Below are 57,671 nucleotides of genomic sequence, written 5' to 3' on the forward strand. Positions count from 1 at the left end.
TACCCGTTTTAATGCCTTTACGTGCTGCATAGATTGCAGAGGTATTCCCTGCAGGGCCACCACCAATCACCAGTACATCAAAGGCATCTTTGGCATTTAACTTTTCAGCATCTTTTGCCGTAGAGTTAGTATCCAATTTGGCAATGATTTCTTCCAACGTCATACGACCTTGACCGATATGTTCGCCATCTTGGAACACCATGGGTACAGCCATGATTTTGCGTTCTTCAACTTCGTCTTGGAAGAATGCACCATCAATCATGGTTGCTGTCGTACCCGGATTGTTGATAGCGATCAGGTTCAATGCTTGAACCACGTCAGGACAGTTATGGCAGCTTAATGATACGAACACATCAAAGTTAGATTGAATGCCTAAGCCTTTAATCGAAGCCAATACTTCATCAGACACTTTTGGTGCATAACCAGACGTTTGTAACAATGCCAAAATCAGTGATGTGAATTCGTGGCCCATAGGCAGACCTGCGAAGAATACACGTGGTGCTTCACCCGCTTTTGCAATCCCGAAGCTTGGCGCACGGCTATTTGTACCGTCAAAGCGCGCTGTCACTAAGTTTGAAAGTGCAGCAACTTCAGTCACCAATTCTTTAATTTTGTCTGATTTATCCGTACCGTTCAAAGTTGCCACGATTTCAATCGGACCTTCAAGGCGTTCAAGAAGTGTTTTGAGTTGAGCTGAAGTATTTTGGTCTAACATTGCTAACGTCTCCAAAGGAGTAAATTTATTCGATGAGAGAATGATAGGACAAACCATCACATAGGTGAAACGGTTTGTTTTTATAAAAACAATCGGTTTTACTAATCAATAATTAAAATATCTTTCTAAATCAGAAGAATACATAATCTTTCATTCAAATAATATAGTTTTCATTAAAAATAGTTAAGCGAACCATGCCACATAAGTACTTATAAACATTAAATCCATAGTTTTTATTTCACATTTATAAGGCCGATTAAGCTCGGTATTTCAGCCAATATTCATTCACTGAAATAGATAGAAAATGAAACTGGGCTTTAATCCCATCGCTGTATAGGAAGCCCAAATCACGGTTTAATTTTCAATGCTAAGAAAGAAAAGAAGGATCTAGATTTTCTGAAGTCAATGCAAACAGAATGAATTTAAGCGAATCAAACTCAAAACGAAAAAGGCTTTTACTGCAAATAAATATCAGTAAAAGCCATTTAGAATGAAATGAGAAAATTTTAGGATGTAAATCGTTGGCTAAATTATGGATGCCCCATGCCTTGCTCTATGCGCACAATACGCGATTTGAATTGTTGAGCAAGCAGATATAACAACAAACTTAAAACCAAAGTTAAAGCAATCACAGCAATCAAAATCCAGCGAACAATCACCTCGATCACATTGGCCTGTTGAACTTGTTTTTCAACACTTTGCGCCATCGGTGTCATGGTTTTATCAAACAATTGATTTTGCATCGTCCATAGCTGTTCTGGTTTGAAACCATACTCACGAAATTCCACAGGATGATTTCGTTCAGTATTCATCAAACTTTGCACATACGGAATCGCTGTTGCACGATCTACAGGCTTATGCAGTAAAGCAGCTTGTGCATAGAGATACGCTTTTACGGGTTCAGCAACATCTAAATCTTGTAATTCATTTGCCAAACGGCTGTCTTGGACATTTTGCTCATAGTGAACCAGCTTTTGGTAGGCTGCTTGATCATCATCTTTTAAATTGTATTGCAGATAAGTCAAACCAGACCAGAGCGCCATAAACGATAAAATCCAACCTACAAATTTCAGCACAAAGGATTGAAAGCGAATCCTAAAAAATTGAAATTTCTTCAGGAAGCCCACCAAAAAGAATGCGCCTATGAAAGACACGACTAATTTAAGAAATAACCAGCCGATGAAGGACAGAAAATTTACAAAATAATCAGTCTGTTGACCCAAGTGGTTCGACAACTCAGCTGCACTCACAGGAATATTCAACTGCTGCACCGTTGGACTCAACCCAAAAAAGCTATACACCAAATCTTGCTGAATGAATAAGGCTACAGCAGAAACAATCAGCACAGAAATGCTCACAAAGGACATGAGCATCAAATTGCGTTGCCGCTGTTTAATGGTTTTTAACCCAGATTCGATTTGTTGCGGTTTTAGCGCATATTCATCAATTGGAGGCAAATATGTTCTCCTTTAGAAATAAACGCCTCCCTCATACATTATGAAGAAGGATTGCTACTAGACTCGATCACCAAATGATTCAAATTATTTTGTAGAGCACGAATACGTGTCGTTGCTTCTTCACGTTTTTGCACACCTTCTTTCTGAATTTGGATGACATCATTAACAGTTTTAATGAGGGTATTTTGAACATGTTCAAGGGTTTCAATATCAATCACTGAACGTTGGTTGGCTTTCGCGGTATCCACAGAGTTTTGATGTAATAGATCTGCATTTCGCTTTAGTAACTCATTGGTCGCATCATCAATGCTATTGGCCAATTGCACACTGTTCTTTTGTTCCTGCAATGAAATAGCCAAACTAATTTGATTTTTCCACGCGGGTAATGTGATGTTTTTAATCGCATAAAATTTATCAACCAACATCAAATTGTTGGATTGAATAATGCGAATCATTGGCAAGGTTTGCATCGCAGACTGTTGTAAAATCTGTAAATCGCTAACGCGTTTCTCTAGATTATTAGCCAAATGATTGAGGTCATAAACTTTCTGCGTGGTTGCCTGATCTTGCTCTTGCGCTGTTAAAGTTGCAATTTCCTGTTGAATGTCCTGCTCTTTGAGTTTACCCGCTGCAATATATACACCGAGCTGCTTATATTCATCCTGCACACCTTCGAACATTTTATCCAAGGTATTTACACGCGCTTTCAGGCCATTTTGTGAAGTCTCAATTTCTTTCACTAGGCTGTCAATTTGCTCTTTGGTACTATTAAAGTGCTGATCAAAACTTTGTTTCGCGCCTTTAAATTTACTCAATAAACTGCCAAAGAAACCTGAGCTTTTAGACTTGTTTAGAATACTATTGGTATTCAACTGCTGTGCAACTTGAACAACTTGATTCAGCTTTTGTCCAGTGGCATCTAGGTCTTTATTTTGCACCAAATTTAATAATTCATCGGTATAGGTCGAGGTTTTGGTCGCAATGTTTTTACCATACTCAGCGACGCTATTATGACTTAGATCGGCCAATTCCTTACGTGCAGCAATCACTTCATTAAAGTCGGAAGCTTGTAAGCCAATTTCTTGCAAATTAAGCTGCTGAAACTTTTGTTCAGTCAATTCTGTCGTTGCTTCAATGGGTAAATTTTTGGCATCAAAATCGGTCATAACACACCTTATATTTCTAAGACTTAGAGGAGTTCTCTAATGATTTTTTTAAAGTTTTAATCAAATTTTCTCGACTATTATCCAGCTTTTCCAATGAACTTGTCGAGTTGCTTTGACGACTTTGTTTCACATGATATTGCCAAGCAGGTATCAGCACCTGCTGAGCTTCTTTAAAACGGTCCAATAAACTAAAAGACAACTGCTGTGACAGCTGCATTTGTGTAATTGCAATATCATTACTGGCTTGTAGCGTTTGTAATGTATTGACCTTCTTCGATAATCGCTCTGCAAAGTTATCCAGTGGATGCTGATTCCGTACAAATTGCGGATATTCAACTAAAAACTCTTCCGCCGCTACAATATAGCGTGCCATCTGCTCGCGTAAACCTTGCAGCTGATTAAAACGCGCTTGGGATTTTTGAATTTCTAATTGTAATTTTTGGCTTAAATGATTTGCTCTATCCAATAGTCGATCAAGATTTTTATAATATTCAACCTGCCCTGAACCATATTCCAAATCAATACCCAGCCATTTTTGCAGCGCATTAAATTTACGCGCTTTTAGATATTTTTTGGATGCAGCTAAAGATTGAATTAACTGTTCAATGGTTTGACTCAACTGCTGCGTCAATTTAGGATCGACACCATCTAAAAGAACCGACTGCGCCTGAATCAATTGATCTGCATAATGATTCAAACGATATTGATCGGTGAGTAAAGGCACAAGATCATTACGCTTAATTGAAAGCACGTCTGCACGATCAACCGTAATATCTTTTAAAGGTACCAATACATCAATTTGCGACATAGCTGATTAAACTCAATAAAATCATTTTTATACTACAAGTTTTGCCATAAAAGTCTTGTAGTATTTTGCAAAAAATAAGCAATTTCATTCTGCTACGAATAAGTATCAAAAAGAATGCCCACTCACTTTGATCAATCAAAGCATAATCCATCAAAATGGGTTGCAGACAGTATGCTGATGCAACATGAGTAGAAACTTAAGATACAGCGTATATATGGTTGATTTTAACTAAACCACTGACTATGAAAAAAATATGATAAAAAATAGCGTACATTCACTTCAGAATATTTTATGATCACCTCCAATAATGACAATTTTTGAGGGACGAATGGAACGTTTTTTCCATAATACAATGTATGCAGCGCGCTGGATTTTAGCACCTGTCTATTTTGGCTTATCTTTTGCGCTACTTTTATTGGCGATTAAATTTTTTCAAGAAGTCATTCATGTCCTTCCACATATTTTAGAATATTCAGAAGCAGACCTCATCTTAGTGATTCTGTCGCTCGTTGATATGACGATGGTCGGTGGATTAATCGTGATGGTGATGTTTTCAGGCTATGAAAATTTCGTTTCCCAGTTAAAAATTAATGAATCCTCCAATCGCCTAAATTGGTTGGGAACTATGGATGCAAATTCATTAAAACTTAAAGTTGCTGCGTCCATTGTCGCGATTTCTTCAATTCATTTACTACGTATATTCATGGATGCCAAGAACATTCCGAATGATAAAATCATGTGGTATATCATTATGCATCTGACTTTCGTGTTATCTGCATTTATGATGGGCTATTTAGATAAACTCAGTAAACATTAAAATACTGCATTAAGCCATCTTTCAAGATGGCTTTTGATTTATGAACCTCTTCTCTATTTTCCTTTGATTAATTCAGATCGCTCAACTGCTTTAAACCGTTTAAGTCCAGTATATAAATCTGACTATAATTCCACGCTATAATCTGCGCTTGCACAAGTTGCTGTACGTGCTTATTAAGCGTTTGCCTTGATACGTTAAACAGTTCTGCAAACTCTTGCTGGCTTAATTTTAATGGTATCTGCGCTTGCGAACCATATTGTTCATATAATCGAATTAAATGTCTGGCAATCCTTTGACTTAAACTCGCTGTACGCACATAACGGTTTTGTTCAAACATCACATACATTCTACGACTTAATAATTGTATGACCTGCCATAACGCCTGTCGTTCACACTGTAACTCTTCTAAGTAGACTTGCCCTGATATGATTGCCACTTCCACAGGTGATGCAGCAAAATAATCATAATTCAGCGGTTGATTTTGCAGTAGTGCCACAAGGTTAAAGACCGATTGCGTGGAGATGAAATCATTGACGATTAATTCACCATTAGTTTGTAACCAGCCGACTTGTAGCGTTCCGACTAACAAGACGTACAGATCCGGTATCACTTGCTGTTGCTTCAAAATATGTTGATGTGCATGGTAGCGACTAAATTGTGCATGGTGCATTAATCGTTGTAGTGCCTGCTCACTGAGCCCTTGAAAGGCATCCTCTTTCTGTAAGATCTGTAGCAGTTTTTGTTTGCTTGTATTTTTAATCTCGACCACGTTATTCAACAAAAAAAAGCCTAATATCATTAGGATATTAGGCTTGCTGATATAAAAGCTAAAACAATATTTTCAACTTTATTTATGCGCTTTTATGCTGACTTAAAATAAACATGTCGGCATTATGAAGCTTTTTCATAAATACGACCTTCCTCTGAACGCAAGTTAGAAATATCTTGATTGATCACATTTTTCAGCACCGTACTAGGTTGACCATTTACATCGACGGGAATATCTCCTTCGATGGTGACACGTGTTGCTACACGTAGCTCATCACCATAGTCATTGATTGCACGGTGCTGTGTCGCACGGTTATCCCAAATTGCAACATCCCCAACTGCCCAGCGCCAGCGAACTACATTTTCCCACTGGGTGATTTTCTCTTGAAATAATTCAAATAGACGACGTGACTGTGTTGGGCTATAGCCTGAGAAGCGTTTAAAGAAGTGCCCTAAAACCAATGTTTTTTCACCTGTTTCAGGGTGTACGCGTACCAAAGGATGCTCTGTTTCTATTTCAACTGCAGTACGAAATAAAGTTCGACCTTCTTCGTTATACTGCCCTTTGGGTTTCACATAGTCATAATTATTGCTATGCACAGCACGCAATTGCTCTGCCAATTTTTGTAGTTCAGGACTCAAATCTTGATAGGCTGCTGTGGTATTTGCCCAAACAGTATCTCCTCCCTTAGACGGTGCAACAACATTTCTTAAAATGGTCGCTTTGGGATAGTTCGGCAAAAAGGTAATGTCAGTATGCCATGAGTCAGCACAACCACCGCGAGAGTCAATCGATAAGGTATGTGCTGTACCATCTTTAAGTGGCACACTTGGATGATTCAGAGGATTACCTAAAAGGCGGGCAAATGCTTCTTGCTCTAAATCTGTAATATCTTGCTGTCCGCGTACAAACACCACTTTGTATTTTAATAATGCATGATTAAATTCGTGGATAATGTCTGGCGCTAAGTTTCCTGACAAGTGTATGCCTGAAACTTCTGCACCAATGCGACCTGTCACAGGTTTCACTTCAATATGTTGATATTCATAATCAGGGTTATAGCTGCTCGTTTGTTGTTGTGTCATGGGTATCTACCTTATATTTCAAATATTAAATGCAACGTATTCAGTTGTTGAAATACAGTGTGCCCATACAAGAGCTTTGACTCTGTCAAATCATTGACAGTTTTTCATACTATAAATGCTAATGTTTTTCGCTTTTTTTCTTAGTGAGAAATCATCTATAGATTGCCAAAAAAATAAAGCCATCTTTTAAAGATGGCTTTATAACTCAATCATAAATAGCCGATGCGACTTACAGAACTAGAGGTAATCCCCTTCACGCTCTGGTTGATAGAGAACTTTAATGATTTTGACCTTCATGACATGACCATCTGGTTGTGGCCACTCTATTTCTTGACCTTCGGACAATCCCAATATTGCTGCACCAACAGGTGCCAATACATTGACTTGTCCCTTATCACCACGAAAGTCGTGCGGATAAACCAAAGTAATTTCCGTAGCTTCTGTCGAAGGAGCAATCGTTATTAAAACCTTTGCATTCATGCTGACCACATTAGTAGGTACGTCTTGTGGTGCGACTACTTCAGCACGAGCAAGCTCATCCTCTAGGTGTTCCATTGTTGGCGTTAATTTTGATTGATGCTCCAACATGGTTTCTAAGCGATGGAGATCTTGTTCTGAAACAATAATACTCGGTTTATTCATCTATCCAATTCCTTTTTGCTTATGCATCAAAACGCTAATGATGGGAAGATCTTGTTGTTATCACTCATTCTTTTATATCAGAAATATAAAAAATTAGATAACGCCTTACTTTTATTCAGCAATAAAAAAAGCCCCCTTGAGGGGGCTTTTCTCAAGTTAGATTATTTTGCGTAAACAGGGAATTTAGCGCAAACAACCTCTACTTTCGCTTTAACAGCTTCAATCACTGCTTCGTCGCCTTTAGAATCTAGGATATCAGCGATCCAACCAGCAAGGTCACGCACTTCAGCTTCGCCGAAACCACGAGTCGTTACTGCAGGAGTACCGATACGGATACCAGAAGTCACAAATGGTGAACGTGGATCGTTTGGTACAGAGTTTTTGTTCACAGTAATGTGCGCAGCACCCAACCATGCATCAGCTTCTTTACCAGTGATATCGCCTTGTTTGATTAAAGACAATAGGAACAAGTGGTTTTCAGTACCACCAGACACTACGTCATAACCACGAGCAATCAGAACTTCAGCCATTGCTTTAGCGTTCTTAACCACTTGTTGTTGGTAAGTTTTGTATTCAGGAGCCATTGCTTCTTTAAAGCAAATTGCTTTAGCAGCTACAGCGTGAACCAAAGGACCACCTTGGTTGCCTGGGAATACAGCTGATTGTAATTTTTTCTCAATTTCTTCGTTTGCTTTCGCAAGGATTAAACCTGAACGTGGACCACGAAGTGTTTTATGCGTAGTCGTTGTTGTTACGTCAGCAATTTGAACTGGGCTTGGGTAAACACCAGCTGCAACTAGACCAGCAACGTGTGCCATATCTACAAATAGGTAAGCGCCAACTTTGTCCGCGATGTCACGGAAACGCTGCCAATCTACAACTTGGCTATAAGCAGAGAAACCAGCAACGATCATGCGTGGTTTGTGTTCTACAGCTAAACGTTCAACTTCTTCATAGTCGATTTCGCCAGTTTCTGGGTTCAAACCGTATTGAATTGCGTTGTAAGTTTTACCAGAGAAGCTCACTTTTGCACCGTGAGTCAAGTGACCACCGTGTGCCAAGCTCATGCCTAGTACTGTATCGCCCGGGTTAAGAAGCGCTAAGTAAACAGCAGAGTTTGCTTGTGAACCCGCATGTGGTTGAACGTTAGCGTAGTCTGCACCAAACAATTCTTTAGCACGGTCAATCGCCAATTGTTCAATAACGTCTACATATTCGCAGCCGCCGTAATAGCGTTTGCCTGGGTAGCCTTCCGCATATTTATTTGTAAGTTTTGATCCTTGCGCTTCCATTACTGCAGGTGAGCAGTAGTTTTCAGAAGCAATGAGTTCGATGTGCGCTTCTTGGCGGGCATCTTCTTGAGAAATTGCTTTCGCGATTTCTGGATCAAATTCAGCAATAGATGTGTTGGCAAACATTAGCGAGGTCCTATGAAATTAGGGCTTTTAAGCCGTGCTAAGATTGGCGCGTATTATAACAGAAAGTTTGTGTTTTCCACAGTTTGATATTTATTTTATTACAAGCAATTATTATTCATATTTACTGCTAATCTTTAGTGAGTAAATCAATAAATACAGGAATGGAGTTAATGGAAATAGACAATAAATTTATAGATTTACCACATCATTCAATTTCTGCTCCAGCAGACATACAATATTTTGATATCCAAGAAAACTGGGATTTTTATTTAGATGAAATCGATGGAATGCCAGCCAGTTACTTTCTGAATTTAGCTTTAGCACAAAAAGCTCCAATCCAGCCGTTTTCTAATTTAATTTGGATTGAACTCCAAATGAATCATTCTAGAGCAGATGGGCTATCCTCCAACGAGGAATATGATCAACTGATAAATTTAGAAGATACCCTAATTCCAGCCATAAATAAAAACAAGTTGATCGTTTTTGTTGGCCGTATAACTCATGATACAAAAAGGCGGTTTTTCTTCTACGCTGCACCACATGTTAACGTAGATCAAGCTATTCAGTCTGCCATGCAGGCGTTCCCTGATTATCACTACAGTTTTGGTAAAAAAAATGATAGCGATTGGAGCACATATTTTACAAACCTATACCCCAATGAAGTGAATTTACAAAAGATGTCTAATACTAAAGTCCTTGAAAACCTGCAAAGACATGGTGATAGTCTTGAAATTGCACGTCAAATAGATCATTGGATTTATTTTAAGTCGCTGAATGAACGTAGTAATTTTATTAATAAAGTTAAAGACCTTGGTTTTACTGTAGTTCAGCAAATGACCATAGAAGAAAAAGATAGTCATCCATATAAACTTGTAATTTCGAGAAAAGGTCATGTGGATCAATTGTCTATCGATGAATCTACATTGGAACTATTTGAGTTAGCAAAACAAGAAAATGCACAATATAATGGGTGGGAAACGCAAGTTATTAGAAATTGATATCGCGAAAAATAAAGCCTAATTAGATAAATTAGGCTTTATTGAGATGTTTAATTAGCTGGCATAAGAGTCTGCACATCTTTAACAAAATTCGTCAAATTATCTGTATAAATACTGATATGTGTAGCTGTAGGTTGTTCACGATAATCAATTTGTGTGCCCTCCTTTATATTACTAATCATAAACTTGGTTGCATCAGCGGGCACAGTTTGGTCTAACGCTCCTTGATAAATAATGATTGGGGTTTTCACTGTAGTCGTGAGGGGTTCTGACCCTGTCGTCATAAAAATTTTAATTTGTTCTAGATTTAAAAAATCTGATTGAGTCCGTCCATAGTTAGCTAAACTATTATTATTTGCTGCCGCATAAGTCATCATATCGGTTGCTATTAAATTCGTTAATGTTCCTGAACATACTGTTTCAGCTTTTGGTGCTAACGCAGCCAAATGTCCTGTGAAGACTTTGGAATAATCCACACTATTTTTATGCCCTTGCGTACCTGCAACAATTTGGGCTGTAAAACTATCTAATGATGAATAAATTGCGGCTTGAACATTGGCTGGTTTTCCTTCCGCGACTTTCTCACCTGCTGCTAAAATCAAAGCCAAATTATTCGCAGGTGCAATGGCGATGGTCCCCTTATAATTCATATTGGCACGTGCAGCATACTGAGCTGCGCCCAACACTGCTTGCCCACCTTGTGAATGTCCTATTGAAACCCAGTCTTTTGAAACTGATTTACCTTGACTGGTCAGGTATTTATTTGCTGCAACGATAGCATCGGTAATTGAGAAAGCTTCACTTTTGAGGTTTAAATATGGATGGTTTTCTTTGCCACCCGGTTCACCTAAGCCCTCATAGTCAGGTGCAACCACAACATAGCCTTGTGCCAAGAGCATTTGTAACAAGTATTCAGTACCTTGCAGCCCTTGTTGGCTCGGTGCACAAATATCAGCTACACCTGTCGTTCCATGTGCCCATACAACGGTTTTCCATCCTCCTGCAGGTGGTGCAGTTTTTGGTGTAAAGACCAATGTTGTTGCTTGTACGATCTTGCCGTCCACACCCAACATTTTGTAGGTCAATAATTGACTGTCTGCACTGACGGCAGGCATGTCATCTTTGCTATACGCAGTTGTAGTTACAACGGGATTTCTAATTTGGTTAATGTCTGGGTTAGTTTGGTAGCCTGCTTCATTTTTATCGTTGTCACTTCCACATGCTGCAACAAAGAGACTACCTGTCAGTAAAACGGTAATTTTAAGTGCATTCATCCCTTATTCCTTCTATTGTTGTTTTCAAGTCCGACTTCAAATTAATTGCATGGAATTTCAAACTGTTCAAGCTTAATTATGACCATTGGTCATTAGCTAAAAAATCCATTAATTTCATTCCCATAAGATTCTGATTTAATTAATTTTTTAAATTATAAAATTACATTTTCTAACAAAATAAATAAGTTATGTGGGAAGCAATTATTCTCTTCATTTTAAGCTTCTTATTGGGCTATTTTTTCGCAGTTTAAAAGAGCACATCTCCTTTAGCAAAGTTATCTACAAACTATGCCTTCTGCACATCCCCATCAACAAAACTATTACTCAAAAACCTCCATCATTCAGACAGTGAACGAATTCGCGAACTGAAGCAATCAAGTGCAAATCAAAGTGTATTTTTAAGGTTGTTATAGCAAAGCTTTATGGAACATAAGATTGTGATTAAACAATGTCGATGTATCGTCTTAAAGTAAGACCGTATGCCCTGTTCAATTTTTGAATATCGTGATGAGCACACAGCCCGCAAATTCGTAGATCAAGAAGATGAGCTTCCTTCAGTTATATAAGGGTTTAATTTCAATAGAAGCTTTAAAAGATGATTATTTAAACATTGTACAAGCAAGCGCATCATTTAATTCAAAATAGTGTATGCATTGGTTTGTCAGCCTGTGCCTGATCATGTACATTTATTTTATACATTCAACATTGCGGAACTGGACATGCAAGCCATTATTCTCGACACAGAAACCCATACATTAAATGGCCAGCCCATCGAGATTGCCTATGCTCCCATTCAGGTGTCGAATGCTAAAATAACCTTAGATAAATCAAAAATATTTGACCAATTGTATAGCTGTGATGAAGCTATTTCTTTTGCAGCAATGGCAGTCCATCATATTTTAGAATCAGATTTGGAAGGTCAACCACACTACAGCACTTTTAAACTCCCGAGCGAAACGACTTATATTATTGGTCACAATATTGATTATGATATTCGCGCCCTAGAGAAATGTGGTGTTGATAGCACGCCTATCAAAGCGATTTGTACGCTTGCCCTTGCTCGTTTAGTTTGGCCAGATGCAGAAGCACATAATATTTCTGCTCTTATTTATATGATTACCAAAGGTAGTGAAAAAGCCCGTGAAATGATCCGTAAAGCACATCGTGCGGATATGGACATTATTTTGACTGCCAATATCTTGATGCATATCGTGCACCATTTAAAAATTAATAGCATTGAAGAATTGTATGAGGCATCTGAAGATGCCCGCATTCCACGTACAATAAATTTTGGCAAACACCGTGGTACTGCCATTGCAGAACTTCCTGCTGATTATGTGCAATGGCTGATGCGCCAAGAAGATTTAGATCCATACTTGCGCAAAGCTTTAGAGAATTCGGCAATTACAACTTTATAAATCTTTGATTATTTAATATTTTCTTCATATTACTGTCATTTTCACTCAATAGGCTTGCCTTAATTCTTTCTTTAGCTTTGGAATTAAGGCATGTTCAATTACCAAAAAACGGAGCTTGGTTTTCAAGTCTTAAAAGATCGTCAGCTTGCTTTAAATGCACGGCAACGCCGACTTCTGTTATTGATTGGGAGTGATGATTTTAATCAGATGCAAATTCAGCATCAGCAACGTATTGCCGAACCAACGCTTTTAAAGCAATTGGTGGATATGCAACTCATTCAATACATTGGTGAATACACTGAACATCTGCAAAGGGAAATTACAAATGAACTAAGCTCGCCTCCAGTTGAACTAGTTATTCCAACTATAAAAGATATCCCTGCACCTGAAATAACAGATCTAAGCCAGCCTAAACACTTTGCAACATTGCAAAATTGCTTACAAACACAATCAATTGAAGTGCAAGCAAATCACATTATTGAAGCCGATAAACATACTGAATCATCTTTGAAGATTACCTTTATTCATCAAGATTTTGAAGAATTACAAAATTTTATGTGTAGTTATTTACAACGCTATTGCGGTTTAATGGCAAAAAAACTCATTGAGAAAATTCAGCTAAGTGATGACATTTCTCAGCTCAAAGCATGTCAGATGCAGTGGATTACCTTGCTCAATGAATCCAATATTCAACCTGCACGATTACAGCAAGCCTTACAACAAATTAATTACAGTCTAAACAATCTTCAAGTTCCTGCTTAACTTAGACGGTTTTCCTCACTTCTCATTCAAAAAACAACTTAATGGAGTGAGTTTATAGACCAAGAAAATTAATTATTTTCAAAATAATTCAAATAGTTAGGATGTTTAAAACCGTATCAATAAAATTAAAATTTAGTTTTATACGACCTTAACCTAATATTTTCTAATGGCAAAATATCGCAAAAATTAAGTTAATTTATAGACTTGAGCATTCACATGTCACAAGAATTTAGTCTAGCTTTTGATCCTTTTGATCATCCTACTCAGCTGAGTAAAGTGGGTAATTGGGTGTTTACCTTTCTGAGTAGCCCTGAGGAAATGCCAGATATTCAATTGGCCATTACCAATGTGATGCCGCGACATATCAGTGATGAACTACAGCCTCGCCGAGTGATTATTCGTAATACTGAAGACGAGAATATTTGGCAGATTGAAGTGGTCGAATGCTTTAACAGCCAGACCAATCAAGAAGTGCTTTTTCCTGCAGCTGCCCCACAATCGCAGCAGGTTTTAAAATTCATTATCGCTGAGTTTGCACGTTATGATGTAAATCTAACGCTAAATTCACTTTAAATTTTTGCTATTTTTGAACCAAACACCATAAAGAGTTGATAAGACTCAAAAGCTTATCAATTCTTCTATTCTTATACATTAATGGATAAATACTCCATACATAATTTTTTACGCATACTCATATACTATATCCATGTAAAACCTTTTACCTCTTGGATAATAAAAAATGAATTTAGCAAATTATTCTAATGAACAAGCATTAATTCTATTTAATTTATATAACAGTTTAGAATTGTGTTTAGAAGCGATTGGGCGCATCCATCTTGGTCCTAAACTCATGTTAACTGATGACCCCGTTTCAGCTGATCGTATGGTGGTATCACGTTATCAATCTGGAATTTTAACCAAAGAAATTCACGTTCAAAAACAAGATGTCGAACTTGCCACAAGCAATCCTATGACGCGCTATCAATTGTTATCTTATATTTTGAATCAATTTAAAGATGAGCATGCAGCTTAAGCTCTATGCTTTAAGCTAAACAAAATAAAAAAACTCACCAAAAGTGAGTTTTTTTATTTAAATGAGTTTGATTATGCTTCTAGCAGCTTGTAGATGCTGTCGGATTTTTGACTTTCAAATAATAATTCAATACTAGGTAGAATAATTTCACCCTCTACCACAATATGTTCAATGCGATGAAATAGTGCTCTTGAATCTTCTTCAGCAGGATTGCGAACAAGAGCTTGTGCATTGTAGACCTGACTAAATTGGTCCTTCACTTTAATATCAATCATTTGAGACATAACAATTTCTCTACTTGTTTTAATAATTGCAGTTTTTATAGCACATCTTGGGCAAACTGCTTACTTTGTAAATGTTAGATTTCTTGGCAATGTAAACTTTTTTTACATATGTAAATATATATCAATAAGATAGTTAAAACAGTTTTTAATTGTTTGACAAAAAAACAATATTTTAATGATTTGAAACATAAAAAAGCCCACATTTCTGCGGGCTCTGTGTTGGAAGGCTAGTGCTGATTTCTTGTCTGCAATACTCTAAATTTTCATTTAAAATATTACGAAACTCAACGAGCTGTCATTGATCCGTCCAACTTAGTAGTAGCGTCTTTTGTTATGACCTACTGTGATTTCAATATAGCATTGTTTTTATGCTTGCCAAGTCATACTGACACTTCAACACATTTGATCAAATAAAATACAATTGAATTTTTTTTGAAATAGTAGATCATAGCTACGTGCAACCAAGTTCAATACACTAAGCCCATGATTAGATAAAAATTCATTAAACTCACGTATTTTCTAGAGCATAAAACCAATCATTTATTTTTTCTTCATCTGTTCCACTCGCAGAACTTTTTTAATGATCGATATTTAATTACACCAGCTTTTTATGATGCATTTTAAAACTGAGTGATTTAGGAAAAATAAGCCATAAAAAAAGCTCTTGTAATTAACAGTGGCTGGGGTTATCCAGCATCTAAGACAAAAAACGGAATTTCACCTAAAAGCTTTAGAATTTGCTATTTCAACAGCCTATCGTTCTGGCGAGGTCTTTGGGGCTACATGGCAAGAAATCGATTTTAAGAATAAAGTTTGGATCATTCCTAAAGAAAGGATGAAAGCAGAAAAAGAACACCGCGTTCCCCTATCCGAACAAACCATTAGTTTGCTTGAATCAATTCAAGAATATACTCAACCTCAAGACTTCATTTTCCCTGCTCCCAGCAGTGGTGAAATGCTTTCAGATATGTCCTTAACCACCTTGATCAAACGCATGCATGAACAGAAGTTTAAAGAAAATAGCTTAGGCTATATTGATCCTACACAAAATCGAATGATTACAACGCACAGTTTCCGTTCTACATTCCGTGACTGGTCAGCAGATAAAAACGAATTATCCTCGTGAAGTTTGTGAACATGTACTTGCGCATAAATTACTAAATGAAGTTGAGGCAGCCTATTTAAGTGGGGCTTATCTCGAAAAACGTAAATCATTAATGACCGATTGGGCTAGCTTTTGTAAAAAATATAATTGATATAATCTCTGCCTTTAAAGACAGAAGCATTGTTAATTTTCTTAAATTAAAATCACTTAAAATGATTTACAGATGCGTATCTGAGTAAGTTTGATCGTGGCCTTGTTTACCTTTAAGCTGTACATACCATTACGCAACAAGATCAAACCAAATTAAAATCTTTCCCTAGATTGATTAAGGTTCGTTTAAAAAACGATTACTTCGTTGTACGATAACTTTTAGGTGCAAGCTTCTTTATTTAAGAATTATATTGTGAAATATTCCTTTAGATATATAGGTTTGCGCAACAAAGCCTATCTTAAGTAAACTCTTCCTCCCAAAGCTGCAATCAATTGTGCCGTATTATTTAACTGAAACTGCTTTAATTGCAAAGTTGCTTGTTCAGCCTGTAATCTTAGATTTTGTGCTGAGATCACCTCTAAATAGCTCACTAAACCTGCGTTATAGCGTCGCATTGCCACTTTTTCATTTTCAGTTGCCAACTCAAATAATCTAGTTTGTTCACTTTGTTGCTGTTTAAAACTTGATGCTTCTAACAAAGCATCTTCGACATCTTTCCAACCCGTTAATATGGATTGTTTATAAGCTGCTAATTTTTCTGCATAATGAGCTTGTGCCTGTGCAATTTCTGCTTCTCTTTTACCACCATCAAAAATAATGGCTGCGGCTTGTAAACCTGTAGACCATAAGTATTGTGGTGATTGGAACAAATGCCCAAAAATTTGACTATTTAAGCTTCCATTTAAACCAATCGTGACATTAGGTAGCCATGCTGTTTGTGCTAAACCCAATTCAGCATGCGTTACAGCCAGTTCACGTTCTGCACGAATCACATCAGGACGTTGTACTAATAATCGACTCGGAAGCTGTGTAGGCAGGTGTGGCACTGTTAATGCCTGTTTTTGTTTAGCCAATTGAAACTGAGCAACACTTTTACCTTGCAAAACTGCTAGAATATTTTCTTGTAAATTGCGATCTCGAGTTGTTTCTATCAGTTGGATTTGTACTTGCTTTAATTGAGTTTCTGCTTGTATGACATCTGCACGAGCAATCATGCCAGCATTGTATTGATTCTTTAAAATTTGAACCGAACGCACATAACTTTTTTGCGTTTGTTCTAGCACATTAGACTGTGCATCCAGTACACGAATATTCCAATAAGCATCTGTGGCTAAAAGTTGCTGATTTAATTTAACGGCATCTAAATCAGCTTGATTGGCTTCTAGATTGGCTTGTTGCCCTTCGATGGCTTTCGCCACTCGCCCCCAGACATCTGGTACCCAACTGGCTTGCACACCCAACTCAAATTGGCTACTTGCTGAGGTATTTTTGGCACCATTACGTTTTGCAGCACCATTTGCAGTGATATTAGGTAGACGATTGGCACGCTGTATCTCAAGCAATGCTTGTGCTTGCTGATAACGTGCTTCCGCTTGTTTTAAGGTTAAATTTTCTTGATTCAATTGCTGCATCAAGTGGCTTAAAACAGGATCTTGGTAAATATCCCACCATTGCCCAGCAGGAATTTGAATGGTTGAGGTTGGTGTCCAGTTTAAATCTGAATATTTGTATTGATCATCTGCTTGTACAATCGGAATTTTATATTCAGGTGGCTGCCGTACTGCATGCGAACTGCACGCAGTTAAAATGAGTATGCAACTTAGGCTCATCACATTTTTATACATTAAACTCTGCATCATATTTCCTATTTACCTAAATCAATTGCATGCACATTTTTCAATTTTTCTAAAAAAAACAGCGCATTTTTCTAAAACCAAATACAGCACAGGCGTGGTATATAAGGTGAGTAATTGTCCAAGCGCCAATCCACCGACGATCACAACACCCAAAGGTTGACGTAATTCAGCACCTTCGCCCCAACTCAGTGCCAAAGGGACAGCGCCTAATAGTGCTGCGGTATTGGTCATTAAGATTGGCCTAAATCGAAGTTCCGCAGCGGACACGACTGCTTGATAGGCTGATTTTCCTGCCCGCCTTTCCATCAAAGTAAAATCAATAAGCAGAATGGCATTTTTCACAACCACGCCAATGAGCAAGAACATTCCCAATAAGGCAATCAAGCTAAAGTGAAAGCCACATGTCCAAAGTGTCAGTAAAGCCCCTAAGGCGACTGCGGGTATGGTGGATAGAATGGTAAATGGATGTACCACGCTTTCATAAGTCACGCCCAATACGATATAAATCAGTAAAATCACCACTAAAACCAGTACAGGCGTACTTAAACCACTTTGCATACTTTGCGCTTCAGCTTCTTTATCGCTGGTCATAAAGATTTCGTTCGGCAACATCACTTCAGGTAAAATTGAGCGAATCGCAGCATCGGCTTGTTCATTGGTATATTCTGGTTTGACCACATAGCCAATACCCATCGCAGCGTATTGGTTACGGCGATAAACCCGATCATTGGTGATGCCATAAGACCATGTGGCAAAATTACTCAGTGGAACTGACTCACCCTGCTGGTTCGGTACACGAATATCCGCCAAAGCCTCAGGTTGCTCGGTAAAGCGCTTATCGACTTCCATCACCACATGAAACTGTTGCGTTTGATCATAAATGGTTGAAATTTGACGCTGTGAAAAAGAGTTATTTAGCACACTGGCAATGCTGTCTATATTTACCCCTAAACGTTGCGCCGCCTCACGGTCAATATCCAAAGTCACATGCTGCGCGCCTTCATCCCCCATCGACTCAACTTCTGCAAGTTGAGGGAGTTTTTGCATTGCCAACGCTACTTTGGGTACCCACTCACGTAATAACGCCACGTTGTCAGATTGCAGAAGCAACATGTAGTCTTGCCCACTGCCACCAAACGGGTCATCAAGCTCAAGCTCCTGCTTGACTCTTGCTGAAAAAATTGCCCCTGCCTGCCATGGCGCATTTTGTTTCAAACGCTCTACGACTTCATGAGCACTTTGACCATCACGTTCGGATTTAGGTTTTAAACTTACCATCAAAAATGAGTTGGTTGTCCCACCAGAGCCACCTGAAGTTCCCACAACATTTTGCACAGCAGGATCTTTGAGTAGACTTTCACTAAAAGCTGCAATTTTGGGCTGCATAATCTGAAATGAGAACCCATCATCCCCACGAATAAACGCATCAGCTTGCCCTGTATCTTGCTCAGGCAATACACGTTTAGGCAAAGTCTGATAAACATAAGCAGAACCAGCAATTGCCCCAATCCATAACAAAATTGCCAGGTAGCTATGTTTAAGCATCCATTTTAAAGATGTTAAATAACCCTGATTCAACTTTTGCATCCACCGATGACTATATTGGTACAATGCTTGATGTTGATAACTGACTAATGGCTTTAGACAACGTGCAGATAAACTTGGCGTTAATATTAGGGAAATCACCACAGATAAAATAACAATAAACACCAATGTTAATGAGAATTCTCTAAATAGACGTTCAATCACCCCGCCCATAAACAAGATAGAAATAAAGATCACCACCAACGCCAAATTCATGGCAATTAATGTTGTCCCCACTTCCTGAATGCCTTTTAATGCCGCCTGAACAGGTTGCTCACCTTGCTCAATATGACGTTCAATATTTTCAAGCACCACAATGGCATCATCAACTACCAGTCCGATGGCAACAATTACCGCCATAATGGACAAGTTATTGAGTGAGAATCCTGCCAAATACACCAAACTGCTTGCACCAATCAATACAACAATTAAGGCAACCGCAGGCACTACGGCACTTTGTACTCGCCCCAGCATCAACGCGACAACAACCACCACCAAGAGGATTGAAAGCAATAAGGTATCTCGCGCTTCATCCAAACCGGCCCGAATAATTTTCGAACCATCCATCACGGTTGTAAGCTGAGCATCCTCTGGAATCATGAGTTGTAATTCAGGCAGTCTTTCTTTGATTTTCTCAATGGTTGCAACGGTATTGGCATTCGGTTGCCGGCTGATTTTAATAATGACCGCAGGTTGACCATTATGAAAACCGCTGACATAGCGGTTTTCTACTGAATTTTGAACTTCTGCAACATCTTTTAACCGTACAATCGTTTGAGCATTTTTATAAACTGGAAGATTGGCAAAATCTTCAGCTGTTTTTAAATTACTCGAAAGCGCCACTTGCCAGCGTAATTGATCAGTTTCAACCACACCCAGTGCTTGTGTGCGGTTGCTTTTCACAATCGCTTCACGAACTTGCTCTAAAGAAACACCCTGTGAAATCAGTGCATTCGGATTTAAAGTAATCCGCACCGCAGGCATAGAAGCACCATCAATCGAGACTTCACCAACGCCACTGACCTGTGCCAAATTGGGTTGTAGCAAATCACTGGCAATTTCATACAATTTACCTGCAGATAAATGCTGTGAACTCAATGCCAAGTAAAAAATAGGACTTTGGCTCGGATTGACTTTAAAATATTCAGGTGGGCTTGGCATACCTGAAGGCAACTGCGACATGGCAGCGTTGATGGCCGCCTGTACTTCTCTTGCAGCTTCATTAATGTCCGTTGCCAAGTCAAAATTCAAAACCACTTGCGCTGAACTTTGACTGCTTGATGAGTTAATGGCTTTCACCCCAGACACACCCATCATGGCACGTTCCAGTGGTGTTGCCACAGTAGCAGACATACTTTCAGGACTTGCACCTGGTAAACTTGCCCGTACCACAATGGTAGGTATATCTGCTTGGGGTAAGGCTGCAACGGGTAAGCGTAAATATGCTAAAATCCCTAATAAAACAATAGCAATGGCAATTAAGACACTTGCCACTGGTCGATGAATAAAGGCTGAGAGTAATTTCAAGACTCTCTCCCCGTATCACCTAGAGCGGCTGTATTTGTACCAAGTCGGTTTGAATCTGCTTGACTAAAAGATTGTTGTAATCGATCAAAAAGTAAGTAAACCACAGGCGTAGTAAAGAGTGTCAGAATTTGACTTAACAACAATCCACCTACCATGACAATCCCAAGCGGTTGTCTAAGCTCTGCCCCTGCACCCGATGCCAACATCAATGGAATTGCTCCCACCAATGCCGCTAAAGTGGTCATTAAAATAGGGCGGAAACGCATTAAAGCTGCTTGATAAATGGCTTGTTGCGGCGATAGACCTTCATTACGCTGAGCAGCCAACGCAAAGTCCACCATCATGATGCCGTTTTTCTTCACCAAACCAATCAGCAAGATAATGCCAATCAAAGCAATCATGTCTAATGGTCGGTTCACCATAAACAACGCAAGTAAAGCCCCGATTGCCGCAGAAGGTAATGTGGAAAGAATGGTAATCGGATGAATAAAGCTTTCGTATAAAATGCCTAATACGATATACATGGTGACAATCGCCGCAATCACTAACCAGAATGTATGCTGTTTCGAATTTTCATACGCTGCCGCAGCACCCTGTAGTTTCACTTTTACATCCATCGGCAAATTGAGTTGCCGTTCAACCCGATGGATCACCTTAATTGCATCACCCAATGCCACACCCTCTGCCAAATTAAATGACACGCCGCTGGCTGGGAATTGTGATTGTTGCTGCAAGAGGATCGGTACACGCTTTTGCACAATGGTTGCCACTGAACTCAGTAGAATCGGTTCGCCATTGCTGTTATGAATATACGTTTGGGCCAGAGCATCAAAACCTTGTGTTGAATCTGGCGCAAGTTCTAACACGATGCGGTATTGATTCGACTGCGTGTATAAAGTGGCAATTTGCCGCTGTGCAAACAAGTTTTGCAAAGCCAAACTGATATCTTCAATACTTAAATCTAAACGTGCCGCTGCATCACGATTGACATCAATAAATGCCTGCAAGCCTAATCCGCCACCATCACTGGTGACATCAGCAAATTCAGCTTGTTCGCGTAAAGCATCTACCAAAACGGGTGTCCATTGCTCTAAATCTGCACTGCGCGTTGCAGTAAGACTCAGTTGATATTGCGTTCGGCTAATTTTGTCTTCAATACTCAACTCTTGCACAGGCTGCATCCAGCCTTGAATGCCTTTGACCTGATCAAATTTTCCTCGTAAACGAGTCATGACTTGTGATGCACCATCACGTTCAGCATAAGGTTTCAGATTAATGAGAATCCGGCCATTGCTGAGCTTTGGATTATTGGCATCAATACCAATAAATGAGGACAAACTTTCTACCGCAGGGTCTTTTAAAATTTGCTGCGCCAAAGCTTGCTGACGTTCACTCATGGCTTGAAACGAAATATCATCAGGCGCTTCTGTTACTACTTGAATCACACCACTGTCTTGTATAGGAAAAAAGCCTTTGGGAATCATCCAATACATGACACCTGCCAAAATAACCGTACTCAGCATCACCGCTAAAGTGAATGTTTGATGCTTAAATACCCATTCTAAGCCTTTGCCATATTGCTGAATGACCCAATCCAAGCTCCATCGGCTACGTGATGGCGCATGCTGCGTATTTTTCAGCAAATACGCACACATCATTGGGGTTAGGGTGAGTGAAACGACCAGGGATAATGCAATTGCAGCCGCTAAAGTCACCGCAAATTCATGGAACAAACGCCCCACGACATCGCCCATAAACAGCAAAGGAATGAGCACGGCAATTAACGATACGGTAAGTGAAATCAGGGTAAAACCAATTTCTCGTGAACCTTTTAAGGCCGCTTGCAATAAGCTTTCGCCTGACTCTCGATGTCGAGCAATGTTTTCCAACATCACAATGGCATCATCAACCACAAAACCTGTAGCAATGGTCAGCGCCATCAGCGTTAAGTTATTCACTGAAAAGCCTAAAAAGTGCATCAAAACAAATGTACCGATAATCGACAGCGGTATAGCAATACTTGGAATAATCGTGGCAGAAAGATTTCTTAAAAATAAGAACGTCACCATCACCACGAGACACACTGCAAAAACCAATTCTTTTTGCACATCATGAATCGAACTGCGAATACTCTCAGTTCGATCGGTCAAAATACGAATTTTGACATTGTCAGGGAGATTCTGCTGCAGCTCAGGTAAAACTTGTTTAATTTGATCGGCAACCTGAATGACATTGGCATTGGGTTGACGTTGTACATTGACCAAAATGGCTGATTGATTGTCTGCCCAAGCTGCCATATAACGATCTTCACTGCCCTCAATGACAGTTGCAACATCTTTGAGGCGAATGGGTGCGCCATTATTCCAACGGAGAATTAAAGTTTCATAATCAGCAATTGAGCGAATCTGATCATTGGCATCCAACATTGTGGTACGAAATGGCCCATCAAAACTGCCTTTCGGTTGATTCGCATTGGCAGAATTAATCGCAGAGCGAACATCTTCCGCACTCATTTTATAACTTGCCAGTGCAGCCGGATTCATTTGCACACGGATTGCTGGTCGTTGTCCACCTGCAAGGCTCACCATACCAACACCAGTCAGTTGCGATAGTTTTTGCGCAACTCGAGTATCCACCATGTCATACACAGTGGTTAAAGGTAATGTTTCTGAGCTAATTGCGAGGGTGATGACGGGTACATCAGCAGGATTTACTTTACGGTAAATCGGCGGTGTAGGTAAATCATTGGGTAATTTACTGCTTGCAGTGCTTAATGAAGACTGAACTTCTTGCTCTACCACACCCAATTCAGCACTGAGATCAAACTGCAAGGTAATCACTGATGCCCCCACCGAACTGTTGGATGACATTTGCTTTAAGCCAGCAATTTTCCCCATTTCACGTTCAAGTGGTGCGGTAATCGTTCGCTGTACCGTATCTGGATTTGCGCCAGGCTGAAAGGTATACACCTGAATAATCGGATAATCGACTTGCGGTAAAGCAGAAACTGGAAGCATTCGCCAAGCCAGCAGACCGCTAAACAGTAATGCGAGCATCAGCAGCGTGGTTGCGACTGGACGTATAATAAAGAACCGTGAAATATTCATGATTTATCCAGTAGCTGATTCCATTACAGGGGGATGCGGTTGATCATCAGCAATAATTTGAACTTCTTTGCCATCCGAAAGACGGTCAATTCCCTCAAGTACCACTTTTTCAGTGCCGTTTAAGCCTGCTAAAACTTCAATCTGACCATTGCTGCTTAACCCTAATTTTAGGCTTCTGATCTCAGCTTTATGATCTTTATTGATGATGTAAACATAGGTGCCTTTTGCACCATGCTGAACAGCATCAATAGGAATACTGACAGCGTTTTGAATGGTCTGTGCACTTAAGCGTACATTGACAAATTGATTTGGAAATAAGCTGTCATCACGATTATCAAACACTGCTTTTAATTTTAATGTGCCTGTACTGACATCTATTTGATTATCCAAAGCCTGCACATGCCCCACTGCGAGCTGTTGCTGTTCAGCTTTGTCCCATGCACTGACTTTGACCTGTTGACCTGATTTTAAGGCTTCACGGAGTCCTGTGAGATGATTTTCTGCCACTGCAAACTGTACATAAACAGGATGAACTTGCGTGATGGTCACCAAAGCTGTGCTTTCATTGGCTTGGATCAAATTGCCTGCATCTTTTTGCTTAAAGCCGACGCGCCCATCTATTGGCGAATAGATTTTGGTATAGGACAATTGCAGTTTTGCAGCGTCGACTTGTGCACGATTGGATTGTATTTGCCCTTTCAGCTGATTCACCAAAGCCTGCTGCTGTTCAACTTGCTGTTTAGCAATAGAGTCTTGTTTAAACAGCAATTGATAACGTGCTAGCTCAGTTTCTGCATTGTTTAACTGCGCAAGATTTTGCTGTCTTGCACCCTCCGCTTGCGCCAAAGCCACTGCAAATGGAGCAGGATCAATCTGAGCCAATAACTGCCCTTTTTTTACCCATTGCCCTTCTTTGAAATAAACCTGTTGCAGCACGCCAGAAACCTGACTTTGCACATTCACGGTATGCACTGGAACAACCGTACCAATGGCTTTAATTTCAACATCTAAATTACTGCGCTGTACAGGCACAACGCGTACAGGAACAGGCTTACTCCACTGGCTATACTCTTCATTCGGTTTATTTGAAGCCTTTTTCCAATATATTCCACCAACGATCAACACAACCAATAATAAAAAACCAACAATATATTTCAATTTTCGACCCAATGAATTGCGTTTTTTCGCTACATCTATATTTTGATTACTCATAAAACTTACTCATTTACAGTCGAAAAAATTGCAATCCAATCACAATAAAAAAAGCCATTTTCAATAAATTTAAATTCACTCTAGCTTGATAAGATTGGATAAACACGATTATTCCAGTAATCAGTGTGATGATGCCAAACCATGCGGTAATCCCAATCGAAACACCCCACGCTAAAATACTGTGAAATAATGAAAGTGCTAAAAATGCCCATCCAAAGACCTTAAGTATTTGGATTTTTTTTAAAGATAACGGCGCTTTCAAAACCAGTTTTGCATTGCGTTCCATGGAAAGATTTAAAGCGAATAATCCGAGATAACTCAAAAATATTGCGGTTAAAATATTGATCGCCACTATGCTCATGACAACTCCTCTGACCGCGGAAGTTCAATCACATCATCTGCCGGAGAAACACGTGGTTTTTTGGTTTTTTTAACAACAGGTTTTAAAATAGAATCCCGCTTGTGCCATACTTTGTAAGATGCCCATGTGAGCATTAAACCGATACAAATAAATCCAATATCAATACTGGCTAATGCAAAGTCTTGGTGAAAAAGTGATATGCCTAAATGACGATCTGTGGTTATAAAATTCAATAAAGGAAGTAATAAATAAGCCAAAGCAGCAAAAGCCAATATCTCAATCCAAGCACGGACAATCGGTCGACTTAAGGCATAAATAAAACTCGCCAATAAAGTGATATATAAACAATGCACTTCCCAATTGGCACGGTTAGCGAAATCGGCAGAAATCAGTCGATTTGCCCAGAAATAAACCGCTATTGCCAATGGTAAACCTGCAATCATGGCAATATTTAAACGTTCAACTGAGGCATGCCCAAAACTCATCCGACCAGCTTTTAATTGTTTTGGCCGGCGTTTAACTGTCCACAGCACTAAGCCCGTTGCAATCATTGCCGTACCTAAAAGCCCTGTCAAAACATATAAAATACGTGCAAATGGTGAAGCAAATAAACCTTCATGTAATCCCAGAACTGTTGTACCAAAGACCATTGGGGCTTTGTCTTCATTGGACTTTTCCTGAAACATCTTTTGACCTGTATATAAGTCAAAACTTAAAGATGTGCGTTTTCGTGCAATCGTATCGCTGCCAGTTTGGTAAAATTCAATTTTTGCAGGAGTTTTACCTTGATCAGGATAAAAATTTACCTGACTGATTTTTTGTGATCCGCCCCATTCACTTTGAACTTTTGCAAGTAAAGGCTGAATAGGAACAAATTTCTGTTGGATTTCCCCCATGGCTGGCGGAACAGCAGAATCATCCTTATTAAAACGAGAGTTTGTTGGATAAAGTTCAGCATAATAGCGTTCTGTATTTTCCTCTCCCGAACCATAAACCATTGGAACACCCAAAGGCATATAAGCATTGGCAAAGAAAATTAAACCGCTATACGTGATCATGATATAAAAAGGCAAAGCAATCACACTGATCACATTGTGTGCATCCAACCAAGAGCGCTGGCCTTTGGCGGGTCTAAACGTAAAGAAATCTTTAAATATTTTTTTATGGGTAATGATGCCCGAAATGATGGCAACAAACATGAACATGGTACAAATGCCCACGATCCGAATGCCCCAATCATAAGGAATATAGTGCAAAGCATAATGCATACGATAAAGCGTAAAACCGTCACCCGTTTCACGAGGCTGAATTTGTTCAGCAACAGGTTGCCCTGATGAAACATCAAGTACTTCTTTATGATATTTACCCCGTTCCCCTCCTTCTTTGGGTGGCAAAGTCCAATTGACAGCGAAGTCATCTGCACCGCGCTGATTGGTTAGCAGATTAACGCCCCAGCGTTCGGCTTTTTGAGCGTCAGGATTATTTTTTAAATAATGATAAGCTTTATCCAATTGCTCATTTTCAGGGACAATCACATTGGACTGCAATGCTTTTTCAGGCTGCATCCAACGAGTCAGTTCTATTTGTACATAACCGGCTGTACCAGTTAAAAATACAAAAAATAAAACCCAACCCACAACCAGACCTGTCCATGTATGCAACCAAGCCATACTTTGGCGAAAACCTTCTTTCATGTACTTCCCCAAATTTTTAAGGCACCGACGATACATCCCAAGCTAAAAAGTAAACCCAAGGACAGCCACACCGTATTTAAGATTGTTTTCATACTGAACATTGCCAATATAAAAACTAGCCAAACTATGAAGCTCAGCAAAAATCCTGTATACGTGGCGATTGCAAGTTGATTGGGAAATAGCAAACCAACAGTAGCAACGGTTAAATTTGCAATAAGAAAGCCAGCGAAGACTGCAAGAAAAATTCTGACGAACACGACCAAACGATATTGGTTTTGATCATCCAGCTTTAAAAATAGAAATTTCATTAACTTATTTACTGTAAAAAAAATACAGCACTACCCAAAGATGAGAACGACTTATAGTTAAAGACGGATAAGTCCTAAAAACAGCTCATGATGAGAGATGTTCACTTGTAATTTTTTGTTGCTTTCAATAATGATTCTCATTATTATTAAATTAATTATTATTTTTTGCAAAATCTAGATTTTTGTTGATTTGTATCATAAGGCTATCTAATGAATCTAAATGTACAAAAGCAGTTATGGTTTAGCCATATGTATCAAACACATCAAACAACTTTACTATCCTGGTTTAAGCACAAACTTCAGCATCATCATCAATCTGAAGACTTAAGTCAGGAAGTCTTTTATCGCGCCCTGAAAAGCCATTATCAACATGAAAATATTAAGGAACCCAAAGCTTGGCTATTTGGCATTGCCAAACATGTCATAATCGACCATTGGCGCCATCAACAAGTTGAACGCTTATATTTAGAGGCATTGGCCCAATTACCTGCTGAGTTTTATCCTTCTGTTGAACATGAAATCTGTATTCGTGAGACATTATTCCAAGTCCATAAAGTCTTGGAAGAATTACCTGCACGTGCAGCACAAGTTTTTTTATTGTCTCAACTCGATGGCTTAACCTATAAAGGCATTTGTGCGCAGCTTAATATTTCTGAAGCCACCGTAAAACGGGACATGAAACTCGCTTTTCTTGCCTGTATCAGTCTTCAACAACAATAATTTATCATTCACATATGAAAACTCCAGAAAAACTGTCCAAACACGTTTTAGATGAAGCAACTGATTGGCTAGTGATTTTGCACTCTGGAGAAGTTAGTGATGAACAGTATCAGCAATTTGAAGAATGGAAAAATCAAAAATCTGAAAATACACTAGCCATTGAGCAAGTCCAAAAAGTCATCTCAGGACTCAATGAACTGCCTACAAATTTAAGCCATGAATCTTTTACCCGATCAAAGAATAAACTTCATCAGACATTAAAAAATAATACTTTATTGAGCCTAATTGGCCTTTTCATACTCACATTTTTTTTATATCAATTGCCTTGGTCAAAATGGCAAACTGACTATCACACAGATATTGGTGAAATTAAGAATATTGCTTTGGAAGACGGTTCTCAACTTATACTTGCCAGCAATAGCTATATCAATGTCGAATACACAAAGCAATCCCGGAAAATTAAACTTATTTCCGGTGAAATTTATATAAAAACTGCTAAAGACCCTTATAAACGCCCTTTCTTTGTGAGTACTTCAAATGGTGACTTGGAAGCATTAGGTACCCAATTTACTGTACGGTAAGAAAAGAAAAAAACTAAATTAAATGTTTATGAACATGCTGTAGCCATTCATTCAGCTGGACCTGCAAGAGAAAAAATAATCAAACAAGGATTTCGTGCTGTTTTTAATACTCAACATATATCTAACGCGATTCCTTTAAAAAATGACCAGCCATACTGGACGCAACATTTGCTAGTAGTTGAAAACTGGCCTCTCAAAAAAGTTTTACACGAATTATACCGTTACCAGCAAGGCACGTATTTTATAGATCCCAGTATTGAAAATATTCAAATTTCAGGCGTGTTTTCTTTGGTACACATTGATCAAAGTCTTGAGACCATCGCTCATGCAAACAGTCTTAATTTAGAGTTTTATAGTCCATATATACTTCATATTAAAAAATAGTAATTCGAGTCTTTAATTGCTCTTCAGCGAATGGTGATGCCCCCTCTGTAATCAATAATATTCTGTAGATATCCGATCGGTCCAAAATAACTTGCAATAAAAATATGAGCTTTTTTTTTTATTTATTCGACTTATAGGTAAACATACTTTCAGATGCAAATTTTATGTCAAAATTTCAGGTCAAAACCACATTAGCTATTGCCATTCGAGCAGTTTTATTAGGAGCTCCAGCACTTACAGTTGGAGTACTATCAACCAGTGGCTATGCAGCTGCCGCACAAAATATCACCGTAAAAAAAAGCACACTCGATCAAGCGTTAAAACAGCTTGCTATTCAAACAGGAATAACGATTAGCTATGATGCTCAAGCATTTTCAAAAATAAATAGTAATGGGTTACAGGGTCAATTTTCTCCTGAACAAGCTTTAAGAATTTTATTACAACCAGCTAACTTAGAAGCAATTAAACTTGAAAATGGTGGCTTTAGCATTAAGCCTCTTCACAAAGCAGCCAGTGAAACTCAGTACCCCCAACTCAGCACAACTCAAGCAAGTACAACATCTCAAGATACGAATCCTTCCACCCATGAAGTTACGCAATTACCCGCAATTATAGTCACTGTAAATAAAAAAAGCCCATTAACGACTGAAGGAACCAATTCATATACAGCTAAGGCAACAGCAGCCTCTACAGGTTTAGCCCTGTCATTAAAAGAAACACCTCAATTAGTCAGTGTGATCACACGACAGCAAATGGAAGATCAAAATCTTACTCAGCTTATGGATGTCGCCAATCAAGCCGCAGGGTTGACCATTAAGCAAGGCGGCAATATCGGCTCAGACAATTCTCCAATTTATGCGCGCGGTCAAACTGTAGACAGCTATTTACTAGATGGCATAAAACTACTCAACTCATATTCAAGTATTTTCCAAAGCCAAGACACAGCTCTTTTTGATCGAGTTGAAATTGTTCGTGGAGCAAATGGATTAATGACTGGCGCTGGTACAGCCAGTGCCAGTATCAATATGGTACGAAAGAAGCCATTAAAAGATTTTAAAGCTTCTGTCAGTGCAAGTGCTGGCTCATGGGATACTTACCGCACCGATCTTGATATATCCACCCCACTCAATAAAGAAGGCACAATCCGTGGACGTACAGTGTTTGCATATCAAACAGGCGATTCATATATAGACCGTTATAGCGAGGAACGCAAAGTCGCTTATGGGGTTGTTGAAGCCGATTTAAATGATAATACCAAAGCCAGCCTTGGTGTTAGTTATCAACAAATTGATATAGAAGGCATTGCCCGCAGCGGTTTACCAACTTATTACACAGATGGAACACCTATCGATTGGTCACAGTCTGATTCAGCCGCGGCAAATTGGTCAACATCTGACCGCTCAACAACAGGCTATTTTGCTGATATTGAACATCAACTTAATGATCGTTGGAAAATAAAGGGGCTTGCATCCCGCACCATTACCTCTTCTGATGAAATTGTCGGCTATGTGTTTTCCGGTTCAGGAATAAATAAAGAAACTGGCGCTGGCAGCGTGCTTTATGGAACACGCTGGGACTATAAACCCACCCAAGATTTATTTAATTTAACACTGAATGGCTCATTTGATTTGTTTAATCAAACGCATGACGTTGTTGTTGGAACAACTTATGCTAAAAGCAAAAATAAGCGCCCAAGCTCAACGGGTTGGAATACTAGTACCATAGATAATATTTTTACTTGGGATGGCTATACGCCAGCTAAACCAGATTTAAAAACCAATGGCTGGTATAGTACAGATGAAAAAAGCCTCTCCGCATTTAGTGCCGCCCGCTTAAAACTGAGTGACCCGCTTGCTATGATTATCGGTGCCCGATTTGATGATTGGGAACGAATTTCAAAAACCAATCCGGAAACCGGCGGCACTGCGACAAACAAAAAACAAACCGAAAAAGAAATCATTCCTTATATTGGATTAACATACGATTTCACTCCACATTGGACAGCCTACACCAGCTATACAACTATTTTCTCTCCACAAGATAAATATGATATTAGCGGGAATTTTATCGATCCATTGGTTGGCAATAGTACTGAAATTGGCGTTAAAGGTGAATTTTTTGATAATCAGTTAAATATCGGTGCAGCCATCTACCAAACCAAAGAAGACAATAAAGCTATTTTAATTACTGGCGCGCCACAAATTACTCTGCCTAATGGACAAAAAGTATCCCCATATCGCGCGGAATCAGGTACAAAAAGTCGCGGTATTGAGTTAGAAGCTACAGGGAAAATTACTGATTTATGGCAACTTTCAGCAAGCTTTACACGTAATCTTTCCCAAGACAGCAAAGGTGACAGCCTAAATAGTGATGTGCCTAATAATACAGCTAAATTATTTACGACATATACATTATCTCAGTTAGATGAAGCACTCACCATAGGTGCAGGAATCCGTTGGCAAAGTGATATTTACACATATGTCAAGCGTACTAATTCATTTAAATCAGAACAAGGGAGCTATGGCATAGTTGATTTAATGGCGCGCTATAAAATCAATGAAAATCTCACAGCGAATTTAAATATTAATAATCTATTGAATGAAAAATATCATTTATCGACTTTAAATAGTTACTATGGTGCACCAACTAACTTTCAGGTAGGTGTAAAGTATAATTGGTAATATTTAAAATTTGGTAATATTAAAGGCTTATTTATTGCACAATATTTGTCAATGAATAAGCCTACCCAATGCTGCACGTGCATAATTTTACGATATTAGGCCGACCTCATACCCAAGTTATCACTTAACTTTGAGTCGCTTAGGAGAGTTCTACTTTTAAAATCTTTGTGCAACAAAGCCGTTTGTAATTAAAAACTATAGATAAAAAAAGCCCCTGTATCACTACAGGGGCTTTTTCGAATTTGGCGGAAGCGGTGAGATTCGAACTCACGGAGGACTCGCGCCCTCGTCGGTTTTCAAGACCGGTGCATTAAACCGCTCTGCCACGCTTCCATGTGCGCCATAATACGGAGGTTTTAACTTTCTGACAAGTAAAAATTACAACTAAACCTTTCAAATGAATATTGTTTCACCAAATTCATTATAGTTTTGCTGCAAGTTCCGCTCCTTCACGAATCGCACGCTTGGCATCAAGCTCTGCTGCCAGTTTTGCACCACCAATAATATGATAATTTGCTAAAGTTTTTTCGCCCTGTTCAGGCATCAATTGTTTAACCGACTCTTGTCCTGCACAGACCACAACAGTATCAACTCGAAGCAATTGGTCATGTCCGGCGTGTTCAATCCACAGCCCTTCATCTGTAACGGCTTTATATTGCACGCCACGTAGCATACGCACCGCATTTTTCTTCAATTGTGCGCGATGCACCCATCCCGATGTTTTACCCAAACCTGCACCTAATGGTGAAGTTTTTCGTTGTAGCAAAAATATTTCACGTACAGGCGCTTCAATTTCCGCAGTTTGCATGCCGCCTTCAGACACATAATTCGGATTTGGATCTACACCCCACTCACGCTGCCAATCTGCCAAAGGTTGAGGCTGTGGCTGATGCGGCGGTTTAAGTAAAAATTCTGAAACATCAAAACCAATACCACCTGCACCAATAACTGCAACTTTATGCCCAACTTCTGCACCTTTTAACACTTCGGCATACGACAGTACATTTGGAGCATCACTACCCGAAATTTTTAAACTACGTGGCACGACGCCTGTTGCAATAATGACTTCTTCAAAACCTTCACGTTCCAATTGTTCACGATTCACGCGTGTATTCAAACGCAGTTCCACGCCTGTTGTTTCAATCTGCACTTTATAGTAGCGAATAGTTTCATGAAATTCTTCTTTACCCGGAACGACTTTGGCCAAATTAAACTGACCGCCAACTTCGTTGCTCGCTTCAAATAAAGTTACATCATGTCCACGGCTCGCCGCTACAGTTGCTGCCGACATGCCTGCCACACCACCACCGACCACGGCTATGCGTTTCGGTTTCTTGGTTTTTAAATACACCAATTCGGTTTCGTAAGCAGCACGTGGGTTGACCAAACAACTCACACGTTGATTTTTAAAAGTATGATCCAAACACGCTTGGTTACAAGCGATACAGGTATTAATTTCATCAACACGATTGGTTGCTGTTTTATTTACCCAAAATGGGTCCGCCAACAATGGACGCGCCATTTGAACCATATCCGCCTTGCCAGAAGCTAAAATTTCCTCTGCTGTTTCAGGCATATTAATACGATTGGATGCAATAACAGGAATACTCAAATGCTTTTTAACTTCAGCGGTATAGTCCACAAAAGCAGCTCGTGGCACTGAAGTCACAATGGTCGGAATACGTGCTTCATGCCAGCCAATACCCGTATTAAGCAAAGTGACGCCAGCTTGTTCTAAGGCTTTAGCAACAGTAATAACTTCTGCCATGGTGTTGCCGTCATGGACTAAATCCAGCAATGACAAACGGAAGCAAATAATAAATTTTTCACCCACTTCTGCGCGAATCGCTTTGACGATTTCAACCGCAAGGCGCATACGGTTTTCAATATCACCACCCCAGCGGTCCGTACGCTGATTCACATGACGGCTTAAAAATTGGTTCAACAAATAACCTTCTGAACCCATGATTTCTACACCATCATAGCCAGCCTTATGTGCAAGGCTAGCAGACTTAGCAAAGTCATGAATCGTTGCCAAAATTTGCTTTTCACTAAGTTGGCGCGGTTTAAATGGTGAAATTGGTGATTTGATTGGACTTGAAGACACGACGAATGGTTGATAGCCATAGCGCCCTGCATGCAAAATTTGCATTAAAATTTTAGCGCCATGCTTATGCACAGCATGGGTCACAAGTCTGTGCGGTGCAACATCTCCCAAGGTATTCATTGTTCCACCCGCAGGGAGCAACCAACCTTGGCGATTTGGTGATATACCACCTGTAATAATCAGGCCCACACCACCCTTTGCGCGCTCGCCAAAATAAGCAGCTAACTTTGGATAATTATAAAAACGATCTTCCAAACCACTATGCATGGAACCCATGACCACACGATTTTTTATAGTCGTAAAACCTAAATGCAGCGGTTTTAAAATATTTGCATAGCTAGTCGTTGTCATACTGAATCCTTAATTTTGGCTTTGCAACTTGTTGCATAATACTTTAACGCTATTTTTATCTTTTACGATGGCAATTCAAAAATATTTGTCTGCTTTTTCGGTCAATACACCTGTTCTTTTATCTTTCATTTTGTGACATAAATATTTCAATTGTCTTATTTTTTGAATTTCTAATTGTAAATAAAAAAGCCAGTACATGTTCTGCGCTGGCTTAATGTTAAATTCATTATTTGAAAATATAGATGGGCTATTATTTCCAATATTTAAGCTTACTGGTCTGCCCAATGCCGATATTAAAACTATTGGTTGGGTCGAGCTTTTGATAATGATTTTTTAAGGCTGGTTTTGCGACATAGAGATGCCCAACATTGTGCTCCGCAGGATATTCTGCACCACGCACATCTAGTAAATGCCACATCTGATGTTCCATCGCTAAAGGATCTACGCCTTTTTTGACAATATAGTCCTGATGGAACACATGACACAAAAAATGCCCGTAATACAATTTATGAATGATCAAATCATCCATTTCCTTGGGTAAAGTTTCGACCCATTCACGGTCGTTACGGCGTAGTGCAATATCCAGCGCGACAATATCTTCGACTTCTGAACGGTGGGTATCACGGTAACGAATGGCTGCACCAGCCACAGCAAAACGGTGTAAAAAAGCTTTGCGACCTTCTTCATCTGTGCAATGAAAATAACTGCCTGTTGCCTTGTCTTGAAAATAGCTTTTTAGATAGTTTTCGGCTAAATCCGCATCCTGATTTTCAATACGGATCACCAAATGATGTTCATACAAATCACGGAATTCATTCATGCGTTTGGGCAAATGGTTCGGCATAAATTTAGTGACGAGTTGCAAAACTTTGTCAGATAAACCGCGTAATCCAAGTTTTTCTAAATAACCATCCACTTTATCTTTCATGGCAAATGCAGCGGGTACTTTGGCTGTACCAAATTTCTCGATAAACACAAACGTATCTTTGCCATATTCTGCACCAATGTCATAGGCAACACGGTGGATGTATTCTCCTGCGATAGGCAAGCGCGGCAAATCTTTCAGTAAAAAACGACGAATTTCGGTCAGGTCATCTTGTGAATTAGTACCGACATAAAATACTTGGCTTGGAATTTTTTCAAAGGTGTCTAAACGCACTGCAAATACACAGACTTTCCCTGCTGAGCCAGAGGCTTCAAATAAGCGTGATGGATCGGCATTAAAACGTGCTGGCGTATTTTCATCGACCTGCTTTACGTCATGTGCATAACGCTGATCGGATGCGCAGCAACTAGAATTATTTACAATGTCATTAAGCTGATAGTGCTTATTTTCAAGTTTGGTCAGAATCTCTTCAGGCGTTTCACCCAAATGCACGCCTAGATGATTGACCAGCTCCAATTCACCTGCTTCATTGACCTGTGCATACAGTGCAAGTTCAGTATAGGCTGGGCCACGGCGCACCAATGCACCCCCTGAGTTATTGCATACGCCGCCAAGCACCGATGCACCAATGCAAGACGAGCCAATCACCGAATGTGGTTCACGGTTAAACTGTGCCAGCTCTTTTTCGAGTCGGTCTAAGGTTGCACCCGGCAAACAAATCACTTGCTGACCTTCGTTAATCACTTGAATACCTGCCAAACGGCGAGTGCTCATTAAAATCACTGGACGGTCGTAGTCTTCACCAAAGGGGGTTGAACCGCCTGTCAGTCCTGTATTGGCTGCCTGCATAATCACAATACAATCGGCATCAACCGCGGTTTTCAGTACTTGCCATTGTTCAAGCAATGTTCCCGGTACAGCAACCGCCAGCACTTGGCCTGAACCATAGCGGCGACCTTGGCGATAGAGACGTGTATCGTTATCGTCGGTCAATACATGTTGTTTGCCGACTATGTTGATAAGTTTTTGAATGGTTTGTTGTGCATCTGATTGTGTGAACATATTTCTAATCCTGTTCTAAAAGTATTTTTGAGTTATTCATCACTCTTCTCATACGTTTTAGAAATATCGTCATAATTCATATTTGCTACGCGAAAACGTCATCGGTTGCTGTTTGAGGCAGACTGAAATAGGCATCATCATGTTTCTGCGAAAAATTATTTCGTTTTGTTATTTGACGAGTTCAACGGATGACAAATGCCTTTGGTTACTTTGGGCAAAACCAAAGTAACAGCTGAGCTCCTCACATTTGCTTTTTCACGATAAGACTCCGTCTCAAATCATCTTACTTAAGTTTACGATCGATATGATTAACATAGACTTAGAAGAAGAAATCTAAAAATACGAAGCTATTCTTTATCATTTATACATTCTTAAAATCTCCCCTAACCCCTCTTTAAAAAGAGGGGGACTTCTGCTGTATAAATAGTCAGAAGCCATGACTTTATAAGGAAGAAATAATTAAAAGATAAACTTACCCCGCCAATTCTTTATCTAATCTCACCAAACAATCAGAGCTAATATCCGCGATGGTTTTCGCACCTGTCAAAGTCATGGCAACACGCATTTCTTTATCGATGAGTTCGAGTAAGTTACTTACACCCTCACCGCCAGCAGCACCGAGCGCATAAACAAATGCACGACCAAGCATACAAGTATCTGCACCGAGTGCTAGCATGCGCACGACATCCAAACCATTACGAATGCCCGAGTCAGCGAGAATTTTGATATCGCCTTTCACTGCATCAGCAATTGGCGGTAAAGCACGTGCTGAAGATAAAACGCCATCTAACTGACGACCACCGTGGTTCGACACTACAATGCCATCTGCGCCAAAACGTACCGCATCTTTGGCATCTTCAGGATCTAAAATGCCTTTAATCACCATTGGGCCATCCCAAAATTCACGAATCCACTCGAGGTCTTTCCATGAAATAGACGGATCAAAGTTATTGCCCAACCAGCCAATATAATCTTCTAAACCTGTCGGCTTACCTAAGTATTTAGAGATATTGCCTAAATCATGCGGACGGCCCATTAAACCGACATTCCATGCCCAATGTGGGTGGAAGCAAGACTGCATATAACGGCGCATTGCAGCATTTGGCCCGCTCATGCCAGAGTGTGCATCACGATAACGTGCGCCCGGAACTGGCATATCAACGGTAAACACCAATGTCGAACAGCCCGCAGCTTTGGCGCGTTCCAAAGCATTTTTCATAAAGCCACGGTCACGCAGCACATAAAGCTGGAACCACATTGGGCGGTTAATGGCAGGTGCAACTTCTTCAATTGGACACACTGAAACTGTCGATAGTGTAAATGGAATGCCCTTTTTATCCGCAGCCACAGCAGCTTGGACTTCACCGCGACGTGCATACATCCCTGTTAAACCGACAGGTGACAGCGCCACTGGCATCGACAGGGTTTCATCAAACAGTTTGGTTTCTAAGCTCAGTTGCGACATGTCATTGAGCACACGCTGCCTTAAAGCAATTTTTGATAAATCTTCTACGTTGCGCTTCAGGGTATATTCCGAGTACGCCCCACCGTCAATATAATGAAAAAGAAACGGCGGCAGTCGACGCTGTGCGGCTTCACGGTAGTCATTCGCAGAAGAAATAATCATGTCTATGTCCTGTTTAATCGGCTCGAGCGCTGTCGACGGGCTTCTTCCTCATCAATCATGCGCACTTGCTGTACTACAAACTCAATGTGTCCACACACTGCATTGCGTGCAGCTTCTGGATCACGGCGTTCAATTGCATCCATCACATTAAAGTGTTGATCACGCAATTGATCATAGGTTCGGGCTTCTGTATACACTTTGCGGCGGCCTAAAACCACGTTGTATTGCAGTAAGTCAAACAATCCACGCATCATTTGAATCAGCACCAAATTGTGTGAAGCTTCTGCAATTGCCAAGTGAAATCCAGCATCGGCTTTGGCAGCCTGTACATCATCGCCAATCGATTGAAAATGTGCGATCTGCTCATAGCACTGACGGATGTTTTCAATATCTTCCGCCGTAGCGCGCTGTGCGGCATACCATGCCGTGCCACCTTCCAAAAGGCTCCGCGCTTCTTGAACATCAAATCGGTAAGCGGGATCTTGATCAATCAAGTTGCTGAGTGGTTCAACAATTTGATGATTCGACCAATTGGATGGCAACTGCTGTAAAAATGTCCCTGAACCTGCTTTGCTGACCAGCATACCCATACTGATCAGCTGCTGAATGGCTTCACGCAATGATGAGCGCGAAACCCCCAGCTGTTCACAAAGCTTGCGCTCTGCTGGCAAACGCTCTCCAACCTGAATGCGGTGCTGTTCAATCAGCAGTCGTAATTTCTGTACAGCTTGGTCGGAGACTTTCATCTGCTTTCCTTAAAGTTTCACTTCAGTCTCATGGAATCATCCATGGGAACACATAGGCTTGTAGAGTAATCATAATACCCATCATGATTGTGAACGTTATACTGTGTTTTACGGTAAAACGGAACAAATCAGACTCTTTACCCACCAAACCTACAGCAGCACAAGCAATGGCAATGGACTGCGGTGAAATCATTTTGCCCGTTACGCCACCACTGGTATTCGCTGCCACCAACAACACTTCTGGCACACCAATTTGCTGTGCGGTGGTCGCTTGTAAGGCTGCAAACAATGCATTGGCAGAGGTATCTGAACCTGTCAGGAATACACCCAACCAACCCAAAAATGGTGAGAAGAATGTAAATGCCTGACCTGTATGAGCAAGTGCCAATGCGAGTGTTGCAGACATGCCTGAATAGTTTGCGATGAAAGCAAAAGCCAGCACCATGCCAATCGAATAAATCGGCACTTTCAGCTCATTTAAAGTTTCACCAAAAGTCACTGCAGCTTCTTTCGGCTTCATTTTTAAGAAAATGATGGTGATGATGGCAGCAAAAATAATGGCCGTACCCGTTGCCGAGAACCAGTCAAATTTATAGATCGCATCGTAGTCTTTGATTTCAGACACGACAGGCGGCATCTTTTGTACCAATTGATGCAAATACGGCACTTTGATTGAAATCACCCAATCTTCTAGCGCACCATCTTTGGCAAATAAGCTTTTAAATGGCTTGATACTCCAGATAGTCACCATCGCAGTTAAAATCGCAAAAGGTGACCATGCTTTGGCAATTTGACCCAAGCTGTATTTTTGCTGTTTTTGCGCTTCCAGAGCTTCATCGACATTACCGTCTTCATTAGAGAAACGGAAAATATGTTTTGGTTTCCAAAATTTCAACAGAATGGTGAGCGACACTAATGATGCAATTGCTGCGGTGATGTCTGGCAATTCAGGTCCAACAAAGTTTGAGGTTAAGTATTGCGCCAAAGAGAATGAACCTGCAGCAACAATGACTGCTGGCCACGTTTCTTTCACACCACGCCAGCCATCCATAATTGCCATAATCCAGATCAATACAATCGGCACCATAAATGGCAACTGACGACCTACCATCTGGCTAATTTCCATGGTTTCAACGCCAGATACTTGTCCTGCCACGATAATTGGAATGCCCATCGCACCAAAAGCCACAGGTGCAGTATTCACAATTAAGCACAGACCAGCGGCATACAGCGGCTTAAAGCCTAAACCCACCAATAAAGCAGCAGTAATCGCTACGGGTGCACCAAAACCTGCCGCACCTTCAAGGAAGGTACCAAATGCAAAACCGACCAACAACATCTGTAAACGCTGGTCTTCGGTAATGGATAAAATGGAAGAGCGAATAATGTCAAACTGACCGGTTTTTACCGACACTTTGTAGAGGAATACTGCACCAATAATGATCCACGCGATTGGCCATAAGCCATAGAAAAATCCATAGACCATTGATGCAAATGCCATTGCTGTCGGCATTTGGTAAGCAAATAGCGAAACCAACATGGCCAAAACTACCGTAATGGTCCCTGCCACACTGCCTTTTAAACGGAAAACGGCTAAAGCCAAAAAAAAGAAAATAATTGGGATCAGGGCAACCAAGCTCGAAAGCCAAATATTCCCCATCGGATCATAAATCTGTTGCCATTGCTGAAGCATTGTCATCTCCTTGAAATGCTTTCTAGAACACAAATTGGTCTGATCATCCATCGAGTTGAACGATTATTGGTATGACCAATATTGCTTTGATTAAAAAAATATATCTATAAAAGCCCGATTATCGTACTTTTAGTCGAATTAAAGATCAAATATTAATTTATCTTGTGTAATTGGTCGTACCAATATTTGCTTATTTTTGAGACTGAGTTCGAATATTTATAAAAATTCAGTAGATTTTAAAAAGTATTAAGCTTTTAATTTTTAATATTTTTTACAAAGTGGTATAAATGCCGATATTTGCATTTCATACTTTAGTCTTAGATAGCATTATTTAGACTGTTTTAAATGTCAAAAACTAGAAAATTGACATCACATCATTGGTAAATCATTAAGTAAAAATCCACTGAACTGCCTGAATGATGTCGCTATAAAATCTATTTTTCCCATTGTTTGGCTGTGGTTTTCCATAAAGAAAAAATGCCAAGCAGTGTCCCGATCGGAAAACTCAGCAGCATCAACACCGCCATAACACGAGATAAAATCAGCCCTTCATTGTTGCCCTTTTTCACTTTCAGGCAGGCTAAAACATTAAAACCAAACATCAAGAGCATGAGTAGACTGAGTACCCCTAGCTCCAACATCGGCATGCTGCTTTGCTGATATTCCAAATACCAAACAATCACTAAAGCACAGAGCAGCAAACCTGCATAAATGCCATGCACCAAGCTTAATGTTTCATTTTTAGTTTTTTGAACTGAATAAAGTGGCGGTAAATGATTCATAGACATTGTGATAAAGCCCCCAAAAAACAATCTTTCACATGCGTTTGATCGCAATTTTATGTAGAGAATAGCCTCTACATACTGAACATCATTGATTGAAAAATCAAACTTATAAATTTCTTAGATTTTCAAATGAAGTGCAACCTAGATACACATTTTTGTGTCGTCAGTTTTTTAAAATTATAGATGAGTATTTGAAGCGTGAATCAAAGGAGCATCACTATTCCCCTGTCACGCTCAAATCATCTTTCACTTTTTTTCATAATTTTGAAGCATGTTTTTTTACTTCCGATCTTGCAATACACTTGTTGCATGCTTCTTCTTTGAGAAATTTAAGGAGCTGAAAATAATTCCTAAGCAAATAAATGCAGCACCAATTAGGATATTCATCGTCAATGGCTCATGCCATAACACATTGCCAAAAAACAGACTTAAAATTGGAATACACATCACTGAAATGGACGCGACAAACGTATCCACTTGGCTCACTATCCAGTTCCATAACGCAAAAGCAAAGCCTGTTCCAATCACTGCGATATAAAACAAAATAGCGTCGTTCCAAGGATTAATCCAAACTGTAAAATCTACAGTTTCAAAGCTTAAAGCTCCCAACAACACAATAAATCCTCCAATCAGCAATTGCCAAATGGTGAGCTTCATTTTGTCATATGTTTCAAAATTCTTTTTGACATAAACTGTAGTGAGCGCCCAGAAAAAACCAGAGGAAATCAAAAATCCTTGTCCAATCAATGCCATATTCAATTGAAGATGCTGTAACTGTGGCCACAGAATCGCAATTAACCCTGAAGCTCCGCATAGCAACCCAATCATTTTTTGAGTATTCAAACGCTCTTTCAAAATATAGTGTGCCAATACCCCGATAAATATAGGCATGGTAAATACCAATACTGCCGATAGGCCTGAATCGACAAATTGCATGGCAAAAATTTGTGTGACATAGAAGCCAAAGCAAATCATCAAGCTGGAAATAATCAGCTTTTTCCATTCCCCTTGAGCAGGCAGCACAGATTTTTTCATAAGCAGCTGCACCACAATTAGCGTCAACCCTGCCAAAATCAAACGCATTGAAATAAACAAAAATGGTGGAAAAATTTGTAGGCTATGTTTGACCAAGCCCCATAAAGATCCCCAAATCAAACAGAGCAATGCAATGGCACTCACAACTCTAATATTCATTTGCACTACTCAATAACTGGAAAGTTCATCTAGTGTAAAGAATAAATGACATCATTTATAATGTTATGTTTTAATCTATACATCATTTTTTTTGATGTCATTTTAATTTTCATTTCTTATGAAAATTTGTGATGTTGTGATCTGAGTTAAATGCGCAATTTAAAGCTTAGATTGAGTTAAGCAGACTATTCGTTGATGTAAATGATTGCCGATGTAAATATTTGAGGATGCCACATGAATATCGATATGAGTGATATCAAATCATTTGTCACCGTTGCAGAGCTGAAAAGCATCACTGCTGCGGCACATAAGCTCAATTATTTGCAATCCAACATGACGGCAAAAATCAAAAAAATTGAAAATCACTATGATCGTCAGCTGTTTATTCGTAAACCCAAAGGTGTAGAACTGACTGAATCTGGTATTAATCTGTATCAGCAATATAAAAAAATGATGTTCACTTGGGAAGAAACGGAAAATAAAATTTATCAGCAAGATAAATATCTACGTTTCGGCACCAATACTAGCTTAGGCGGGATGCGCTTCTACCCTTCATTTCGTCAAATGTATGAAGCCTATCCAGACCTTTCCATTACCATGAAAACAGGTGCAACGGGCTTTATTGAAGATGAACTTTTGCAGGGACATTTAGATATTGCTTATGTCTTGGGACAACCTAAACAGAAAAACTTGCAATATATCCATAAGGCCGATGATCATTTGGTATTGATCGGTAAGAACGTCATTAATTACGACAATATTGCTGATTGTATTCATCAACAAAATGTTCTGCTGGCTTCAGAGCAATGCTGCTACTCCACAACCTTAGATCAAATTTGTGTGGATTATCAGATTCAAAAAGGTGAAACGACCCATATTTTTGACCATGAAGCACTGATTCAATTTACCCAATTGGGTATGGGAATTTCTATGATTGCAAAATCATTGATTGAAAAATTTAACATCCAATACTATATGGAAATCCCTGAGCAGTATCGCAATATTGGGCTCTATCTCATCGCACGCAATGACCATGTGTTTACGCCGATTGAGAAGCAATTTATAGGCTTAAATGATCAACTCTAAAAAGCGAAGTTAATATTCTTAAGTTGATAATGTTAAGTTAATAAAAAAGACAGATTGATAAAATCCCCCTTCCCTCATGACGGCTTACAACATAAATATTTGGGGGTGGATATTCAATTTCTTAGTTTTGCCTTGCAGCTCGCAATGTTGGATTTAGACAATTTGACACATGTCATCACTAAGCCAATTCGATACTGAAAAATTGCATCTTTCCCAGTGAATTTAGTGCGACTTCATGCGATTCATTCTATTTCTTCGATAAGAATCTATTCTTCAAATCGTTTTTTTTATAGATTGCGATTTTTTTCAGAAAAAAATTGCACCAAAAAGTGATATGATTGCAGAAATTTGTATTCTCTCAGGCCACCCATTTTAAGGTGCCTATTTTATATCGTTAGGATTAACAATGACTGATAATGCAACTATCTTGCAGAATGTCCCTGTTGGCAAAAAAGTTGGTATTGCCTTCTCTGGTGGTCTAGATACTTCAGCAGCTCTTTTGTGGATGAAACAAAAAGGCGCAGAACCATATGCTTATACAGCAAACTTGGGTCAGCCAGATGAAGACGACTACGACGCAATTCCGAAAAAAGCAGAAGCTTATGGCGCTGTTAAAGCACGCTTAGTGGATTGCCGTCTACAGCTTGCACTTGAAGGTATTGCTGCAATTCAATGTGGCGCTTTCCACATTTCTACTGGTGGTATGCCTTATTTCAATACGACTCCACTAGGTCGTGCAGTAACAGGTACGATGCTTGTTACAGCAATGAAAGAAGATGATGTAAACATCTGGGGTGACGGTTCAACTTATAAAGGTAACGACATCGAGCGTTTCTACCGTTATGGTCTGTTGACTAACCCATCGCTTAAAATCTACAAACCTTGGTTAGACCAAACTTTCATTGACGAATTAGGCGGCCGTGCAGAAATGTCACAGTTCCTGATCGACAATGGTTTTGACTACAAAATGTCAAAAGAAAAAGCGTACTCAACTGACTCAAACATGTTAGGTGCGACTCACGAAGCAAAAGATCTTGAATACCTCAATGCAGGTATCAAAATCGTAGACCCAATTATGGGCGTTGCATTCTGGAAAGATGACGTAGAAGTACAAGCTGAAGAAGTGTCGATCACTTTCGAAGAAGGCTTCCCTGTTGCATTAAATGGCAAACGCATTGAAAACCCAGTTGAGTTCATTCTTGAAGCGAACCGTATTGGTGGTCGTCATGGTCTAGGTATGTCTGACCAAATCGAAAACCGTATCATCGAAGCGAAATCTCGTGGTATCTACGAAGCTCCGGGTATGGCACTTCTTCATATCGCTTACGAGCGTCTTGTGACTGGTATTCATAACGAAGACACTATCGAACAATACCGTATTAACGGTTTACGTTTAGGTCGTCTACTTTACCAAGGTCGTTGGTTCGATTCTCAAGCGCTTATGCTTCGTGAAACTGCACAGCGTTGGGTTGCTAAAGCAATCACAGGTACTGTGACTTTAGAACTTCGTCGTGGTAATGACTACACGATTATGAACACTGAATCTGAAAACCTTACATACGAAGCTGAACGCTTAACAATGGAAAAAGGTGATTCAATGTTTAGTCCTGCTGACCGTATTGGTCAATTGACTATGCGTAATCTTGATATCACAGATACACGCGCGAAATTAGGCATCTACACAAATTCTGGCTTACTTGCAGTAGGTACAGGTTCTGCAGTGCCTCAATTGAAAGACAAAAACAAATAAGATTTGTTGAGTCCAAAAAACCGCACTTTATGTGCGGTTTTTTTATGATTTTAAAATTTTAGAATATATTCAAAAAACAATGCCTAAGCGACATTTGCCGAACGAATAGATTGGTAATAGATTTGATTTCGTCCAAGCTGTTTAGCACGGTAAAGTGCCTGATCAGCAATGGTTAATAGCTCTTCTTTAGTTAAATTTTCCGCGCGATAAACGGTAATACCTAAACTAATGGTGACATGATTCGATACCAATGATTTGGCATGAGGAATTTCCAAACGATCAATGGCCTTATAGATGTTGGACGCTACCGCATAAGCGCCGTGTGCATCTGTTTCAGGTAATAGCACTACAAATTCTTCACCGCCATAACGTGCAACAAAATCCATATGTCGAATGGCATTTTTAATGGTTTTAGCAATACTTGAAATCACATCATCACCCTTTTGATGACCATAGAAATCGTTATAGTTTTTAAAATGGTCTACATCAATAAACAGTACTGCCAGTGAGGTGTTATTACGTTTAGATTGATCATAGAAGTTATCCAGCATTTCATCAAAAGTACGACGATTGGATATTTTTGTCAGCTCATCATGCTGACTTAAATGCAATAACTCTGTAGTGTGAATCCGATGAATTTTTTCACTGATATCTACACGCAACATGTTTAGAAAAATCATGCGTTCACGGGCACAAAGCATTTTACTAATGGCGAAACCAAGTACACAACTGCCAATCAATACTCGCCCGACCACCATGGCATCAAATTTGACGTACAAAGAAAATAGCAACAGCATACTCACAACAGCCGCCAATAAACCTGTCATCAACATATGTGCAGGTTTTGCCCCTGTAATAATAAAACCTAAAATATAGATCATGCATAGGATCATCATAGCCTGATGCTTCAAAGCTTCTGTATACACGGTCATGGTCAGCCATGTCATAGACACGACAAGCCAAAACAAAACAAAGAAACTTGCATGTGAGAAATAAGGCTTTAATTTAGCGTAATGGGCAAAGCCATAGAGAATAAGTAAACTGACTGCCCCATTGATTAGCCCTAAAGTACAATGAATAAAATCATGTGCAAAATAGGCTTTATCAATAATCCAATAGTCGCCGGGCACAATCAGCATCGTTAAAATGAAATAGGTCAGCACACCCATCCAAAAATATTGACTGATATTGGTTTGTGCGCGCTCAAGGTTCAGTGCCCAAAATTTTAATTCTAATTTCTTCGGGAAAATCTCACCTACACGACGTGTTTGCCGCGTAATTAGTTCTTCTATTTTTTCTTTGTCGTATTGCAACTTTGCAAGGTTATACTTGTATTCCATTTCCAAGCATTTATCTAATTTTTTTAGTGATTTAAAAATACCATAGTTTTTATTATTTATTTATACCTCTACAGTCATTTGTCCTGAATTCTCGTTACCATTTTCACATTATATGCATTATCATTTGAATTATTTCTAAGTTCGGAATCGCTGTGAATACGATTACTCTTCTTCAGCCAGATGATTGGCATGCACATTTACGTGATGGTTTAGCACTTGCACGTACAGTTCCTGATTTAGCAAACCAATTTTCTCGCGCTATCTGTATGCCAAATACAGTTCCACCAGTGAAAACTGTTGAAGAAGCAAATGCTTACCGTGAGCGTATCATGGCACATGTCCCTGAAGGTGTTCACTTTGACCCGCGAATGGTGCTGTATTTCACAGACAATACGCCTGCAAGCGAAGTGAAAAAAATTAAAGAATCTGAGCATGTAAATGCAATTAAGCTATACCCTGCAGGTGCAACCACCAACTCAGATAGTGGTGTAAGCGACATCAGTAAAGTGTATGGCGTGATTGAACAACTTGAAGAACATCAAGTGCCATTATTACTACATGGTGAAGTAACACATAATCATGTGGATATTTTTGACCGTGAAAAACGTTTCTTAGATGAAGTTCTGTCTCCACTTTTAAAACAGTTCCCTAAATTAAAATTAGTTCTTGAACACATTACAACGAGCGAAGCAGCGCATTTTGTCCTAGAACAAGATCGTAATGTTGCAGCGACCATTACACCTCAGCACTTATTGTTTAACCGTAACGATATGTTGGTTGGTGGTATTAAGCCGCATTTCTATTGTTTGCCTATTTTAAAACGTCAAACACATCAGCAAACCTTACTTGAAGTTGCGACCAGTGCGAATCCTAAATTTTTCTTAGGAACAGACAGCGCACCGCACTCAAAAAATGCTAAAGAAAATGCATGTGGCTGTGCAGGATGTTATAGTGCACCTACAGCAATTGAGCTCTACGCTCAAGCATTTGATCAAGTCGGTAAAATCGACCGTTTAGAAGGTTTCGCTAGCCATTTTGGTGCAGACTTCTACGGACTCCCTCGAAATACCAATACCATTACTTTGGTAAAAGAAGATCAAGTGATCCCTGAAAGTTTAGACTATTTGGATGGCGAAAAAATTATTCCGTTGTATGCGGGTAAGACCATTCAATGGAGAAAAGTGTGACAGATGAAACTCGACCAGTGATTGGTCAACGTTTCCGTGGATTTTTACCTGTAGTTGTCGATGTCGAAACCGCAGGTTTTAATTCTCAGACCGATGCATTACTAGAAATTGCAGCCATTCCTATTGTGTATGATGCAGATGGTAATTTTGTGCCTGGTGAAGCTCACCATGCACATATCAATCCCTTCGAAGGTGCAAACCTCGACCGCCGTTCATTAGACTTTATTGGGGTAGATCCATTTAACCCAATGCGTATGGCCATGGCAGAAGATGAAAAATCTGCCTTGAAACGTATTTTTAAGTCGGTGAATGAAGTACGTCGTCAACAAAACTGCACCCATGCTGTTTTGGTTGGACACAATGCACATTTCGATTTAGGTTTTGTACAAGCAGCGATTGCACGTACGGGAACGAAAAATCAAAACCCTTTCCATAGTTTTTCCGTATTCGATACAGTGACTTTGAGTGCTGTTATGTTTGGACAAACTGTGCTGGCAAAATCATGTATTCAAGCAGGTATTGAGTTTGATGGTAAAGAGGCACACTCTGCACTTTACGATACTCAGAAGACCGCTGAACTGTTCTGTTATATTTTGAACAAACTCGGCCCTCACCTACTTGACACTATGATGGCGGATCAATAAGATACCGCCATCTTCTAAACGTCCCTATCGTCTAGAGGCCTAGGACATCGCCCTTTCACGGCGGTAACCGGGGTTCGAATCCCCGTAGGGACGCCAATTTATACTTCTATTCTTATTCATTTTTTTAAGTCAATTTCTGCTTATTATTAATTTTCTTTTTCATTAAACTTAAATGCTCCCCCTATTTTAATTTTTTTCCAAACAAATAAGTTGAATTTTAATGCAAATAGTTCTCATTACTATTGATTGTTTACTCAAAGTTAATGATAATCGCTAGCGTTTTCATCTGCACATTTATACGCTCATGCGCTTTGCCTACTCTCCACTTAGTTTTGCTATTCTCTCGGTCTTAGCTGTCCAAACTTATGCTAATGAATCGACAGACCAAGTCATTCAATCAGCCCCTGTTTCAATGACGCCTATCGAAGTTGAAATCAAAGCGAAGCAAGAAGTGGGTAAAACCATTTACAGCAAAGAAGATTTAGAAAAAACGCCGAATAGTTCTAAAAATATCACTGACTTTTTAAAAGTTAACCCAAATGTGCAGTTTAGCCAAAATCAAAATGCTTCAGGGTCACAAGCAGAATTAAAACCAGCTGAAATTTCAATCAATGGCGCACAAACATTCCAAAACAATTTTATCGTTAATGGCGTATCGAATAACTTACTTATAAACCCGACAGATTCTGACTCAAACACCATGCACAGTTTTGGAACTGGGTCACAAGCAATGGCAGTGAACACAGATTTAATTTGTTCCCTTGAAGTTTTAGATAGCAATGTTTCTGCTGCTTATGGTCAATTCACAGGTGGTGTAATCAATGCACAAACATGTGCTCCACAGACTGAAATTGGCAAAATACATGGTTCAATCACATATGACTATACTGAAAGTGATTGGGCTCGATACAATATTATTAGCCAAAAAGAACAAGATTTATTTGAAGAACCGAGTGATACCAACCAAAAGGAATATACTAAACAAGGATTGAGCACAAATGTCTACGGAAAACTCTCTGAACAATGGGGATTTAATAGCTATGTGTCAAAAAGAAACTCAGTTATACCTGTCTTAAGTGGTTTCGAAAGCCCCAAAAAAATTAATCAAGAACGAAACAATATCAATCTAGGAACAACTTTATTCTACTCACCATCTGAGACAATCAAATCTAAATTCGGCTTCGATTATGGACTACTAGATAGTCTTCACTATGCGGAAAGTCGACGTGATTCAGAAAGTACGCTTGATACTGAAACAGTAACTTTGTTTTCAGAATTAGAACACCGTTTTGGTCCAGCTACTATCACACACAAACTAAACTTCCAAAACTCTGACAGTAGCCGTGAATCTGACAAAGATTACGGTCTGATCTGGCATTTCGCCGAAGGCAGTAAAGATTGGACAGACTCAAAAACTGTTTCAGAAGGGACTATGCTAGGCCAATTAGAGCAAAATCAAACTGCTTTAAGTTATGACGTACAAGCCGAATTTGATTTATTTAAGATCGGTCAAACACAGCACAGTGTTTTAGGTGGTTTAGGTTATAGTCATGCAGAAGTTGATTGGAAACGCGCTTACGATGTCTTAATTACAAATAGCAATTCAACAAATCTTAAAAATTTAGGCAATTATACTTGTCAAGCAGATGACTACTTATGCGATGCTAATACTACTGTTCAGGGTTGGACTGGACAATATTTTGCATCTGCATCCATTTATAAGGCAGGTGAATTTTCAGCACAACAAGACCGTTTTAATGCGTTTATTGAAGATAATATTCAGTGGTCAGATCAATTTTCAACACGTTTAGGCATTCGTGCAGACTATGATTCTTTAAGCTCTAATTTCAATATTGCTCCACGTAGCTCACTGTCTTACAAACCTTTCAACGATGACAGATTGCAAGTATTAGCTGGATGGAACCGCTATTATGGACAGCAGACATTAGGTACTGAACTTAATGATGCAATTGGTCAGCTAATGTATAAGTCAACACGTCCAAACCCTGAAACCGATTGGGTTGAGTCATTTTCAAGTTCATCAACCTCTACACGCCGCTCAGAACTTAAGACGCCGTTTAGCGATGAAACAGTATTTGGGGTGAATACCCAAATTAAAAACTGGGATTTAGGTCTAAAATGGGTTAATCGTAAGTTTCAGGATGAAATATCTCGTAACCGTACGGACATTCCTCAAGATGGCTTTAACTTCTCTTACGAATATGCTAATGACGGACATGGTGAAGCAGATATCTATTCTCTGACACTGAGAAATCGTGAAGCAATAAATTTTGCAGGTACACAACATTTATTTGCATTAGGTTTTGATTATAGTGAAATCTTCCGCAGCTATACTGACTATACATCTGCATATCAAGATGCAGACCAAGACCGCTTGATTTCCTATGATGGTAAAATCATACAATGGGCAGACATCCCAGCGCCAAACTTTAATCAGCCTTGGACGGCTCGTATTAATTGGGACATCGCTTTTGATGCTACTCCACTAAAAGTATCAAACTTCTTTAGTTATAAAGATAGTTATGACGATATGATTTCAAATGGAAAAATCGAACATAACGGTTCCAAGATTGACTCTTATATTGCTTCAGAAATAAAACCTAAGTTTACATGGGATATGCGAACAACTTATGACTTAGATTTAGGTAAAGATTTAAAAGCTATTTTTGGTCTAACAATTAATAATATAACAAACCGAGTGAATACATATGTGACTGGTGCAGCTAGCACATCGAGTACTCCTCGAGTTATGACTGAACTCGGACGTCAATTCATTGCAGATGTCACTTTCAAATTCTAATATGACCACTAGAGAGCTTTAGCTCTCTTTTTTAAATCTATTAATTTTCAAAAAATCTAAAAGGCTTACAGCCCGAGCAGTTTTGTTTATACTTAAGCTATATATTTATGGATCTAAGAATCTACTATGTTAAAAAAGCTGCTTGTGGTTTTAGCCATTTTATTTCCATCTGCACTGTATCTTTATATTGTGAACAAAGATCAAAACACTACGCCAAAAGCAGAGCAAACTCAGCCGAATACGACCTCTCAACCTCAGTATCAAACGCCAGATAAATAAGCATATTATCGCTATATAAATATTTATTTTTTAGATGAATATTCACATATTGTTAGGAAAATTCGATATAACACATATTTAAGTTATTTCAATCATAAAATAGACCTTTCCCCTGTTTATTTTTTTATATGCAATCATCCTCTGAACCTTCACAGCATTCGCCTGATGAAGGACAAAATCCATCGCTAAAGAGAGCCATGACCACACGTCATTTGGTGATGCTTTCTTTAGGTGGTGCTATTGGTACTGGTTTGTTCATGGGTTCAGGTGAAGTTATTTCACAAGCTGGCCCACTTGGTGCAGTACTTGCCTATATTATTGGTGGTCTGATCGCTTATATGGTCATGCTCTGCCTTGGTGAACTCGCAGTACACCTACCTGTTTCAGGTTCTTTTGGGGCATTCGCGACAAACTATATTGGACCTGGTACAGGCTATATGGTGTCATGGATGTACTGGCTTGGGTGGTCAGCAACATTAGGAACAGAATTTACCGCAGCCGCAATTTTAATGCAGGAATGGTTTCCTCAAACCTCGATTTGGTTATGGACACTCATCTTTGCAGCTGGCGTCCTGATTTCGAATTTAAGCTCCACACGAACTTTTGCCGAGTCTGAATTTTGGTTGTCGATGGTCAAAGTTGCAACAGTATTAATATTCATTATTCTTGGCTTTGCTTGCATCTTCGGTTTCGTACCTTTCCAAGGCTATGAATCTGCACCAATGTTCCATAATCTGCTCGATCATGGCTGGTTACCGAATGGATTATTCCCGCTTTTCGCAACTTTATTGATTGTAAACTTTGCGTTTAATGGCACGGAAATGATTGGTATTGCAGCGGGTGAAACTGAAAATCCTGAAAAGAATGTACCCAAAGCAATTCATGCAGCTGTATGGCGCCTGATCATTTTCTTTGTCGGCACGATTATTGTCATTAGTTCACTGTTGACCTATACCGATGCAGGCTTAAATGTTGGCGGTCATGGCGGTCTAAGTAGTAGTCCTTTCGTTTCGGTATTTAATCTGATGGGTATTCCTTATGCTGAAGATTTAATTCGTTTCGTGATTATTACAGCTTTGCTTTCAACTGCAAATTCAGGCTTATACGCAGCATCTCGTATGATGTGGGCGCTTTCAGCTCAGAAACAATTACCGCGAGCGTTTGGTAAATTAACAAAATCTGGTGTGCCTTATGTTGCAGTTTGGGTCACTATGATTGGTGGTTTACCGGGTTTATTGTCTGAACAATTTGGCGCAGATGTCATCTTTAAAAACTTAATGGGTGTGGCTGCATTTACCATGGTGATTGTTTGGATGAGCATTTGCTGGAGCCAATTCAATTTCCGTCGCCAGTGGTTGAAATCAGGGCATTCGGTTTCTGACTTAAAATTCCGTACACCGTGGTTCCCGCTTGTCCCTATTCTTGGTTTTGTCTGCTGTACCGCAACTGGTCTTAGTATGGCGGCTGACCCTGAAATGCTTTCGGGCTTTATTGGTTGCTTATTATTTATGGCAGCTTGCTATGCAGGATATTATTGGTTGTATCACAATCAAGATTAATCGTTGATCAAACTATAAAATGAGAGCGAATTCATCATGTTATGGGTTCGCTTTTTTATATGGAAAATTGATTAATGAGTCAGCTTATATGCATGAATAATATGCAGTTAAATCATAATTTATAAATTTCCTTTGACTCATTTTCGAATTATTCATACTATAACAGCACCTCGCAACGTCCCTATCGTCTAGAGGCCTAGGACATCGCCCTTTCACGGCGGTAACCGGGGTTCGAATCCCCGTAGGGACGCCATATCTTTTGTCAGCTCTGACAAACTTAAAGTTTATTTATCTATAATTTATATTAATTGATTGCATCATCCTTGCATTCTTCTCTACAATTACTCGCTTCATTCTTTCATTCTCCTTTTCTCTATGCAGTCATCTCATTCTCCGAATGATGCTTCGCATCAGGGCAATTCTGCGCCGTTAAAACGCGCTATGAGTACTCGACATCTGGTTATGATTTCGCTTGGCGGCGCAATCGGTACTGGTTTATTTTTAGGTTCGGGTGAAGTCATTGCACAAACGGGGCCTGTAGGTGCCATTCTTTCTTATTTCTTAGGCGGTGTCATCGCCTACATGGTTATGCTTTGCTTAGGCGAGCTTGCCGTTCACATGCCTGAATCTGGGTCGTTTGGTGCTTATGCTAAACGCTATATCGGGCCGGGTACGGGTTATACCATCACTTGGCTGTACTGGCTGACGTGGTCAGTAACATTAGGGACTGAATTTACCGCAGCCGCTTTGCTGATGCAGGAATGGTTCCCTGACAGCTCGATGTGGATGTGGACCTTAATTTTTGGTGCATTTGTATTCTGTCTGAATATGATTTCAACCAAATGGTTTGCCGAATCTGAATTTTGGCTGGCCTTGGTTAAAGTCATTACCGTTGTTGCCTTTATTATTTTAGGTCTATTGGCGATCTTTGGGGTATTAGGTTACCGAGGCTTTGAGACTGCACCACTATTTAGCAATCTCACCGCACAAGGTTGGTTCCCTGAAGGTTTGTTCCCGATCTTTGCAACCATGTTGATTGTGAACTTTGCATTCTCAGGCACTGAACTGATTGGTGTTGCAGCGGGTGAAACCAAAGATCCTGCGAAAAATGTACCCAAAGCCATTAATACTGCGATTTTCCGCTTATTGATTTTCTTTGTCGGTACGATTGTCGTGATTACAGCTTTATTGCCTCACCAAGAAGCAGGCTTATCTGCTGAAGGTGTGAGCAGCTCACCATTCGTAACGGTATTCCAGCACATTGGTATTCCATACGCAGAAGACATTATTCGCTTTGTGATTATCACCGCTTTACTTTCCGCTGCGAACTCAGGTTTATTTGCTGCATCTCGTATGATGTGGTCATTATCGTATAGCAAACAATTGCCAGCGGTATTCTCTAAGGTGAATTCACGCGGTATTCCTTATGTTGCGGTCATTGTCACCATGATTGGCGGTATGCCAGGTTTGCTTTCTGAGCAATTTGCCCCTGAAACAATCTTCAAAAACTTATTGGGTGTTGCGGCATTTACCATGGTTGTGGTGTGGATGAGCATTTGCTTAAGCCAATTCAACTTCCGCCGCCAATGGTATAAAGAAGGTAAAACAGCCAAAGATTTAGCATTTGCTGCTCCACTGTTTCCAATTGTGCCAATTCTAGGTTTTGCATTCTGCTTAATTACTTGCATTAGTATGGTATTTGACCCAGAAATGCTGACAGGTTTCATTTGCTGTATGGTCTTTATCATTGCGTGTTACATCAGCTACTACACGCTGTATCACAACAAAAACTGATACACAGCTGCATCAAACGCAACATTAAAGAGCAACTTCGGTTGCTCTTTTTTATTTATACTGAAATGAAAATAAAACGTTTGATGTTTCAGGAGCGGCTTATGAATATAATATTTATTCACGGGATGAACCAACAACAGCAAACTGCTCAATCTTTAGAAAAACGTTGGCTCAATTTGCTTGAACAAAGTCTAAAAAATATCCATCAACACTGTCAGTTTTCTTATTTAAAGCAGCATTTTCGTATGCCCTTTTATGGTGACCTGCTTTCACGCCATCATCTAGAAAACACCCTAAGTGCCAGCACCTTGATGCCGCAAACTTGGCCGCATATCCCCTTTATCCATCCAGCAAAAACTCAAGCGCAACATGCAAAAATAGATGAACATCAGCCGGAAACCATTCCTCTACCAGAAATGCAGATGAATGATAGTCATAGCTTTCAGCATGAGCTACATGAGCTAGGCGCATTAAGTAAAGATTATGCTTTGCGCGATTTTGCCCTGCTGATGAATTATTTTCCGAAATTGCATGCCACGCTATTACAGAAATTTTTAGTGGAAACTTATTTGTATTTATCCAATCCGCATTTTATCCGTGAAGTGCATCAGCGTATCCATAAGCAATTGCACACCTCTAAACCCAATGTACTGGTGGCACATTCTTTAGGTTCAGTCATTGCCTATCACTTTCTACTGCTGCATCCTGAGTTAAAAATTACTCATTTTATAACACTGGGTTCACCCTTAGCCTTTCGGGTGATTCAAGGCCATTTGCCACAGCCCATTCAACGGCCAAAAGCCATCTTGGGTGATTGGATTAATTTTTACTCTCACGATGATTTTCTTACCGCATTTCCTTTGCAAAAAGCACCTTTTGATTTCAGCCCTGCAATTATCAATCACCAAATCCGCACATCGATTGACCGTCCGCATGATATTGACGGATATTTAAAACATCCTGATGTGATAAACGCCATTGTAAATACGTTTAAAAATCCAGCACAAACAATGTATTTTTCCAACATTCCCGCCAGATTGTTTTAAATTTATGCACTCAGTAGCTAAATCTGAAATTATTTATAGAAATGCGTTTGACACCCCTCTGTTTTCACCCTATTATACGCCCACCTCTGAAACGTCCCTATCGTCTAGAGGCCTAGGACATCGCCCTTTCACGGCGGTAACCGGGGTTCGAATCCCCGTAGGGACGCCAATTTTCAGAAGTAGATTTTATTAAGTCCCTATCGTCTAGAGGCCTAGGACATCGCCCTTTCACGGCGGTAACCGGGGTTCGAATCCCCGTAGGGACGCCATTACTTCAAGTGATTTGATCAAACAAAAGTAGCGGTTTAAAATTTATTTTCTGTACTGTCCCTATCGTCTAGAGGCCTAGGACATCGCCCTTTCACGGCGGTAACCGGGGTTCGAATCCCCGTAGGGACGCCACATTCAAGATGGCAACATCTTATAAAAAAGCCCAAGCATTATGACTTGGGCTTTTTTATTGCCTTAATTTCTAAAGACTTCTTTGAGATACTTTGAATCATAAATGGCTTTGGGCGCAATCACCGTTTCATTTAGCGGTACATTTTGTCCATAACGCTGCTGCATCAATTTTTGTACTGAACTTTGTTTTAAATCAAATTGTTTTAAGTGCTGTAATGGCGCAAGCTGAATACCCAAGGCTTGCTCATAGGCTTTCCAAATAATTTCAGAGCAATAAATCGCACTGTTCGACCATTCAAAGTAAATATCATAAGGGCGTCCTAAGTACTGCTCTGCATTTTTTACCAGCTTTTGTTTTTGACTCACTGTTAGCGGTGTTTGCATACGCTTCACCACATAATGTCCTTTTTCCCCACGTGCAACCCACACATCCAATGCAGTATGTTGCACAGGTTGTATCGCTTCCAACACCCAAGTTTGACCATCTTTATTCACAATCATCCCCATATGACTATAAGGCGAATGAGTTGCCTGCTGAATGACTAAACTTTGCTGTGATTTTGAAATATGAAAAATAATATCCCCAGTTTGAAATTGAGGCTGTGCATATAGCTGTAGAGTAAACCCGCTAAGAGCAAAAAATATAAAAATAATTTTCAGCATGAATATTTGTCTTATTTTTTCAAAATAGGATGACATCGACTTTAATCGCTCGACATCATCCTTTTTATATACCAAGAGCTTAAAGACTTAAATGGCGTTAAGCACTCTTTCGTAAATTCACACGGCCTTAACTTTAAGCTTACGCTTAAGCTCATGACGTATATAGCGATGATCAACAGATAACTTTTTATAAGTCTTTGCCCCGTAGGGACGCCTTTTTCAAGACGGCGAGCGACATTAGGTCTACTCGCTGATTTAGCCCACTATTATGGATATGAAAAATTTAAGCGGATCGATCTGTGCAAGTATCGAAGCTTTGGTTATATTCATCAGCAGAATAATTCCTACACAGTACATCTATGAATTCTGCAAAACTAATCCTGCATCATCTGCCCAATTCACGCTCACAGCGCATTCTGTGGTTATTAGAAGAACTCAAATTAGATTATGAATTGCAAATTTGCGTTGATAAAAATAACGTGGATGTAAAACGGAAATTCCCCACATTATCTGTGCAAAAAAACGATACCGTACAAACTCTCACCGAAAGCAGCGCGATAGCCGAATATTTAGCACAGCATCAGCAGCAACTGGTGTTATCTGCGCAAGATGAACATTACTGGCATTATTGCTTTTATCTGCATTATGCCGATGCCAGCTTTATGCCTAATTTGGCGCTAAAGCAGGTTTTTGCACAAATTGCACAGCAAACGCCTTGGTTGCTGCGTTTTGTCAGCCTTGCATTTAAGGCAACTTTTAACCGCGGATATTTAAACCCTGAAATGAAGCAGCAGCTTAATCAGCTAAATACTCATTTACAGCAGCACACTTGGCTGGCAGGAGATCAGTTCAGCATTGCAGATATCTTACTCTGGTTTCCACTGCACGCCA

44 protein-coding genes, 6 tRNA genes and 2 pseudogenes (1 of these 52 running past the window's edge) are annotated in these 57,671 nt (G+C 39.6%); 25 read left to right on the forward strand and 27 right to left on the reverse strand.

The genetic code is table 11. The annotated features are described in order from the left end of the window. From B9T33_RS13915 to B9T33_RS13930, 4 genes are all read right to left on the reverse strand, one after another. Positions 1 to 715, reverse strand: a 715-nt coding sequence (locus B9T33_RS13915; RefSeq protein WP_171263646.1) for a thioredoxin family protein, incomplete at its 3' end; no start/stop codon positions are given. Positions 716 to 1,245: 530 nt separating this feature from the next. After that, positions 1,246 to 2,172, reverse strand: a complete 927-nt coding sequence (locus tag B9T33_RS13920; protein WP_086179501.1) for a hypothetical protein — start codon at positions 2,170 to 2,172, stop codon at positions 1,246 to 1,248. A gap of 38 nt (positions 2,173 to 2,210) precedes the next feature. Next, complete coding sequence (locus B9T33_RS13925; RefSeq protein WP_086179502.1) at positions 2,211 to 3,338, reverse strand: toxic anion resistance protein; 1,128 nt, start codon at positions 3,336 to 3,338, stop codon at positions 2,211 to 2,213. Between the two features lie 16 nt (positions 3,339 to 3,354). Then, positions 3,355 to 4,146, reverse strand: a complete 792-nt coding sequence (locus B9T33_RS13930; RefSeq protein WP_086179503.1) for a tellurium resistance protein — start codon at positions 4,144 to 4,146, stop codon at positions 3,355 to 3,357. A 328-nt stretch (positions 4,147 to 4,474) separates the two neighbouring features. Here B9T33_RS13930 and B9T33_RS13935 point away from each other — a divergent pair, with 328 nt between their 5' ends. Further along, positions 4,475 to 4,963 (forward strand): TIGR00645 family protein, encoded by a 489-nt coding sequence (locus tag B9T33_RS13935; RefSeq protein WP_086179504.1) that lies wholly within the window; start codon positions 4,475 to 4,477, stop codon positions 4,961 to 4,963. A gap of 67 nt (positions 4,964 to 5,030) precedes the next feature. Here the strand turns inward: B9T33_RS13935 and B9T33_RS13940 are convergent, their stop codons facing one another. The 4 genes from B9T33_RS13940 to glyA form a co-directional block, all read right to left on the reverse strand. Continuing rightward, on the reverse strand, positions 5,031 to 5,732 hold the full coding sequence (locus B9T33_RS13940) for a Crp/Fnr family transcriptional regulator (protein WP_228145842.1): 702 nt from the start codon (positions 5,730 to 5,732) through the stop codon (positions 5,031 to 5,033). Between the two features lie 122 nt (positions 5,733 to 5,854). Then, on the reverse strand, positions 5,855 to 6,817 hold the full coding sequence (locus B9T33_RS13945) for a TauD/TfdA dioxygenase family protein (protein WP_086179506.1): 963 nt from the start codon (positions 6,815 to 6,817) through the stop codon (positions 5,855 to 5,857). Positions 6,818 to 7,054: 237 nt separating this feature from the next. Beyond that, positions 7,055 to 7,459 (reverse strand): nucleoside diphosphate kinase regulator, encoded by a 405-nt coding sequence (gene rnk / locus B9T33_RS13950; protein ID WP_086179507.1) that lies wholly within the window; start codon positions 7,457 to 7,459, stop codon positions 7,055 to 7,057. Positions 7,460 to 7,620: 161 nt separating this feature from the next. Then, positions 7,621 to 8,877, reverse strand: coding sequence for a serine hydroxymethyltransferase (gene glyA, locus B9T33_RS13955; protein WP_086179508.1), 1,257 nt, complete (start codon positions 8,875 to 8,877; stop codon positions 7,621 to 7,623). A 170-nt stretch (positions 8,878 to 9,047) separates the two neighbouring features. Between glyA and B9T33_RS13960 the strand changes: the two genes are divergently transcribed. After that, the gene (locus B9T33_RS13960) at positions 9,048 to 9,875 is read left to right on the forward strand and encodes a DUF695 domain-containing protein (protein ID WP_086179509.1); all 828 of its coding nucleotides are present in this window, start codon (positions 9,048 to 9,050) and stop codon (positions 9,873 to 9,875) included. Between the two features lie 50 nt (positions 9,876 to 9,925). Here the strand turns inward: B9T33_RS13960 and B9T33_RS13965 are convergent, their stop codons facing one another. Beyond that, positions 9,926 to 11,149 (reverse strand): alpha/beta hydrolase, encoded by a 1,224-nt coding sequence (locus B9T33_RS13965; RefSeq protein WP_086179510.1) that lies wholly within the window; start codon positions 11,147 to 11,149, stop codon positions 9,926 to 9,928. 719 nt (positions 11,150 to 11,868) lie between these two features. Between B9T33_RS13965 and B9T33_RS13970 the strand changes: the two genes are divergently transcribed. The 4 genes from B9T33_RS13970 to B9T33_RS13985 all read left to right on the forward strand — a co-directional run bounded on the left by B9T33_RS13970 (position 11,869) and on the right by B9T33_RS13985 (position 14,362). Next, positions 11,869 to 12,567 carry an exonuclease domain-containing protein gene (locus tag B9T33_RS13970; RefSeq protein WP_086179573.1) on the forward strand — a complete coding sequence of 233 codons (699 nt, stop codon included), beginning with the start codon at positions 11,869 to 11,871 and terminating at the stop codon, positions 12,565 to 12,567. A gap of 90 nt (positions 12,568 to 12,657) precedes the next feature. Continuing rightward, positions 12,658 to 13,329 carry a hypothetical protein gene (locus B9T33_RS13975; protein WP_086179511.1) on the forward strand — a complete coding sequence of 224 codons (672 nt, stop codon included), beginning with the start codon at positions 12,658 to 12,660 and terminating at the stop codon, positions 13,327 to 13,329. A 216-nt stretch (positions 13,330 to 13,545) separates the two neighbouring features. Continuing rightward, entirely contained in the window at positions 13,546 to 13,902 is a 357-nt protein-coding gene (locus B9T33_RS13980; RefSeq protein ID WP_086179512.1) for a hypothetical protein, read from the forward strand. A gap of 166 nt (positions 13,903 to 14,068) precedes the next feature. Further along, a complete protein-coding gene (locus tag B9T33_RS13985) occupies positions 14,069 to 14,362 on the forward strand; it encodes a hypothetical protein (RefSeq protein ID WP_086179513.1) in 294 nt (97 codons plus the stop codon). A 71-nt stretch (positions 14,363 to 14,433) separates the two neighbouring features. Here the strand turns inward: B9T33_RS13985 and B9T33_RS13990 are convergent, their stop codons facing one another. Further along, entirely contained in the window at positions 14,434 to 14,646 is a 213-nt protein-coding gene (locus tag B9T33_RS13990) for a hypothetical protein (RefSeq protein WP_086179514.1), read from the reverse strand. A 676-nt stretch (positions 14,647 to 15,322) separates the two neighbouring features. On the opposite strand from B9T33_RS13990, the pseudogene B9T33_RS13995 reads away from it, so the two are divergent. Next, positions 15,323 to 15,902, forward strand: a pseudogene (locus tag B9T33_RS13995) (tyrosine-type recombinase/integrase); the annotation flags it as partial. 293 nt (positions 15,903 to 16,195) lie between these two features. Here B9T33_RS13995 and B9T33_RS14000 read toward each other — a convergent pair. From B9T33_RS14000 to B9T33_RS14030, 7 genes are read right to left on the reverse strand one after another with little or no spacing between them, the layout of a single operon-like run. Next, entirely contained in the window at positions 16,196 to 17,599 is a 1,404-nt protein-coding gene (locus B9T33_RS14000) for an efflux transporter outer membrane subunit (RefSeq protein WP_086179515.1), read from the reverse strand. A 21-nt stretch (positions 17,600 to 17,620) separates the two neighbouring features. After that, a complete protein-coding gene (locus tag B9T33_RS14005; protein ID WP_086179516.1) occupies positions 17,621 to 20,710 on the reverse strand; it encodes an efflux RND transporter permease subunit in 3,090 nt (1,029 codons plus the stop codon). Next, complete coding sequence (locus tag B9T33_RS14010) at positions 20,707 to 23,817, reverse strand: multidrug efflux RND transporter permease subunit (RefSeq protein WP_086179517.1); 3,111 nt, start codon at positions 23,815 to 23,817, stop codon at positions 20,707 to 20,709. Before B9T33_RS14010 ends, B9T33_RS14005 begins: the two co-directional genes overlap by 4 nt. 3 nt (positions 23,818 to 23,820) lie before the next feature. Next, positions 23,821 to 25,029, reverse strand: coding sequence for an efflux RND transporter periplasmic adaptor subunit (locus B9T33_RS14015; protein ID WP_086179518.1), 1,209 nt, complete (start codon positions 25,027 to 25,029; stop codon positions 23,821 to 23,823). Between the two features lie 13 nt (positions 25,030 to 25,042). Continuing rightward, complete coding sequence (locus tag B9T33_RS14020) at positions 25,043 to 25,390, reverse strand: DUF3325 domain-containing protein (protein WP_086179519.1); 348 nt, start codon at positions 25,388 to 25,390, stop codon at positions 25,043 to 25,045. Continuing rightward, on the reverse strand, positions 25,387 to 27,084 hold the full coding sequence (locus tag B9T33_RS14025; protein WP_086179520.1) for a PepSY-associated TM helix domain-containing protein: 1,698 nt from the start codon (positions 27,082 to 27,084) through the stop codon (positions 25,387 to 25,389). Before B9T33_RS14025 ends, B9T33_RS14020 begins: the two co-directional genes overlap by 4 nt. Further along, positions 27,081 to 27,392, reverse strand: a complete 312-nt coding sequence (locus B9T33_RS14030) for a hypothetical protein (RefSeq protein ID WP_086179521.1) — start codon at positions 27,390 to 27,392, stop codon at positions 27,081 to 27,083. The genes B9T33_RS14025 and B9T33_RS14030 overlap by 4 nt, the downstream gene beginning before the upstream one ends. Before the next feature lie 210 nt (positions 27,393 to 27,602). On the opposite strand from B9T33_RS14030, the gene B9T33_RS14035 reads away from it, so the two are divergent. The 3 genes and pseudogenes from B9T33_RS14035 (at position 27,603) to B9T33_RS14045 (ending at position 31,758) form a co-directional block, all read left to right on the forward strand. After that, positions 27,603 to 28,112, forward strand: a complete 510-nt coding sequence (locus tag B9T33_RS14035; RefSeq protein WP_086179522.1) for a sigma-70 family RNA polymerase sigma factor — start codon at positions 27,603 to 27,605, stop codon at positions 28,110 to 28,112. Positions 28,113 to 28,126: 14 nt separating this feature from the next. After that, positions 28,127 to 29,077 (forward strand): annotated as a pseudogene (locus B9T33_RS14040) (FecR domain-containing protein). A 164-nt stretch (positions 29,078 to 29,241) separates the two neighbouring features. Continuing rightward, entirely contained in the window at positions 29,242 to 31,758 is a 2,517-nt protein-coding gene (locus B9T33_RS14045; RefSeq protein WP_086179523.1) for a TonB-dependent siderophore receptor, read from the forward strand. A 243-nt stretch (positions 31,759 to 32,001) separates the two neighbouring features. On the opposite strand, the gene B9T33_RS14050 is transcribed toward B9T33_RS14045, so the two are convergent. The 8 genes from B9T33_RS14050 to B9T33_RS14085 all read right to left on the reverse strand — a co-directional run bounded on the left by B9T33_RS14050 (position 32,002) and on the right by B9T33_RS14085 (position 42,209). Continuing rightward, positions 32,002 to 32,091: transfer RNA gene (locus B9T33_RS14050), tRNA-Ser, on the reverse strand. Positions 32,092 to 32,179: 88 nt separating this feature from the next. Next, entirely contained in the window at positions 32,180 to 34,216 is a 2,037-nt protein-coding gene (locus B9T33_RS14055) for an NADPH-dependent 2,4-dienoyl-CoA reductase (protein WP_086179524.1), read from the reverse strand. Between the two features lie 250 nt (positions 34,217 to 34,466). After that, positions 34,467 to 36,164, reverse strand: a complete 1,698-nt coding sequence (dld, locus tag B9T33_RS14060) for a D-lactate dehydrogenase (protein WP_086179525.1) — start codon at positions 36,162 to 36,164, stop codon at positions 34,467 to 34,469. A gap of 472 nt (positions 36,165 to 36,636) precedes the next feature. Further along, a complete protein-coding gene (lldD, locus tag B9T33_RS14065) occupies positions 36,637 to 37,791 on the reverse strand; it encodes an FMN-dependent L-lactate dehydrogenase LldD (protein ID WP_086179526.1) in 1,155 nt (384 codons plus the stop codon). A 2-nt stretch (positions 37,792 to 37,793) separates the two neighbouring features. Next, positions 37,794 to 38,537, reverse strand: coding sequence for a transcriptional regulator LldR (gene lldR / locus B9T33_RS14070; protein ID WP_086179527.1), 744 nt, complete (start codon positions 38,535 to 38,537; stop codon positions 37,794 to 37,796). Positions 38,538 to 38,565: 28 nt separating this feature from the next. Further along, on the reverse strand, positions 38,566 to 40,236 hold the full coding sequence (gene lldP, locus B9T33_RS14075) for an L-lactate permease (protein WP_171263648.1): 1,671 nt from the start codon (positions 40,234 to 40,236) through the stop codon (positions 38,566 to 38,568). A 428-nt stretch (positions 40,237 to 40,664) separates the two neighbouring features. Further along, positions 40,665 to 41,018 carry a hypothetical protein gene (locus B9T33_RS14080; protein ID WP_086179529.1) on the reverse strand — a complete coding sequence of 118 codons (354 nt, stop codon included), beginning with the start codon at positions 41,016 to 41,018 and terminating at the stop codon, positions 40,665 to 40,667. Between the two features lie 276 nt (positions 41,019 to 41,294). Further along, the gene (locus B9T33_RS14085; protein ID WP_086179530.1) at positions 41,295 to 42,209 is read right to left on the reverse strand and encodes a DMT family transporter; all 915 of its coding nucleotides are present in this window, start codon (positions 42,207 to 42,209) and stop codon (positions 41,295 to 41,297) included. Between the two features lie 234 nt (positions 42,210 to 42,443). Here B9T33_RS14085 and B9T33_RS14090 point away from each other — a divergent pair, with 234 nt between their 5' ends. Together B9T33_RS14090 and argG are read left to right on the forward strand one after the other, a co-directional pair. Beyond that, a complete protein-coding gene (locus tag B9T33_RS14090) occupies positions 42,444 to 43,295 on the forward strand; it encodes a LysR family transcriptional regulator (RefSeq protein WP_086179531.1) in 852 nt (283 codons plus the stop codon). A gap of 406 nt (positions 43,296 to 43,701) precedes the next feature. Continuing rightward, positions 43,702 to 45,045 (forward strand): argininosuccinate synthase, encoded by a 1,344-nt coding sequence (argG, locus tag B9T33_RS14095; protein ID WP_086179532.1) that lies wholly within the window; start codon positions 43,702 to 43,704, stop codon positions 45,043 to 45,045. An 83-nt stretch (positions 45,046 to 45,128) separates the two neighbouring features. On the opposite strand, the gene B9T33_RS14100 is transcribed toward argG, so the two are convergent. Continuing rightward, positions 45,129 to 46,385: a GGDEF domain-containing protein gene (locus B9T33_RS14100; protein ID WP_086179533.1), complete on the reverse strand. Its 1,257-nt coding sequence runs from the start codon at positions 46,383 to 46,385 to the stop codon at positions 45,129 to 45,131. 152 nt (positions 46,386 to 46,537) lie between these two features. Between B9T33_RS14100 and pyrC the strand changes: the two genes are divergently transcribed. The 12 genes from pyrC (at position 46,538) to B9T33_RS14155 (ending at position 56,117) form a co-directional block, all read left to right on the forward strand. After that, positions 46,538 to 47,572 (forward strand): dihydroorotase, encoded by a 1,035-nt coding sequence (pyrC, locus tag B9T33_RS14105; RefSeq protein ID WP_086179534.1) that lies wholly within the window; start codon positions 46,538 to 46,540, stop codon positions 47,570 to 47,572. Then, positions 47,557 to 48,216 (forward strand): ribonuclease T, encoded by a 660-nt coding sequence (gene rnt / locus B9T33_RS14110; RefSeq protein WP_086179535.1) that lies wholly within the window; start codon positions 47,557 to 47,559, stop codon positions 48,214 to 48,216. Before pyrC ends, rnt begins: the two co-directional genes overlap by 16 nt. Positions 48,217 to 48,236: 20 nt before the next feature. Beyond that, positions 48,237 to 48,312 (forward strand) — tRNA-Glu (locus B9T33_RS14115). A gap of 208 nt (positions 48,313 to 48,520) precedes the next feature. Next, on the forward strand, positions 48,521 to 51,037 hold the full coding sequence (locus B9T33_RS14120; protein WP_086179536.1) for a TonB-dependent receptor plug domain-containing protein: 2,517 nt from the start codon (positions 48,521 to 48,523) through the stop codon (positions 51,035 to 51,037). 126 nt (positions 51,038 to 51,163) lie between these two features. Further along, positions 51,164 to 51,316, forward strand: a complete 153-nt coding sequence (locus B9T33_RS16500) for a hypothetical protein (RefSeq protein ID WP_171263649.1) — start codon at positions 51,164 to 51,166, stop codon at positions 51,314 to 51,316. 128 nt (positions 51,317 to 51,444) lie between these two features. Next, positions 51,445 to 52,875 (forward strand): amino acid permease, encoded by a 1,431-nt coding sequence (locus tag B9T33_RS14125; RefSeq protein ID WP_086179537.1) that lies wholly within the window; start codon positions 51,445 to 51,447, stop codon positions 52,873 to 52,875. Positions 52,876 to 53,052: 177 nt separating this feature from the next. Continuing rightward, positions 53,053 to 53,128 (forward strand) — tRNA-Glu (locus tag B9T33_RS14130). 122 nt (positions 53,129 to 53,250) lie between these two features. Next, positions 53,251 to 54,669 (forward strand): amino acid permease, encoded by a 1,419-nt coding sequence (locus tag B9T33_RS14135; RefSeq protein ID WP_086179538.1) that lies wholly within the window; start codon positions 53,251 to 53,253, stop codon positions 54,667 to 54,669. A 101-nt stretch (positions 54,670 to 54,770) separates the two neighbouring features. Further along, a complete protein-coding gene (locus tag B9T33_RS14140) occupies positions 54,771 to 55,715 on the forward strand; it encodes an alpha/beta fold hydrolase (protein WP_086179539.1) in 945 nt (314 codons plus the stop codon). 93 nt (positions 55,716 to 55,808) lie between these two features. After that, positions 55,809 to 55,884, forward strand: a tRNA-Glu gene (locus B9T33_RS14145). Between the two features lie 24 nt (positions 55,885 to 55,908). Then, positions 55,909 to 55,984 (forward strand) — tRNA-Glu (locus B9T33_RS14150). Positions 55,985 to 56,041: 57 nt separating this feature from the next. After that, positions 56,042 to 56,117, forward strand: a tRNA-Glu gene (locus tag B9T33_RS14155). Positions 56,118 to 56,180: 63 nt separating this feature from the next. Here B9T33_RS14155 and B9T33_RS14160 read toward each other — a convergent pair. Beyond that, positions 56,181 to 56,780: a YiiX family permuted papain-like enzyme gene (locus B9T33_RS14160; protein ID WP_086179540.1), complete on the reverse strand. Its 600-nt coding sequence runs from the start codon at positions 56,778 to 56,780 to the stop codon at positions 56,181 to 56,183. Positions 56,781 to 57,139: 359 nt separating this feature from the next. On the opposite strand from B9T33_RS14160, the gene B9T33_RS14165 reads away from it, so the two are divergent. Continuing rightward, positions 57,140 to 57,671, forward strand: partial view of a glutathione S-transferase gene (locus B9T33_RS14165; protein WP_086179541.1) — the 5' portion only. Its footprint extends 149 nt past the window's final position; 532 of the gene's 681 nt are visible here — the first part of the coding sequence; its start codon is at positions 57,140 to 57,142; its stop codon lies off the right edge, out of view.

It is taken from the genome of Acinetobacter sp. ANC 5054, assembly GCF_002135295.1.
GTDB lineage: Bacteria > Pseudomonadota > Gammaproteobacteria > Pseudomonadales > Moraxellaceae > Acinetobacter.

Excerpts from the sequence above, each read along its gene's own strand:
- B9T33_RS13925 (WP_086179502.1), bottom strand. The coding sequence starts at position 3,338 with ATGACCGATTTTGATGCCAAAAATTTACCCATTGAAGCAACGACAGAA.
- B9T33_RS13930 (WP_086179503.1), bottom strand. The coding sequence starts at position 4,146 with ATGTCGCAAATTGATGTATTGGTACCTTTAAAAGATATTACGGTTGAT.
- B9T33_RS13935 (WP_086179504.1), top strand. The coding sequence starts at position 4,475 with ATGGAACGTTTTTTCCATAATACAATGTATGCAGCGCGCTGGATTTTA.
- B9T33_RS13945 (WP_086179506.1), bottom strand. The coding sequence starts at position 6,817 with ATGACACAACAACAAACGAGCAGCTATAACCCTGATTATGAATATCAA.
- rnk (WP_086179507.1), bottom strand. The coding sequence starts at position 7,459 with ATGAATAAACCGAGTATTATTGTTTCAGAACAAGATCTCCATCGCTTA.
- glyA (WP_086179508.1), bottom strand. The coding sequence starts at position 8,877 with ATGTTTGCCAACACATCTATTGCTGAATTTGATCCAGAAATCGCGAAA.
- B9T33_RS13960 (WP_086179509.1), top strand. The coding sequence starts at position 9,048 with ATGGAAATAGACAATAAATTTATAGATTTACCACATCATTCAATTTCT.
- B9T33_RS13965 (WP_086179510.1), bottom strand. The coding sequence starts at position 11,149 with ATGAATGCACTTAAAATTACCGTTTTACTGACAGGTAGTCTCTTTGTT.
- B9T33_RS13970 (WP_086179573.1), top strand. The coding sequence starts at position 11,869 with ATGCAAGCCATTATTCTCGACACAGAAACCCATACATTAAATGGCCAG.
- B9T33_RS13975 (WP_086179511.1), top strand. The coding sequence starts at position 12,658 with ATGTTCAATTACCAAAAAACGGAGCTTGGTTTTCAAGTCTTAAAAGAT.
- B9T33_RS13980 (WP_086179512.1), top strand. The coding sequence starts at position 13,546 with ATGTCACAAGAATTTAGTCTAGCTTTTGATCCTTTTGATCATCCTACT.
- B9T33_RS13985 (WP_086179513.1), top strand. The coding sequence starts at position 14,069 with ATGAATTTAGCAAATTATTCTAATGAACAAGCATTAATTCTATTTAAT.
- B9T33_RS13990 (WP_086179514.1), bottom strand. The coding sequence starts at position 14,646 with ATGTCTCAAATGATTGATATTAAAGTGAAGGACCAATTTAGTCAGGTC.
- B9T33_RS14000 (WP_086179515.1), bottom strand. The coding sequence starts at position 17,599 with ATGCAGAGTTTAATGTATAAAAATGTGATGAGCCTAAGTTGCATACTC.
- B9T33_RS14010 (WP_086179517.1), bottom strand. The coding sequence starts at position 23,817 with ATGAATATTTCACGGTTCTTTATTATACGTCCAGTCGCAACCACGCTG.
- B9T33_RS14015 (WP_086179518.1), bottom strand. The coding sequence starts at position 25,029 with ATGAGTAATCAAAATATAGATGTAGCGAAAAAACGCAATTCATTGGGT.
- B9T33_RS14020 (WP_086179519.1), bottom strand. The coding sequence starts at position 25,390 with ATGAGCATAGTGGCGATCAATATTTTAACCGCAATATTTTTGAGTTAT.
- B9T33_RS14025 (WP_086179520.1), bottom strand. The coding sequence starts at position 27,084 with ATGAAAGAAGGTTTTCGCCAAAGTATGGCTTGGTTGCATACATGGACA.
- B9T33_RS14030 (WP_086179521.1), bottom strand. The coding sequence starts at position 27,392 with ATGAAATTTCTATTTTTAAAGCTGGATGATCAAAACCAATATCGTTTG.
- B9T33_RS14035 (WP_086179522.1), top strand. The coding sequence starts at position 27,603 with ATGAATCTAAATGTACAAAAGCAGTTATGGTTTAGCCATATGTATCAA.
- B9T33_RS14045 (WP_086179523.1), top strand. The coding sequence starts at position 29,242 with ATGTCAAAATTTCAGGTCAAAACCACATTAGCTATTGCCATTCGAGCA.
- B9T33_RS14055 (WP_086179524.1), bottom strand. The coding sequence starts at position 34,216 with ATGACAACGACTAGCTATGCAAATATTTTAAAACCGCTGCATTTAGGT.
- dld (WP_086179525.1), bottom strand. The coding sequence starts at position 36,164 with ATGTTCACACAATCAGATGCACAACAAACCATTCAAAAACTTATCAAC.
- lldD (WP_086179526.1), bottom strand. The coding sequence starts at position 37,791 with ATGATTATTTCTTCTGCGAATGACTACCGTGAAGCCGCACAGCGTCGA.
- lldR (WP_086179527.1), bottom strand. The coding sequence starts at position 38,537 with ATGAAAGTCTCCGACCAAGCTGTACAGAAATTACGACTGCTGATTGAA.
- lldP (WP_171263648.1), bottom strand. The coding sequence starts at position 40,236 with ATGACAATGCTTCAGCAATGGCAACAGATTTATGATCCGATGGGGAAT.
- B9T33_RS14080 (WP_086179529.1), bottom strand. The coding sequence starts at position 41,018 with ATGTCTATGAATCATTTACCGCCACTTTATTCAGTTCAAAAAACTAAA.
- B9T33_RS14085 (WP_086179530.1), bottom strand. The coding sequence starts at position 42,209 with ATGAATATTAGAGTTGTGAGTGCCATTGCATTGCTCTGTTTGATTTGG.
- B9T33_RS14090 (WP_086179531.1), top strand. The coding sequence starts at position 42,444 with ATGAATATCGATATGAGTGATATCAAATCATTTGTCACCGTTGCAGAG.
- argG (WP_086179532.1), top strand. The coding sequence starts at position 43,702 with ATGACTGATAATGCAACTATCTTGCAGAATGTCCCTGTTGGCAAAAAA.
- B9T33_RS14100 (WP_086179533.1), bottom strand. The coding sequence starts at position 46,385 with ATGGAATACAAGTATAACCTTGCAAAGTTGCAATACGACAAAGAAAAA.
- rnt (WP_086179535.1), top strand. The coding sequence starts at position 47,557 with ATGGAGAAAAGTGTGACAGATGAAACTCGACCAGTGATTGGTCAACGT.
- B9T33_RS14120 (WP_086179536.1), top strand. The coding sequence starts at position 48,521 with ATGCGCTTTGCCTACTCTCCACTTAGTTTTGCTATTCTCTCGGTCTTA.
- B9T33_RS16500 (WP_171263649.1), top strand. The coding sequence starts at position 51,164 with ATGTTAAAAAAGCTGCTTGTGGTTTTAGCCATTTTATTTCCATCTGCA.
- B9T33_RS14125 (WP_086179537.1), top strand. The coding sequence starts at position 51,445 with ATGCAATCATCCTCTGAACCTTCACAGCATTCGCCTGATGAAGGACAA.
- B9T33_RS14135 (WP_086179538.1), top strand. The coding sequence starts at position 53,251 with ATGCAGTCATCTCATTCTCCGAATGATGCTTCGCATCAGGGCAATTCT.
- B9T33_RS14140 (WP_086179539.1), top strand. The coding sequence starts at position 54,771 with ATGAATATAATATTTATTCACGGGATGAACCAACAACAGCAAACTGCT.
- B9T33_RS14160 (WP_086179540.1), bottom strand. The coding sequence starts at position 56,780 with ATGCTGAAAATTATTTTTATATTTTTTGCTCTTAGCGGGTTTACTCTA.